The sequence below is a fragment of the Herpetosiphon llansteffanensis genome, from assembly GCF_003205875.1.
Lineage (GTDB): Bacteria > Chloroflexota > Chloroflexia > Chloroflexales > Herpetosiphonaceae > Herpetosiphon > Herpetosiphon llansteffanensis.
Map to the genome: position 1 here is coordinate 1 of NZ_PUBZ01000022.1, position 57671 is coordinate 57671.

The 57671-nt window shown below is 51.0% G+C and carries 40 protein-coding genes, 1 rRNA gene and 1 other RNA gene (1 of these 42 running past the window's edge); 35 read left to right on the top strand and 7 right to left on the bottom strand.

Annotated features, from left to right (window positions below):
• Window positions 1–232: ribosomal RNA gene (locus C5S61_RS01235) — 23S ribosomal RNA — on the top strand; the annotation flags it as partial.
• 553 nt (window positions 233–785) lie between these two features.
• On the opposite strand, the gene C5S61_RS01240 is transcribed toward C5S61_RS01235, so the two are convergent.
• Together C5S61_RS01240 and C5S61_RS01245 are read right to left on the bottom strand one after the other, a co-directional pair.
• Complete coding sequence (locus C5S61_RS01240) at window positions 786–1184, bottom strand: LysM peptidoglycan-binding domain-containing protein (protein ID WP_164689151.1); 399 nt, start codon at window positions 1182–1184, stop codon at window positions 786–788.
• Window positions 1185–1193: 9 nt separating this feature from the next.
• Window positions 1194–2201 (bottom strand): stage II sporulation protein M, encoded by a 1008-nt coding sequence (locus C5S61_RS01245; RefSeq protein WP_110513313.1) that lies wholly within the window; start codon window positions 2199–2201, stop codon window positions 1194–1196.
• A 39-nt stretch (window positions 2202–2240) separates the two neighbouring features.
• On the opposite strand from C5S61_RS01245, the gene C5S61_RS01250 reads away from it, so the two are divergent.
• Window positions 2241–3077, top strand: coding sequence for an RDD family protein (locus C5S61_RS01250; protein ID WP_164689152.1), 837 nt, complete (start codon window positions 2241–2243; stop codon window positions 3075–3077).
• On the opposite strand, the gene miaA is transcribed toward C5S61_RS01250, so the two are convergent.
• Entirely contained in the window at window positions 2983–3933 is a 951-nt protein-coding gene (gene miaA / locus C5S61_RS01255; protein ID WP_110513315.1) for a tRNA (adenosine(37)-N6)-dimethylallyltransferase MiaA, read from the bottom strand. The two genes, C5S61_RS01250 and miaA, sit on opposite strands and share 95 nt — an antisense overlap.
• 115 nt (window positions 3934–4048) lie before the next feature.
• Here miaA and C5S61_RS01260 point away from each other — a divergent pair, with 115 nt between their 5' ends.
• Window positions 4049–4258: a hypothetical protein gene (locus tag C5S61_RS01260; protein ID WP_054535415.1), complete on the top strand. Its 210-nt coding sequence runs from the start codon at window positions 4049–4051 to the stop codon at window positions 4256–4258.
• A gap of 2 nt (window positions 4259–4260) precedes the next feature.
• Window positions 4261–5451 carry a cysteine--tRNA ligase gene (cysS, locus tag C5S61_RS01265; RefSeq protein ID WP_110513316.1) on the top strand — a complete coding sequence of 397 codons (1191 nt, stop codon included), beginning with the start codon at window positions 4261–4263 and terminating at the stop codon, window positions 5449–5451.
• A 59-nt stretch (window positions 5452–5510) separates the two neighbouring features.
• Here cysS and C5S61_RS01270 read toward each other — a convergent pair whose 3' ends face one another.
• Window positions 5511–6086: a DUF1499 domain-containing protein gene (locus C5S61_RS01270; RefSeq protein ID WP_164689153.1), complete on the bottom strand. Its 576-nt coding sequence runs from the start codon at window positions 6084–6086 to the stop codon at window positions 5511–5513.
• Window positions 6087–6310: 224 nt separating this feature from the next.
• On the opposite strand from C5S61_RS01270, the gene C5S61_RS01275 reads away from it, so the two are divergent.
• The 5 genes from C5S61_RS01275 to C5S61_RS01295 all read left to right on the top strand — a co-directional run bounded on the left by C5S61_RS01275 (window position 6311) and on the right by C5S61_RS01295 (window position 14801).
• Window positions 6311–7339: a helix-turn-helix transcriptional regulator gene (locus C5S61_RS01275; RefSeq protein ID WP_164689154.1), complete on the top strand. Its 1029-nt coding sequence runs from the start codon at window positions 6311–6313 to the stop codon at window positions 7337–7339.
• Window positions 7340–7407: 68 nt separating this feature from the next.
• A non-coding RNA gene (gene ssrS / locus C5S61_RS01280) (6S RNA) lies at window positions 7408–7575 on the top strand.
• A gap of 6 nt (window positions 7576–7581) precedes the next feature.
• Window positions 7582–8553, top strand: coding sequence for a DNA polymerase III subunit delta (gene holA / locus C5S61_RS01285; RefSeq protein WP_110513319.1), 972 nt, complete (start codon window positions 7582–7584; stop codon window positions 8551–8553).
• Between the two features lie 117 nt (window positions 8554–8670).
• Window positions 8671–11085, top strand: coding sequence for a hybrid sensor histidine kinase/response regulator (locus C5S61_RS01290; protein ID WP_110513320.1), 2415 nt, complete (start codon window positions 8671–8673; stop codon window positions 11083–11085).
• A 497-nt stretch (window positions 11086–11582) separates the two neighbouring features.
• Window positions 11583–14801 carry an N-acetylmuramoyl-L-alanine amidase gene (locus tag C5S61_RS01295; protein ID WP_110513321.1) on the top strand — a complete coding sequence of 1073 codons (3219 nt, stop codon included), beginning with the start codon at window positions 11583–11585 and terminating at the stop codon, window positions 14799–14801.
• Window positions 14802–14843: 42 nt separating this feature from the next.
• On the opposite strand, the gene C5S61_RS01300 is transcribed toward C5S61_RS01295, so the two are convergent.
• The 3 genes from C5S61_RS01300 to carA all read right to left on the bottom strand — a co-directional run bounded on the left by C5S61_RS01300 (window position 14844) and on the right by carA (window position 18186).
• The gene (locus C5S61_RS01300; RefSeq protein ID WP_110513322.1) at window positions 14844–16394 is read right to left on the bottom strand and encodes an anti-sigma factor; all 1551 of its coding nucleotides are present in this window, start codon (window positions 16392–16394) and stop codon (window positions 14844–14846) included.
• The gene (locus tag C5S61_RS01305; RefSeq protein WP_054535423.1) at window positions 16391–16918 is read right to left on the bottom strand and encodes an RNA polymerase sigma factor; all 528 of its coding nucleotides are present in this window, start codon (window positions 16916–16918) and stop codon (window positions 16391–16393) included. The genes C5S61_RS01300 and C5S61_RS01305 overlap by 4 nt, the downstream gene beginning before the upstream one ends.
• A gap of 137 nt (window positions 16919–17055) precedes the next feature.
• Window positions 17056–18186 carry a glutamine-hydrolyzing carbamoyl-phosphate synthase small subunit gene (gene carA / locus C5S61_RS01310; RefSeq protein WP_110513323.1) on the bottom strand — a complete coding sequence of 377 codons (1131 nt, stop codon included), beginning with the start codon at window positions 18184–18186 and terminating at the stop codon, window positions 17056–17058.
• 190 nt (window positions 18187–18376) lie between these two features.
• Here carA and C5S61_RS01315 point away from each other — a divergent pair, with 190 nt between their 5' ends.
• The 26 genes from C5S61_RS01315 to aroH all read left to right on the top strand — a co-directional run.
• Complete coding sequence (locus tag C5S61_RS01315) at window positions 18377–19162, top strand: enoyl-CoA hydratase/isomerase family protein (RefSeq protein WP_110513324.1); 786 nt, start codon at window positions 18377–18379, stop codon at window positions 19160–19162.
• Window positions 19163–19165: 3 nt separating this feature from the next.
• Window positions 19166–22360 carry a response regulator gene (locus tag C5S61_RS01320; protein ID WP_110513325.1) on the top strand — a complete coding sequence of 1065 codons (3195 nt, stop codon included), beginning with the start codon at window positions 19166–19168 and terminating at the stop codon, window positions 22358–22360.
• Window positions 22357–22737, top strand: coding sequence for a response regulator (locus C5S61_RS01325; protein ID WP_110513326.1), 381 nt, complete (start codon window positions 22357–22359; stop codon window positions 22735–22737). Before C5S61_RS01320 ends, C5S61_RS01325 begins: the two co-directional genes overlap by 4 nt.
• A gap of 59 nt (window positions 22738–22796) precedes the next feature.
• The gene (locus tag C5S61_RS01330; RefSeq protein WP_110513327.1) at window positions 22797–24380 is read left to right on the top strand and encodes a long-chain-fatty-acid--CoA ligase; all 1584 of its coding nucleotides are present in this window, start codon (window positions 22797–22799) and stop codon (window positions 24378–24380) included.
• Window positions 24381–24729: 349 nt separating this feature from the next.
• Entirely contained in the window at window positions 24730–25158 is a 429-nt protein-coding gene (locus tag C5S61_RS01335) for a PEP/pyruvate-binding domain-containing protein (RefSeq protein ID WP_110513328.1), read from the top strand.
• A 140-nt stretch (window positions 25159–25298) separates the two neighbouring features.
• Entirely contained in the window at window positions 25299–25772 is a 474-nt protein-coding gene (locus C5S61_RS01340; protein WP_110513329.1) for a hypothetical protein, read from the top strand.
• Window positions 25773–25775: 3 nt separating this feature from the next.
• Entirely contained in the window at window positions 25776–27065 is a 1290-nt protein-coding gene (locus tag C5S61_RS01345; RefSeq protein WP_110513330.1) for a cytochrome P450, read from the top strand.
• Window positions 27066–27076: 11 nt separating this feature from the next.
• Window positions 27077–29935, top strand: coding sequence for an excinuclease ABC subunit UvrA (uvrA, locus tag C5S61_RS01350; protein WP_110513331.1), 2859 nt, complete (start codon window positions 27077–27079; stop codon window positions 29933–29935).
• Window positions 29936–30105: 170 nt separating this feature from the next.
• Window positions 30106–30756, top strand: coding sequence for a hypothetical protein (locus tag C5S61_RS01355; RefSeq protein WP_012191641.1), 651 nt, complete (start codon window positions 30106–30108; stop codon window positions 30754–30756).
• A gap of 163 nt (window positions 30757–30919) precedes the next feature.
• The gene (locus tag C5S61_RS01360) at window positions 30920–32218 is read left to right on the top strand and encodes a DapH/DapD/GlmU-related protein (protein WP_054535432.1); all 1299 of its coding nucleotides are present in this window, start codon (window positions 30920–30922) and stop codon (window positions 32216–32218) included.
• Between the two features lie 38 nt (window positions 32219–32256).
• Entirely contained in the window at window positions 32257–33192 is a 936-nt protein-coding gene (locus C5S61_RS01365; protein WP_110513332.1) for a response regulator, read from the top strand.
• A gap of 40 nt (window positions 33193–33232) precedes the next feature.
• Window positions 33233–43681 (top strand): GAF domain-containing protein, encoded by a 10449-nt coding sequence (locus tag C5S61_RS01370; protein WP_110513333.1) that lies wholly within the window; start codon window positions 33233–33235, stop codon window positions 43679–43681.
• A gap of 24 nt (window positions 43682–43705) precedes the next feature.
• Window positions 43706–44086, top strand: a complete 381-nt coding sequence (locus C5S61_RS01375) for a response regulator transcription factor (protein ID WP_110513334.1) — start codon at window positions 43706–43708, stop codon at window positions 44084–44086.
• A complete protein-coding gene (locus tag C5S61_RS01380; protein WP_110513335.1) occupies window positions 44083–44916 on the top strand; it encodes an alpha/beta fold hydrolase in 834 nt (277 codons plus the stop codon). Before C5S61_RS01375 ends, C5S61_RS01380 begins: the two co-directional genes overlap by 4 nt.
• 474 nt (window positions 44917–45390) lie before the next feature.
• On the top strand, window positions 45391–46650 hold the full coding sequence (locus C5S61_RS01385; protein ID WP_110513336.1) for an ArsB/NhaD family transporter: 1260 nt from the start codon (window positions 45391–45393) through the stop codon (window positions 46648–46650).
• Window positions 46647–47156, top strand: coding sequence for a hypothetical protein (locus tag C5S61_RS01390; RefSeq protein WP_110513337.1), 510 nt, complete (start codon window positions 46647–46649; stop codon window positions 47154–47156). Before C5S61_RS01385 ends, C5S61_RS01390 begins: the two co-directional genes overlap by 4 nt.
• A gap of 14 nt (window positions 47157–47170) precedes the next feature.
• A complete protein-coding gene (locus tag C5S61_RS01395) occupies window positions 47171–48004 on the top strand; it encodes an alpha/beta hydrolase (RefSeq protein WP_110513338.1) in 834 nt (277 codons plus the stop codon).
• On the top strand, window positions 48001–49266 hold the full coding sequence (locus C5S61_RS01400) for a glycosyltransferase (protein ID WP_110513339.1): 1266 nt from the start codon (window positions 48001–48003) through the stop codon (window positions 49264–49266). Before C5S61_RS01395 ends, C5S61_RS01400 begins: the two co-directional genes overlap by 4 nt.
• 44 nt (window positions 49267–49310) lie before the next feature.
• Window positions 49311–50048: a pentapeptide repeat-containing protein gene (locus C5S61_RS01405; RefSeq protein WP_110513340.1), complete on the top strand. Its 738-nt coding sequence runs from the start codon at window positions 49311–49313 to the stop codon at window positions 50046–50048.
• A 364-nt stretch (window positions 50049–50412) separates the two neighbouring features.
• The gene (locus C5S61_RS01410) at window positions 50413–51687 is read left to right on the top strand and encodes a WXG100 family type VII secretion target (RefSeq protein WP_110513341.1); all 1275 of its coding nucleotides are present in this window, start codon (window positions 50413–50415) and stop codon (window positions 51685–51687) included.
• 42 nt (window positions 51688–51729) lie between these two features.
• Complete coding sequence (locus C5S61_RS01415) at window positions 51730–52335, top strand: hypothetical protein (protein ID WP_110513342.1); 606 nt, start codon at window positions 51730–51732, stop codon at window positions 52333–52335.
• 11 nt (window positions 52336–52346) lie between these two features.
• The gene (locus C5S61_RS01420; RefSeq protein WP_110513343.1) at window positions 52347–53132 is read left to right on the top strand and encodes a hypothetical protein; all 786 of its coding nucleotides are present in this window, start codon (window positions 52347–52349) and stop codon (window positions 53130–53132) included.
• Between the two features lie 165 nt (window positions 53133–53297).
• Window positions 53298–53687 (top strand): DUF2721 domain-containing protein, encoded by a 390-nt coding sequence (locus C5S61_RS01425; RefSeq protein WP_110513344.1) that lies wholly within the window; start codon window positions 53298–53300, stop codon window positions 53685–53687.
• Window positions 53688–53704: 17 nt separating this feature from the next.
• Entirely contained in the window at window positions 53705–54865 is a 1161-nt protein-coding gene (locus C5S61_RS01430) for a sensor histidine kinase (RefSeq protein WP_110513345.1), read from the top strand.
• Window positions 54866–55416: 551 nt separating this feature from the next.
• Window positions 55417–57021 (top strand): type III PLP-dependent enzyme domain-containing protein, encoded by a 1605-nt coding sequence (locus tag C5S61_RS01435; protein WP_205701340.1) that lies wholly within the window; start codon window positions 55417–55419, stop codon window positions 57019–57021.
• 422 nt (window positions 57022–57443) lie between these two features.
• Window positions 57444–57671, top strand: partial view of a chorismate mutase gene (gene aroH, locus C5S61_RS01440; RefSeq protein WP_110513347.1) — the 5' portion only. It continues 177 nt past the right edge of the window; only the first 228 of its 405 coding nucleotides appear in the window; its start codon is at window positions 57444–57446; the stop codon falls past the right edge of the window.

Here is a 57671-nt window from a genome sequence, read left to right on the forward strand (position 1 = left end):
GCTGGACAGACCGCTGGTGGACGAGTTGTGGGACGACCCGCAAGGCTCGGTAGCTACGTCTGGGACGGAGAACCGCTGACAGCATCTAAGTGGGAAACCGGCCACAAGATCAGTCATCCATGCATAGAAATATGTGAGAGGCACCGTCGAGACGAGGCGGATAACTGGGGTGCTGTGGAGGCCGTGTGAACGGTAGAGCAGACACTCACAGAAAGCCAAGCGATCATCGGTTGCCGCGCGTCGGCAAGCATGAAATCTGTAATCTATAAACTGCAATTTTCAAAACTATAGTTATCAAGCTTATCTGTTGTTAGGTTTACCATTGGTACGTGTCGAGGTGGTTGTGACCCACGCTGCTCCATCCCGAACCAGGCCGTGAACGCGACACACACCGAGGCTACTGCAGCACCCGCTGTGGGAACGTAGGGGGATGCGTACCATCCAAATGAATGCGCTAGCTGTTTCAGACAGCTAGCGCATTTTTGTGTCTTTTTTTCTGTTGGATGGGTTAGTTGGTAAAGTCATCAATGCTTTGTATGACGCAGCCCTCGTTCGACCAGCTATTTAATTCATACCTTTACCACTTCGCAATTAGCCTAAAATGCGAAACCACCAGTTCATTGAACTGGTGGTTTGCTTTCGTCTTTTTGCTTCACGATAGGACTAGAGAAGTCCCCCCGTGATGCTACAATGACTACTATCACTCATTAGCATCACCTCCTTTATCCCTTGCGGTAGGTATCAATAAAGGTTATGCACTTAGTATAGCACGCAGAAAATTATTGTCAAGGTGTTGGAGTTAGGTCTTTAGACTGATTTAATGGCATGGTTATCGTCAGATTATTGGTGCCGCTAATCAGCGATGGAATAATCAACGGTTGCCCGATTGAAATAACATTAATATCTTCAAGCTTATTGGTTGCTGAAATTTCTTCAACGCTGGTGTTGAAGGCTAAAGCTATCGATTCAAGCGTATCGCCATCGCGCACAATATATAAGCCCAATGGTTGAGCAGTTGGCTGTAATTCATTTTTATAAGCTTCACGGGTTGCATCTAAATCGATAGTTGGAGCTGCGGTTAGATTAACAATTGGTTTTGGCGTTGGGCGGCTCGCAACAGGCGTGCCGCAGCCAACTAACGCTGCCAAAATCAAACCAACTGCTAATTGATCTCGTCGTTTCATCATGATCCTCTAGAGTGCTGGGATTTCAAGCTTCAAGGCGCTTGCTTCAGCAGATTCTTGTTGTTGGACGTTGCGTCCAGCTAATAAAAGATAGGCATACATGCTACCAGCACTGATAATACCAACTGCAATCTTAAACCACAATGGGAGATATTGGGGTGATATAAACCCTTCAATCAAGCCCGCTAGGATGAGAAACATCACGATTGCGCCAGAAACTCTGAAGGCCCGTTGCGCAGCAATTGCCAATGCAGCCCGCCGCGAAACCATGCCTGGCCGTAAGATTGCCCAAGCAAGTTGTAAGCCAGCACCGCCAGAGAGGAAAATGATGCTAAATTCGACTGGGCCATGAGCCGCAACAAAATCCCATAGGTTATCAGCAAAGCCCATATTTTGGGCTGCACCTGAAACAATTCCAAGGTGTAAGCCATTGTAGTAAAGCCCATATAAACTAAGAATGCCTAAGCTCAGGCCGCCTACAAAAACTTGAAACGAAACCAGAATATTATTGCTAAGAATCATGGTTGCACCCTGAGCATTGTTGTCGTTTAAACTGCGCCACCATTCGTCTTCTTTTTGAATTCGCTCAATGGTGGTTTGGTTTTCTGGCTGGAGGGCCACACCACGAGCAGGATCTTGATAGCTGATAATCCAGGCAACCAGCGCTGGCAGAAAAAACGCTAAAAATGCGATGCCAGTAAATGGCAGTAGCTCACGAAATGCTTGCGGAAGTTGATATAAAAAGTAGTTTTTTACCCCAGTTATCGGTGAACTGCGCTCACGATAAATACTACTATGGCCCCGCGCAACCAGATCATTTAAATAGATTGTCAGGGGATGGCCAGGAAAATCGCGCCGCGCTTGGGCCAAATCGGAAGTTGCTTGGCGATACAAGCGACCTAGCTCTTGCAATTCGGCGGCATTCATGGCAATAATATTACTCTGAGCACGGCTGGTTAGCTGGGTTAATCGTTCCCAAGCATGATGTTTGGCATTGATAAAATCTTCTGCTACCATAAAGCAACTCCTCTACTGATTATATTGTTGGAGATAGAGATGATTGATAATCGGATGAACGATCGCTATATTATTGATACTCCGGAAAGTATTGAATTTGGCTATGATGTGGCTGGCATCGGGGCGCGCTTTGTGGCGGCATTAATCGATACTGCCCTCTTCTCAATTATTCTCTTTATTGCCTTTCGCTTGTATATTGGCGATATGCGGATGATCCTATTCGTTAGTCCGATGGCTATCCGAATTTTCTTCGCATTCTCTATTTTTACGGTTTTGATTTATTATATCGCCTTTGAACGCTTTTGGAATGGTCAAACCCCAGGCAAGCGGCTTTTGGGCATTCGGGTGGTGCAAGAGGCGGGCAAACCACTCACCTTCAGCGGTAGCTTGATTCGCAATTTGCTGCGTTTAATTGATTTTGTGCCAGCGTATTACTCACTTGGCTTATTAACCATGTTGATCGATAAACGCGCGCGGCGTTTGGGCGATTTAGCTGCAAGCACGTTTGTGGTGCGCGATCGCCAACGGGTCACGCTTGAGATGTTGTTGCAATCGACACGCAACGATAAAGTTGCAAGTGCATTAAAAGATAGTGGCGCAACGCTGCCAAATATCACAGCCTTGCGCCCAGTAGATATGGATTTGGTTCAAAACTTTTTGCTGCGCCGTGGCACTTTAGCCCCTGATCGGCGCTTACGGATTGCAACCCAATTGGCGTATGCGCTTTTTGGGCGGCTTGGTTATAGCGTGCCTGGCGATCCTGAGCAGTTTTTGCAACAGGCTAACGATCAATATGTGTTGGTGCGGGCGCAGGCATTGCAGCAATCAACTCCTGCACCTGTTGCAGCAAATTCGTATGACGCGCATCGAGGCTAACCCGATTGGGCAAGCGCCGAAACCATGCGCCTTGTTTGCGCGCAAAGCGATGCGTATTGAATTTGAGTTGGGTGATGCAGGCGCTGGCACTTTGTTGGCCCTGCCACAATGGCCGAAATTCTGCATAGCCCAACCCCGACATCGCTGGCAGTTCCCAGCCATACCCTTGACGAATTAAACCCCAAACCTCGGCAATCAGCCCTTGCTGAACCATGATCTCAATTCGTTGATCGATTCGCGCATACAGTTCATCGCGGGGCCGCTCCAAATCAAGCGTCAGCATGCGATAGGCTGGCGGCTGGCGACGTTGCAGCTGGCTAATTTGCTGCCCAGTTACCGCGAAAACCTCTAGTGCCCGAATAACCCGCCGCACATTAGTAGCATCAATCGTCGCTGCAGCCTCTGGATCAATGGCTTGCAGTTGTTGATGCAGAGCTGCATGGCCTTCCAGCGCTGCCTGTTGCTCATAGCGTGCCCGCAATTCGTAATTGGGTGCAACCTCGGGAATGCGCCAACCCTCTAACAAGGCTGCCATATATTGACCTGTGCCACCAACCAAAATTGGCAATTTAGCCCGCTGAACGATGCTTGCAATCGCTGCATAGGCGGCTGCTTGGTAGGTCGCTAAGCTATAATCCTGATCTGGATTGACCACATCGATTAAATGATGTTTAACCAGCGCTTGTTCTGCAGGTGTTGGTTTGGCTGTACCCAAATCCATGCCACGATAGACTAAACGCGAATCGACTGAGACGATTTCGCCGTTCAAGGCTTGGGCTAAATCAAGTGAAAAGGCGGTTTTGCCAACCGCAGTTGCGCCAACAATGGCGATAATTAAAGGTTGTGATGCTTGCATGGGCGCTATGATACAAGTCTCAATCGATTGTTGCAATGTTAATTACGATCTGATGCTATTTTAGCCATTTTTGAGGTACAGTAGTACAGGACTCTTTTGTGTTAGAGGATCAATCATGACTGAACAACCACCCAAACGTGATGATGATCAAGGCTTCGAAGGCCAAGCTGGCTACGATAGTGGCTTCCAAGATGGCAAATATACCAATCCTGAGATTGCTGAATCGGGCGATGTGGAGGATCGGGCTGGCTCGTATGAAGATGGATTGCGGATTGAGCGCGATGATGCCATCGATCAAACCCTCGACGAGCAAGGGGAGGCCTAGGCGTGTTGCTTTATGATACCCTGCGCCAAACCCCGGTTGCCATGGAGCCAATCGATGGCTTTGTGCGCATGTATGTGTGTGGCGTGACTCCCTACGATACTACGCATATGGGCCATGCGCGTACATACGTCGTCTACGATACGATTCGGCGCTATTTAGAATGGCAAGGTTTGCCAGTTATTTATGTGCAAAATGTGACCGATATTGATGATGATATTTTGCGCAAAAGTGCTGAACTTGGCCTGACCTGGGATGAGCTGGGCCGCCAAGAAACTGAGCGTTTCCTACGTGATATGGATTCGTTGAATGTGGGCATGCCCAATCACTATGTCAAAGCGACCGATGCAATTGCCAAAATTATCGAAGTAACCAGCGGCTTGATTGAACGTGGCGTGGCCTACGAAAACCAAGGCAATGTCTATTTCAATGTGCATGCAGACCCAGATTTTGGTAGTTTGGCGCATAGCGATTATGCCACTATGTTGGAGATTGCCAACCAGCGCGGCAATTTCCCCGATGATCCGCATAAGCGCGACCCATTGGATTTTGTATTGTGGCAAGCGACCAAGCCTGGTGAGCCATGGTGGGATAGCCCATGGGGTCGAGGTCGGCCAGGCTGGCATATTGAATGCACCGCGATGGTGCTCGAATATCTTGGGCCACAAATTAATATTCATGGTGGCGGCAGCGACTTGCAGTTTCCGCATCATGCCTGTGAATTAGCCCAAGCAGAGAATTTTACTGGCCAAAGCCCACACGTTGAAGCGTGGTCGCATATTGGCATGGTTTTTTACGAAGGCGAGAAGATGAGCAAATCGCTGGGCAATTTAGTGTTGGCCAGCAAAACCCTCGAACACTACAGCGCCGATGCGATTCGGCTAGGCTTGCTCAAATATTATTATCGCGATCAATTTGAGTATAGCGATGAAGATGTAGCCTGGGGCGAGCGCACCGTTGAGCGCTTTAAACTGGCGGTCAATAGTGGCGTAGCTGGTGGCGCACTTCATGCTGAAGAGTTGCGCAATGAGGCAATCGCAGCACTTGATGCCGATTTTCAAACACCAGCATGTTTGCAAGCATTGATCACGTTGGCTGAAGCCAGCATCAATGGTGAAATTGACGACGCTGATCTCGCCGCCAGCACCCTGCGCGAGTTGGGCGCTGTGCTTGGTTTACGCAGCGAATTGTGGTAATACTTGCGCTCTGTTCAACAAGGGTAGTCTATGCAACTACCCTTGTTGGCTCGAAACGCTTACTGACTTGGTGTGCCTAAATCTTCCTCAAGTGCATGCACCAATTGGCGAATATGCCGCCGATTTGCCCCAAGATCTGCACCGCCAACCTTGGATGCCGATTGGATATCCACGCGAGTTTGCCCGCCTTCATCAATAAAGGCCACCGTTAACTCATCGGTGAAGATTCCAAACATCACATCAATATCGACCTTGAGCGACATTTGGCTGTCGGAACGATTGGTAATCGTCCAACCACGTTGAGCTTGAATCGCCCGCAGCCCTGCTTCATACAGTGTCTTTTGATCCTGGCTGAAGCGTGGAGTCATCAGTTCGGGAATAAGCGGGGTATCACTGGTTGCCGCGCGATTGGTGGTTAGCCCACGTTCAAATTTATCGCGAAAGTTTGGCACAAAGCGGAAGGCATAAAACACCAAACCAAGACAAACTACAAACAGTACGATCCGTTTGCCTGGAAACATTTTAGGTTGTGGCCGAAAAATCCAACGAACTGTTGAGAAGAGTGCAATCGAAGCTAAAAGAATCGAGCTTGCGACCACTACTTCCCATGGGAACACATCCTGATAGTAATTCATGCATCCTCCTAGGCAAAAAAGAACGAATGGTACAAACATTGCCTTGGTCTTTGGTCGATACGTGCTATGCTACCACATTCAGTGCAAGCTGTTGACGATCCTCAATCGTTACATCCACGAGTGCTTATCGTTGCGCTTGCCTAGGTTTTTTGTAGTCCCATATGTGCCCCACATTCCACCCTACATTGCGTTAAATGGGCCTCTTTTGGAATAGTGAGGAATCCGTGAATACAAAACGACAAGCACGCGGGATCAAGCGTTCATCAGTGATGAAAGTTCAGCGCCAGATGTTATTGCTGCGCTGTTTGGGGAGCGGCCCTAAAACGAGCGATGCCTTGATCGATGAAGTTAATAGCCAGATGCTTGAAGCCTATCCCAAGGCTGCTCGCGAAGCACTGCGCCACGATTTACGAGCCTTGCGCGAGGTTTTTGGCTGTGTAATCGAGTATACCGCTTCGGTGGGCTATCGTTTGGTCAGCGTTGGCGATTTGGCGTTGCTCAATTTATCAAATGATGAAATTGCTGCCTTGCGCTTTCTTGATGCTAGCTATCCCGCCAATAGCAGCTTGCCCGACCATCAACAGGTGCGGCGTTTGGTCGAGCGCATTATCGATTTCTTGCCAATCGAGCGGCGAGGATCGTTGAATGCTGGCGAGCCAATTTTACACCAAGCTGGCCCCATTGCTCCCTACGACCACGATGCCCAAATTATGCGCAATTTGCGCAAAGCAATTGCTCAACGTCGCGAAATTCGCTTTCGCTATAGCTCAAGCCAGCGCGAAGGCGAGGACAATCATCGCGTTGGCCCAGTTAATATTTTTACCCGCGATGGCCATGCCTATGTTTTGGGCTATTGCTTCGACGGCCCGCAACAGATGGTCGAACGGGTTGGCCGCTATGTTGATTATCGCATTGACTATATCAGCAAAAATAGCTTGACGATTTTGCCTCGCGTGTTGCCGCCAGCCTTGCCCAAACGCCCAACCTGGACGGTTAAATATGAGCTACGCGATGTTGTGGCTCGCAATAAAAAGGTCGCCCACTGGTTTGATAATACCCAGATTGAGTATCGACCTGATGGCTCGGCGCTGGTAACGGCCACGGTACATAATCTTTGGCAAACCCGCCAAATTCTCTTGCGCTACTTAGATAATTGCCGTGTTTTAGAGCCGCCAGAGCTGATTGATATGATGCGAGCAACTGCCCAAGGCTTGCGCGATTTGTACCCGCCGAGTAGCAACGAAATTGGTTAATCATATTCTAGTGTTGGGATAATGACGTGCTATTTTTGCAGATCTGAGTAGGCTATAGTACAATAAGGCGCACCCTTCGCTGTACGTGCGGTGGGAATTAGTTTTGAGCCAACACTTTATGAAGGGGAGCTGGGTTCCGCGACAAGTGCGGCTGGTGCTGCACGACTCAAGGGCTGGCACCCACCTGCGAAAGCAGGTTCAAAACTACCCCGCTCACGGCTGATTGAAGGGTGTTTTCTTTTATGTTATATCTCTTTTTTGGCCCCGACGATTATACCCGCCAAGCGACAATTAACGCGCTCAAGGCGGCCTTTCCACCTGATGCCGCTGCATTCAATGTAGTGGTGCTCCATGGCAAATCTGCCAAACTTAACGATGTGCGTACTGCCTGCGAAGCCTACCCTGTATTCCATGATCGCCGCTTGGTGATTGTGCATGATCTGCTGAAGCACGCTAAATCTGCTGAAGTTCGTGATGGCCTCAAAGCCTTGGTTCAGCGCTTGCCCAATACAACCGACTTGGTGCTGAACGAAAGCGATGCGCCTGATAGTCGTTTGAGTGTGGTCAAGGATATTCAGACCTTGGCCAAAAGCAAACAAGCAGAGTTGCGCGAATTTAAATTACGTGAAGGCAATGCGCTAATTGGCTGGATGCAGCAAGAAGCTCAATCCAACGGCGTGCAACTGCGCCCAGATGCAGCGCAACATTTGGTTGATTATGTGGGCAGCGACGGCTGGATGCTGCATAACGAAATTGCCAAACTCGCTGCCTATGTGGGCGAACCTGGCACAATTGGCGTGCGCGAAGTTGATTTGCTGGTGGCCGACGAGACCGAAACCAATTTATTTAATTTTATCGATGCGTTGTGTGCGCGGCGTGGTGCGGCAGCGGTGCAAGGCCTCAATGGCTTATTGGCCGATGATGCTGCGCCGTTGTATATTTTGACCATGATCGCCCGTCAGGCGCGTTTGATGTTGGCAGCCCAGAGCGCAGGCAAAGTTTCGCCCGATGAATTGGCCAAGCTCTTGGGCCAAAAGCCATTTGTAGCGCGCAAAGCGGCGGAACAAGCGCGCAACTTTAGCCCGACAGAGCTGCGGTTGCTCCACGAACGGGTGGTGCAGATTGACCACAGCATTAAAACAGGTAAAATCGACGCAGAAGGCGCACTAGCAAGCCTCGTTGGCGATTTTGGCTTTGCGCCAAGCAGAAAATAACGATTAAGGCCTTAGATTGCGGTTAACCCTATTGCGTAGAGCGATGCGACTCGTTAGAATAGCTATGAGTCCAACAATCTGCCCATGCAACACGCAACCACACGCGAAGGATGTCCCATGGAAGAAATCCTCATCATCGACGATAGCCGTCAGATAGCCGATTTTTTGGCTGAGACGGTGCTGCCATACTATGGCTATCGTTCGCGCGTCGTACCCACAGGCTGGGAAGGTCTGGCTTTTTTGAAACAACGCCAGCCCGACCTGATTTTGCTTGATCTCCAACTTCCTGATACGTCGGGGCTTGATGTGCTTCGCCAAATGGGCGAACTTGGCTACGATATTCCGGTGATTTTGATGACCGCCCATGGTACCGAGCAAACTGCTGTCGAGGCCTTTCGACTTGGTGCCAAAAATTATTTGATCAAGCCGTTTGAGGCTGCAGAAGCAGGCGCAGCGATTGAGCGAGCTTTGCGCGAAAGGCGTTTGCAGCGCGAAAAAGAGGTGCTTACCCGCACTTTGCAACAACGCTTACAGGAATTGACGATTCTCTCAAGCGTCGGCAAGTCGGTCACGTCGTTGCTCGACCTTGAAGAATTGCTCGAACGGATCGTCGATGCTGGGGTCTATCTGACTCATGCCGAAGAAGGCTATTTGCTGCTGCGCGATGGCGACGAGCTGTATTTGCGCGCGGCCAAAAATCTTGGCGAGGAGCGCGTACAGCGTTTTCGGGTCAAGATGGATGATAATGTGGCTGGCCAAGTTATTCGCACAGTCAAGCCAATTCGCCTCGATCGCTCGCAACACCAAGATTTAAAGATGCGCACTGGGCTTTTGGTGCAGGCTATGCTGCAAGTGCCACTCATTGTTGGTCGCCACGCAATTGGCGTGTTGGCGGTTGATAATCGGGTGCAGCAACGCACATTTAGCGAAAACGACCAATATTTGCTTTCAGCCATTGCTGATTATGCAGCGATTGCGATTGAAAATTCACGTTTGTTTAAATCGACGCGCGATTCTGAGCAGCGCTACCGCGAATTGTTCGATAACGCCAACGATATGATCTTCACGCTTGACCCGCAATTGCGAATTGCTTCGATCAACCGTCAAGGCGTGAAATTATTGGGCCTTGCTTTGCCCGAATTGATGCAGCGCACGCTGATTTCGCTGTGTGTGCCCGATGATCAAGCGGCGATTGAGCATCAATTGCAACGCCAATTGGCCAAAGCTGCTGGCGATGGCGGGGCGTTTCCATTAACCTTGCGCCGTGCCAATGGCGAAGATTTGCATATTGAGGTCAGCGCCCAACTGATGCAGCGCGGCGATCAGGTGATTGGCCTGCACTGTATTGCGCGTGATGTGACCGACCGCCGTCGTTTGGAACTGCAATTGTTGCAAGCAGAAAAGCTCTCAGCAATTGGCCAATTGGTGGCTGGGGTTGCTCACGAGTTGAACAATCCAATGACCAGCATCAAAGGCTTTGCTGAACTCTTGTTGCGACGCAAAGATTTGGATGACGATGCGCGTACCGACCTCAATTACATCAATAACCAAGCAGAACGAGCGGCGCGCATTGTCACCAACCTCTTGACCTTTGCGCGTGAGCATCAGCCGCAGCGGGTGGCTGTTGATGTGAATAAGGTGATCGACGACACGCTGAGCTTGCATAGCTACCACTTGCGGGTCGATAACATCAAAGTGCAACGTCAGTTCGAGCCAAATCTCCCCAATACGGTGGCCGATCCATACCAATTGCAGCAGGTTTTTCTGAATTTGATTGGCAATGCCCACCAAGCCATGGCCGAAAAAGGCAGCGGTGGCTTCCTAACGGTCAAAACCGAGCGCGTTGATGATGAAATTCGCATCAACATCGGTGATACTGGGCCTGGCATTCCTCAGCATCTGGTTGGCCGGATCTTCGATCCATTTTTTACCACCAAACCTGTTGGCAAGGGTACGGGGCTTGGGTTATCGATCTGCTACAACATTTTGCATGATCATGGTGGCAATATTTGGGTCGATAGTGTAGCCAACGAAGGCACGACCTTCCATTTGGCCTTGCCGGTGGTCGAGGGCGAGAATCCCGAATTGCTTAACGACGATGATCGTGAAACCACAGTCAAGCCCGACCAAGCCTATAAAATCTTGGTCGTTGACGATGAAGAAGGCGTAGCGCAGGTTATTCAACGCTTGGTGCGCGATTTGGGCCATCAGCCGATGGTTGTGGCCAGCGGCGAGGCCGCGTTGCAAGCAGTCGATCAAGCGCAGTTCGATTTGATTCTGAGCGATGTCAAAATGCCAGGTATGAATGGCTTTCAGCTCTATCGGGCCTTACAACAAAAATCGCCCGATTTGGCCAAGCATTTTATCTTCATCACTGGCGATACGATGAGTCCAGCAACCCTTACCGCAATGCGCCAAATTGGCACGCCGATGATCGCCAAGCCCTTCTCGGCCAAGAAACTGGAACGCACGATCAACGAGTTTATGGCGCGTGAAACAGCGGTTGAACGCGAGGCCGAAATTCAGCAATAGCTCGATTTGGGAGTTGGGGATCGGGCTGGAATGGCCTGATCCTCTTTGTTGATCCACGAAGCGCACGAAGGTTGAGGCTATTGGCTCTCGGCTATTAACTGCTGGGATTCTGCTGTGTTCTCTGTTCCGTATTCTTCATCCCTCATCCCTCATAATTCATCCTTATGTTTTAGCCACGAATTGCACGAATGACACGAATGATTATTTTTTTCGCCACAGATTGGCACAGATTATTTGGATTATGTCCTACTAACCCAAAGCCAATAGCCCATAGCCATCATTCCTCTGCGTTAAGTTTTTTTAGTACATTGTGATTGACTTTTGCCTTCTGATTTTTGCCTTCTGATTTTTGCCTTTCGGCATTCATCCCTCATAATTCATCCTTCATACTTTTCCCCCTTGTCATCCTATTGTCATTTAAAAGCCTGCTCTTGCTGTCAGGCTCATGCTACTGTGTGTAGCAACGGCTACGATTTAACCTAGTTCTGGGGGTTGCGATGAAACGAGTAGCATTTTGGTGGGTTGCGCAAGTGCGGAGCATTCGTCAGCCATTGCGGTGGCTGGCTTGGCCTGTGGCCATTATTGCGGCCTTGTTTGTGGTGGCGGCTTCGGCCCAAACTGGCGAACGCCGTTCGAGTTCATTCGAGCCAGTCGAAGTTGTGCTCGATACCAATGCCCTAGGCCGTGGCAATGGGCAGCGCACTCGCGTCACACCCGATGGTATTCAGCCAGAGGCTGCTGGCGGAATGTTGATTACGGTGCCACAAGAGGTCAATCAATTTAGCGATTTGCTGGCTTCATGGCGAGCCGATGAGCCGATCTCCTCAACCTTGCAGATTTCGATGCGGGTTTCGATCGATGGCAGCAATTGGTCGCGCTGGGCGCTGATTGAAGAATCGCATGATTTTTTGGATGAACGCGATGCAGCCGATTTGCATTGGGGTTCGCCGATGTTTGCTGGCTTGGCAACGTGGTGGCAAGCCAAAATTGAGTTTGGGCCTGCCCCAGATGGGAGTTTGCCAATCCTGCGTGAGCTGCGGGTTAGCACGGTTGATGTTGGTGCATTAACTCCAACTGAGCCAGAGGCCGCTGCCGAACGGGCAACCGATGTCGCCAAGCCGCCTGTAGTGAGCCGCACAGGTTGGGGCAGCCCCGATGGTCAAGGTAGTCGCGTGGCTCCCGCCTACTATCCAGTAACCCATCTGGTTGTGCACCATACCGCCGATGCCAATAGCTTGGGTGGCAGCGAAGGCTGGTGGGGCGATCGGATTCGCGCAATTTGGTCGTTTCATACCTTTACCCGTGGTTGGGGCGATATTGGCTACAACTACCTGATTGCGCCCGATGGCACGATTTTCGAGGGCCGCGCTGGCGGCGATAACGCAGTGGCCTTTCACGATACTGGCAATTATGGCTCGATGGGTGTTTCGATGGTTGGAACCTATGCCAGCGTGCCGCCAACCAGCACCGCCCAAAATAGCTTGGTCGAATTATTGGCTTGGAAAGCTGAACAACGCGGCATCGATCCGCTTGGTCGGGCCTATTATTATGGTTGCGATATTTCACGCTATTGTGGTAATCCTGGGTCGATTACACCGAATATTGGTGGCCACCGCGATGTGGCTAATAATCCGGTAGGCTATACTTCCTGCCCTGGCGATAATTTGTATGGTTTATTGCCAACAATCCGTTCGCGGGTGCAATCGCGCTTGAGCAGCACTCCCGACAACGGCGATATGACGATCGACGATCTTGAATCGAGCTTTACCCGCTCGGCGGCTCAATGGTACGAAGCTGCTTGTGGTGATGGCGGCCATATTTTCTACACCTACTCCACCAACGATCCGCTGGAAAGTAGCAATAGTGGTCGTTGGCGTAATGCGAATATTGTGGCTGGCAATTATCGGATTTTTGCCCATGTGCCGCAAAATTGTGGTGGGTTGAATGCTACCCAAAGCGCCCGCTACACCGTTTGGCAAAATGGCGTGCAAATTGACGAGCGGGTGTTGAGCCAAGATACCACCACCGAGTGGATTGAAATTACGACTAGCCCATTGGCGCTTTCTGGTGTGCCGGTCGAAGTGCACTTAACCGATTTGACCAGCGAGCCGTTGAGCGCCGAGCGCAAGGTGATTTTCGATACGGTGCGCTGGGTCAAGCAAGATACCCAAGTCGACGTTGCGCTCGAAGCAGTCAATTATGATCGCACAACCTTGGCTGGTGGCGAATTGCTCAAAGTAACCTTTCGGGTACGTAACACCGGCAATGTGACGTTGGAAACCCAAGCTCCCGACGCTGGCAGCCTCAGCGATAGCACAACTGGCTACACCTACGACGAAGGCGAGTGTTTTATCGGCAATGGCAACGATGGCTACCCGAGCTATCCCAAAGAATCAGGCCGTTTTCGGGTGGTGCTTGGCGGCGATGGCTTGACGATGGCCTGCGCTGGCGATACTGGCGGCTATCCATGGCGCTGGAGCATTGGCGGCGATCTTGCGCCCGGCGAGGCCCGCGATTTGGTTGGCTATATCCGCTTCCGCAATCACACCACCAGCCCACGCCAAGTAACCCTACGCGCTGGGCTTGTCCAAGAATATGTGCGTTACTTTAGCCAAAACCAAGCCAACCAAATCATCACCATCAATCCTGAAAACGACGCACCGCAATCGTTGATCTATAACGATTGGCAACCACAGGCCTTGGTCTATGAGTTGGGCGCGATTCCCGATGATTTTCTAGCCCGCACCGCCAACCCACTTTCGATTCCCGAAGGAGCGTTGTTGGGCAGTTTTGGCTGGAGCGGCACGCGCTTAGATTTAGGCGATGGTGGCTTATTTGGCCAAAATGATCGCTTTATCGTGCGCCAAACCCGTAGTTTTGTCGTTCCGGTTGCTGGCAACTATCGCTTTCGCCTAACCTCGGATGATGGCGCTTGGCTCTGGATTGATGAGGAGTTGGTTGCTGAGGCGCATGGCCTGCACCCTGAGCGCGAGGTGATTGGCGAGCGTTGGCTGAGCGCTGGCGAGCATCAGCTTGGCTTCAAATATTTTGAGCGTACATCGCAAGCGGTGTTGAGCTACGATTGGCAAACGCCAGGCAGTAACGATTTCAGCCCAATTCCGGTTAATATCGGGGCTGGAGCCATGCGCTATGGCAACTATTTTGCCCCGAATGCCCAAATGACCATCGCTGCTGATGATCATGGTGGTTCGGGCGTTGCCAGTATTCGCTGGCGCTGGAATGGCAGCGCTTGGGAAGAAGATGCAGGCAGTATGTTGACCTTTACGCCTGGCGGTGGCAACTTTACTTTGGAATATGCCGCCCGTGATGCTGCTGGCAATTTGGAAGCGACCCGCAGCCTCAGTTGGCAAGTTGATGCTAGCCCGCCTAGCTCAACAATTAGCAGTGCCACCGTTGAGCCAACGGGCGTGATTCGGCTGAATTTAAGCAGCAACGATGTTGGCAGCGGCGTGCGCCAAATTGAAATTAGCGTGCGCGACCAAGCTGATGGCCAATGGTCTGTTTGGACAGTGGTGCCAGCCAATAGTGCACCAGCATTTATTGGTCAGCCCGATCATCGCTACGATTTTCGCAGCCGCGCAATCGATAATGTTAACAATCGCGAGGCCGAGCACAATGGAGTTGATGCTAGCGCCACTGTGCCAAATGACGCTAGTTTCTACTCCATTCATACGCCGCTGGTGATTAAAAACTAAGCAAGGATGCAAGACCCGCTGCTTGAGGTGAGCAGCGGGTCTTCAAAAATCGTAGATCATGTGAATTTCCTCTAGCTGTTGCTGTTCATATTTGGTCAAGCCCACATCGCTCGCGCTCACTGTGTAGAGCGTGCTATGGCTTTGAAAGCTACTTGGGTTTGCAGCGATTGCATAGACCATTGAGCCATCCCAATTGGTGGTAAAACTAGCGATTGGGTGCAAGAGCGAATTCTGCCATATTTGCTTGCCACTCTGACGATCGAAGCCATAGAAGGTTGTGCTATACACATCGCTATCACGAATGATAATCGTTTGTTGATTGCCACTGATTTGAACATCGGTTATGGTGGAAAGGTTGGGTTTATCCGAACTATCGAGGCCAAATATGCCAAATTGCATTGATCGATGCAGATTTTGGTTGAGTTGTGGCGCAACTTCCAGCTTGGTTGTATTGATGGTTTTGTGTTGCTGAAGGTCATACGTCAACACCTGTTGATCTGCGGTAAAAATCGTGAGCAAATTGGGGTTGGCTGGGGAGATTTCATAATCGAGATAATCGCTCGAGGGAAATGCTTGATCATAACGATACAAGATGCGATTGCTCTCCAGATAACGACATGTACATTCAGCCATTGCTGGTTTGATTGCGCCGCTGTTGCCATCAATAATCAGGTGTTGGGTACTCATTGGGGGTACATCTGGGCTTTGGCCCGCCGATTCCCTCATTTCGATGATTAAAGCATCGACTGTATCGGTAATTGGACTGATGGTGGCCTCACTCTGCGAGCCTGCGACCGAATTGGGTATATCGGAGCTCGAATTTGGATAACTTTCGACGGGTACTCTCATGGCAAATAATTGCTGTTGTGAGCTATGTTGCTGTTTTGGAATGATGTTTAGGGCTTGATTAAGATTGGCTGTTTGATTTGCTTGGCTTGGAGCATGGGCAGTGAGATACAGCTCAGCCTGATCGGGGCTACTATACAAACCAACGATTGTGCTCGAATCTGGTTCATAAGGCAGCGATTGTTGCCAAATTGGTTGCTCGTCGCTGCTTTTACGGCTTAGCAAATAGTGTGATTGATTTCTGCTCAGCTCAAAACGATCGCCGTTATTGGCGATAATTAATGCCTCGACATTATTTGCTTGCCACATTTGCTGATCAGCGTGCATGGCGCGCACAAAATGATTTTGCTCGTGATCAACACCTTTGATTAACAGTAATTGCTGCTCGGGCGTAGCCGTTGCTTGATCGGCCATGGCTAAAGCAAGCGCATCCTGGTTGAGTGGTGGATAGATATTGGTGCGTTTGGCCAAATACATGCCGCCCAATAACACGACAACAATCAACAACGCGTTGAGGGTATGTCTGTAGGTGCTTAATTTGGATAAACGCTGGATGTTATGGCTTGGCGCAGCCAAACGCTCGCTCTGACCAAAGATCGAGCGTAAGTTGCGTTGCATGGTTTTGGTTTTTTCAAGTAATTCGCGCAGTTGTGGCTCTTGATCAAGGCGTTGTTCAAAGGCTTGACGATCGTTCGTGCCAAAACGCTGATCAAGATAATCAAGCACTGCCGCTAGATCAGGGTTCATACATCCTCCAAGTGGTTGCGTAGTTGGGTATGGGCAGTGTGTAAACGCGACCGCACTGTGCCAATTGGGCATTCTAAGATGGCTGCAATTTGTTCGTAACTTAGGTCGTGAAAGTAGCGCAACACAATCACGCTGCGCAATTTCAACGATAAGTTGCTAATGGCGTTCCAGATAACTTGCTCCTCCTCGCTGCGTAACAAATTATCAAGGGTCGTCGCTTGCGGTTGTTCTGTCTCAGGTCGTAATTGTTCGCCCAGCCAGCGGCTTAGCCGTTTGCGGGTGCTTAAACAACAATTTACCGTGATATGGTGCAGCCAGGTTGACCATGCTCCTCGTTCAGGGTCAAAGCGCACCAAAGCCCGATTAACCCGCATCCAGACCTCTTGGGCGACATCTTCAGCATGACCCCAATCTGCCAAGATTAAATAGGCAGTTCGGAGCACCATTGCGTGATAACGACTATGCAATGATTCGAGTGTTTCGCTGTGCAATTGCTGAAATTCTGTCATAACAGATGAATTCATCGGAGCTTTCCCTCATGCATGCTTGCTCAACTATACTGAGGGCTGGGCCAAAAGGTTCAGTTTCAAGCACGAATTAAAAATAAATCCGCGCTGATTAGCTACAATCAGCGCGGAGTTTCGTTAAGCTGATAGTTTTTTTAGTTGCGTTGTTGATCAACGAGCGCGATAAAGCGTCGGAAGTGCTCATCGCCATCGTGCGGGCCAGGCCCAGCTTCAGGGTGATATTGCACGCTGAAAACAGGCAGGCTCTGGTGTTGCAAGCCTTCGCAGGTCTGATCATTGCCGCTAACTTCGGTCACCTGAACATCGTTGGGCAAACTAGCAGGATCGAGGGCAAAGCCATGATTTTGGGCCGTGATGCGCACCTTGCCGGTGCTGGTATCGAAGACTGGGTGATTGCCTGCGTGATGGCCGAACGGCAGTTTGAAGGTTGTGCCACCAAGCGCTTGGCCAATCAATTGGTGGCCCAAGCAAATGCCAAAGACTGGCACTTGGCCAATTAAATTGCGAATCGTATCAACTGCATAATCCAAGGTGGCTGGGTCGCCTGGGCCATTGGAAATCAACACACCATCGGGCTTTAAGGCCAAGCTCGCTTCAGCAGAGGTGCGATTTGGCACAACTGTCACTTTACAGCCAAGGTCGACCAAGCGGCGCAGGGTGTTGCGTTTGACTCCAAAATCGTAAACAACGACATGGCGGCTTTGCACTTCTTCAGGCAGCGCCAGTTGCAAGGTAGTGAAATCAGTTGGCGTGCCTTCGTGCCACTCGTAGCTGGTTTGCGTACCAACATCGCTGGCCAAATCGCGGCCTTCCATCACTGGAATAGCTTGCGCTTTGGCGACCAAACTTGCTGGATCAAGGTCTTCGGTTGAGAGCACAGCGCGCATTGCGCCTGCTGCCCGAATATGCCGCGTCAAGGCTCGCGTATCAAGATCAGCAACTGCCATTACACCGCGCCGTGCTAGCAGCTCGCTGAGCGATTCGCTGGAACGCCAATTGGAAGGACGCTCGGTAAAGGAACGCACGATCAGCGCTTCGGCCCAAGGCGTAGCAGCCTCAAGATCAAGCTGATCAATGCCATAATTGCCAATATGCGAGGCCGTTAAGGTCACTAACTGACCGCGATACGACGGATCGGTTAAAATTTCAGCGTAGCCAGTCATGCTGGTATTGAACACAACTTCACCTGCACGTTCGCCGCGTGCGCCGACAGCCCGCCCCCAGAAGGTGCGTCCATCTTCCAATGCCAGTAATGCGCGTGTCATGGCAACTCCAAGCTAGAAGCAATCGGGTGGTTCAGCCAAAACTGAGTACCAACCGAGTATTATAACGGAATCGCCATTTTTTGTGGTGGCTGGTTGCGTTGACGCTCTGCGTAAGATGGCCTATGATTAGGCCAAACTACAGCCGTTCCTCGCTGGCACCACCGTTCTTTAGCACAAAGGAAGATCGTCAATGACTGACACGCTTCTGATTAGCAAAGCCGACAATGTAACGACCCTCACGATTAATCGCCCAGCAGTCCGCAATGCGGTCGACCAACCAACCATGGATGCGCTGCGGGCAGCGATCGAGGCTTGCGAACATGATGGCACTCGTTGTATTGTGATTGCTGGCGCTGGTGGCGCGTTTTCATCAGGGGCCGATATTATGGCGGCCTTGCAATCTGGTGGCACGCCAAATGATGTATATCGCGTTTTAACCGAATCGTATGGCCCAACCTTGTTGAGCATTCGTCAATCGTCGTGGCCAGTTATTGCCGCTGTCGATGGCGTTGCCGCTGGCATTGGCTCGGATTTGGCCTTGGCCTGCGATTTGCGCTTGGTATCAAGCAAAGGCCGCTTCTCAGAAATCTTTATCAAAGTTGGCTTAATTCCCGATGGTGGTGGGACCTATAGTTTGCCACGCTTGATTGGCCTTGGCCGCGCCATGGAACTGATGTTGACTGGGGCGATGGTTGAGGCCGAACGTGCTTTGGCTTGGGGTATGGCCAATGCGGTCTTTGATGAAGCAAATTTTGCCAACGATGTGCAAGCTTATGCTGCAACGATTGCAGCACAGGCTCCTTTGGCGTTAACTAGGGGCAAACAGGCCATGCTGGCAGCCCAAAACGATCAAAGCTTTGCCGATGCGCTACGCCGCGAAGCTGAATTCCAGCGCGAAATTTTTAATAGCGAGGATGGCTTTGAGGGCTTTCAGGCCTTTTTGCAAAAACGCCCACCTGTGTGGAAAGGACGATAACTCGTGATTGCAACCCCGTATAGCTCGGCCCAACAGCGCTCACGCTTTGTCTGGTTAATGAGTATCCAAGCGGTCTTAGTCGTTGTATTGCTGATTGCATCAACGCTCTTGACGTTTGGCATGAACCGGCTGAGCGCTCGCGATGCATCTTTGCTGAGCTATCGGGTGCGCTTAAACGAGGTGCATATTGCCTTGTTGGCGTTGCACAATAATTTGCGCGGCTATACCACTACTGGCTCGGAGATTTTCTATAACGAGATTCAAAAACAGCAAGCGATTGTGACTGAAGGCCTTGAATTTTTGGCCGTCAACCCGCCTGATGCGAGCTTGCCGCAGGTTGTGCAGCAAATTGACGAATGGCTCACGAATACCTATCGGCCTGTGCTTGATTCGGTGGCCAAACAAGATATGCTCTTGGCCGAATTGACCCTTGAGCAAGGTCGCCCGCAAATCGAAGCGGTGATTGATACCACGAATATCTTGCGCACGCAGTTGCGCGAACGCTCCGATGGCTATCGCGCCCAAATCGATACCTACAACTGGATCAAACTGGCCTCAATTGGTTTACTTTCGGCCTTGATTGTGGTTTCGATGATTGTTACGCTGCGTTTTTGGCGTACCCAACAGCATTTAATTCATGAAATCGAAGATAAAGGTAGTCAACTGCTGCAAAGTAATCATGAATTGAGTTTCAATACCAATCAGTTATCAATTATTAACAGTATTTTGGGCGTGCGCATCAATGAATCGCGGGTGTTGCGCGAAATTAGCGATTATTTGGTCACCAATCCAACTCCTGCTGAAGCCTATACGTTTGTGGCGCAAACGGTGGGTAATGTGTTGAATACATGGTGCAGCATTGCCCTGCGTTTTCCGCCGCCACGCGAAGAGTTTCTCGATGTGATGGCTTCATATCATTCATTGCCAAGTCGCCAAGCCTACATCGATCAAATGGTGCAAAGCGTTCAGTTTCGAATTGATAATGGCCTGTATTCGCCAATTTTTATGCAACGTGCCCAAGTGGTCGAGCTTTTCAATGTGCCAGCTGAGCAACGCCATCCAAATTATCTGACCAGCGAGGTACGCGAAACACTTGAGCCGTTTACGCTCTATTCGTATCTGGCAGTGCCAATTAAAATTCAAGATGAAGCAGTTGGCTTAATTTCGGCGGCCTCTGATTCGCCCGAACGCCTGCTCGACCACGACCAAACTTTGTTTGTGCGCCAAGTAGCCGATCGTTTGGCCGCATGGCTCGAAAATATTCAACTCTTTTATTTGCTCAAGCAGCAAGCCAACGAGCTACAAACCAGTTTCGATAGCATCGACGATATTGTGGTTGGCTACGATAGCCGTGGCCATCAAACGCGGATCAACGAGGCTGGCTCGCAATTCTTTGCTGGCCGCCACTTCGATTTTCTTTCGACGACCTTGGTTTGGCGTACTGCCAAGGGCAATGTGCTTGGCTTCGATGAACATCCGGTGCAACAAGCCTTGGCTGGCACAACTGTGCGCGATGTTGAGGTTGCCTTGCCTCGCGCCGATGGTGTGCCAATTATTCACGAGGTCAGCGTCTCGCCATTGCGTTCTAGCGATGGCAGCATTGAGGGGATTGTGCTGGTCGCCCGCGATTTGACCGCTCGCAAAGAGCTTGATCGGCTCAAAGAAGAATTAGTTGCGAATATGAGCCACGAGTTGCGCACGCCGCTGACCGCAATCTTGGGCTATAGCGAGCTGTTGCTCAAACGTCGCACCGAAGTGCTTACGCCATGGCATACCACCAAAATTGATGGCATTCGCACGGGCGGCCAGCGGTTGCTGAGTTTGGTCAATGATCTGCTGGATATTGCCAAGCTTGATGCTGGCCGAATCGAGTTGCAACGCCAAACCACTTTGATCAATAGCCTGCTGCAAGAGCAAGTGGCCTTGTTGCAACCGATGATTCGCGAGAAAAATCAAACTCTGATGTTGCAATTAAGCGACGATTTGCCCTTGCTGATGATCGATCCTGAGCGGATTGGCCAAGCAGTAGTTAACCTTTTGAGTAACGCAATTAAATTTACGCCTGAGCAAGGCACGATCACGTTGGTTTCAACAACGCTGAGCATCAACGAACAAGGCCAAGTTGAATGGTTGGCCCAAGCTTTAGATACCGAAGTGCCGCCGATGTTAGCTGGCCAATATGTGCTAGTTCAGGTTAACGATAACGGGGTTGGCGTGCCAGCAGAGGCCTTGCTGAAACTTTGGGATCGTTTTTATCAAGTCGAGGGTGGCTCGACTCGCCGTTTTGGCGGCACTGGCTTGGGCTTGTCAATTGTTCAGCAGTTGGTCGAGTTGCATGGTGGTCGCACTTGGGCTACCAGTGCCGGCGAAGACCAAGGTAGCAGCTTTACAATAATATTGCCAGTGAGCCGTGGGGCGCAGCTAGTACGGCTCAACCAAGGTATGCGCCGCTCAATTCTGGTGATCGAAAACGATCACCATTTGGCGCTGCAACTCGAAGAACAATTAAACTCTGCTGGCTTCGAGGTGATTGTTGCCGCCGATCGCCATAGTGCATTGGCCTGGGCCAAACAGCACTCGCCAGCGGCAATTACCCTTGATTTGGTGATGCCCAATAGCGAAAGCTGGGAAACGCTGGCGGCCTTGCGCGAAATTGACCATTTAGCCCAAGTTCCCGTCTTGATCGCAAGCGACGCTTCGTTATACAATGAGCTACCAGGGGTTGGTGTCTCCACTTATGTTGTCAAGCCAATTGATAGCCAAATTCTGATTCGGATTATTCGCCAGTTGCTTGGGGTGCAAACCCAATCGGGCTTTATTCTTGTTGTTGATGATGATTATGATATGGCCGAACTGCTGTGTGCAACGTTGCAGGAGCATGGCTATCTGACCCAAGCCTCGTATGATGGCGCTGCGGCTCTTGATCTGATTCAACAAGGCAATTATCCCCAACTGATTTTGCTTGATCTGATGATGCCTGTGGTTGATGGCTTTCAACTGCTCGAACGACTGCGTGCCAATCCTGAAACGCGCAATATTCCGGTGATTATTGTGACGGCACGCGATTTAACCAACGATGAAATTCGCCAATTGCGCCAAGCTGCGCAAGCCATTCAGACCAAACATACCCTCAGTATGCGTAAGCTGGTTGCTGAAGTCCAACGGTTTGCCCCGTTGAAGGAATCGGATACTCCATGAACAAACCAGTTTTTCTGCTGGTCGAAGACGATCCATACAACCGCGATATTTTGCGCGAAATTCTCGAGGATTATGCCGATTGCGAGATTGTGGAAACCACCAATGGGCGGGAAGCGCTTAATTGGCTTTTGAATCAATCCAAGCTGCCAAACCTCATTTTGCTGGATATGATGATGCCAGAGATGGATGGCTTTGAATTTCTACAACACTTAGGCAAGCATCCCCAGCACAACCAACTGCGGGTAGCTGGCGTGAGCGCACGGGCGCATAGCCACGACCGCGATCGAGCGCTTCAAGCGGGCTGCTGGCGCTATCTCACCAAACCCTTTGACATTCGCGAAATTGAATCAACAATTGCTGCGGCTCTGACAAACTAAGGTTTCGGCAGTGCGGTAGTAGATTTTTTCTATAGTGGGCTTTTTAGGAGGTTTCATTGATGATTCCCCAGACGGCTACGACGCTCAATTTGGCCACAATGCTCGATGATCACGCCCGCAAGCGCCCCAACCGCACTGCCCTCATTTTCAACGATATGCGTTTCAATTATGCCCAGTTGAATGCCATGACCAACCAAATTGCCAATGGCATGCTGGCGCTTGGCATCAAGCCAGGTGATCATGTGGCGCTGTCGTGCCCCAATTTGCCCTATTTTCCAATGGTTTATTATGCTGCGCTCAAAGTTGGCGCAGTGATCATCTGTTTGAATATTATGTTGAAGCCGCGCGAAATCGCCTATCACCTCAACGATTGCGATGCTAAGGCCTTCTTCTGTTTTGAGGGCACTGCCGAGTTGCCGTTGGGCCAAATGGGCAAAGCTGGCTTTGATGAAGCACCAAACTGCGAGCACATGATCGTGCTAACCGTCAATCCTGCTGCACCATCGCCCATCGAAGGGGTCAAAACTTTGGGTCAATTGATGTACAACCAAGCCCCAAGTTTTACCACCTACCCCACCAAAGCCGACGATACGGCGGTAATTTTCTATACCTCGGGCACAACAGGCCAGCCCAAAGGCGCTGAACTCAGCCACGCCAATATGTTTTTCAATGCTATGGTTGCCCGCGATTTGGCATGGCCAATTCTCGATAATAGCCTCGATGGCTCAAATGTGGTGCTGATTACCTTGCCACTGTTCCACTCAACAGGCCAAACCGCCCAGATGAATGCCAATATTTTTGCTGGCGCAACCCTGACCTTGCTGCCCCGTTTCGAGCCAGCCACAGTTCTGGCCGTGATGGAGCGCGATAAAGTCAATCTCTGGACGGGCGTGCCAACTATGTTTTGGGCACTCTTGCAATATATCGCCGCCAATAAGATCGATCCCACACCAATTGCTGCCAACTTGCGCCTGACCTCATCGGGCGGTGCGCCAATGCCCGTCGAAGTGATGCGCCAATTTGAAGAAGTGTTCGGGGTGCGGGTGCTCGAAGGCTATGGGCTTTCGGAATGCTCACCGATTGCGACCTTCAATCATATCGATTTGCCCTCCAAGCCAGGCACGGTTGGCCAAGCAGTGTGGGGCGTTGAAGTGCGCTGCGTCGATGATGCTGGTAATCCAGTTGCCGCAGGCGAAAAAGGCGAGATTCTGATTCGCGGCCATAACGTGATGAAGGGCTACTACAAACGCCCCGATGCAACCGCCGCCGCAATTCAAGATGGCTGGCTCTATACCGGCGATGTTGGCACGATTGACGAAGATGGCTATCTCTCAATCGTCGATCGCAAGAAAGATATGATTTTGCGTGGTGGCTACAATGTTTATCCCCGCGAGATTGAAGAAGTACTGATGACCCACCCAGCAGTTTCGTTGGTGGCCGTGCTGGGCGTGCCCGACGAAAAACTTGGCGAAGAAGTCAAGGCCTTTATCGTCAAAAAACCAGGAGCCGAGGCCACCGAAGAAGAAGTTGTGGCTTGGTGTCGCGATCAATTCGCCGCCTACAAATACCCACGCATCGTCGAATTCCACGAACAATTGCCCATCAGCGCCACTGGCAAGATTCTCAAACGCGAATTGCGCTAGGCTTTTGTAAGGGATGAAGGATGAAGGGTGAGGGATGAATGACGAAATTCAGAAGGCAAAAATTGTACTGGTTCATCACGTTAACCATGTTTTGATCCCCTCACCCCCTAGCCCCCTCTCCCGCCCGCGAGGCGAGGGGGAACCACACCGTCAGCGCTCCCCTCGCCCGCGTTCAGTGGGAGAGGGGCTGGGGGTGAGGGCATGCTCCTTGTTGCCAATCCAATGAGCCAATGCAGCTATGCTCTATGTTCTATGTTCTATGCTCTGTGTTTTGCCCTAACTTCTACGCCCAACGATTGTTATAATACTGATGAACTATCGTTGTTTTATCCGCTGATGGAGGCGTGTTGTGAAGTTTCTGATTGCTCTTGATCAAGCTGGTGCTGTCGATCCAGCGTTGGTTGGTTTGACTGCGCTTAATTTAGCTGGCACAACGCCAGGTTTTGTTTTGACTACAACGGTTTATCATACAGCGCCGCATGGCGAAATTACCCCAGATGTTGAGGCCGAAATTGCCCAAGCCTATGCCGCGTTGGGCGTAGAACAAGTTGATGTGCTTGCTTCGCCAGCGATCGTTGGCGCTGCGCCGAGCGAGGCTCCAATGGCCTTTGCCAGCTTTACCGCAGTTCAAGGAGTCGACAAAATTGTCTTGGCGGCTGAACGCTGCTGGCAATCGGCAACCAGCGAGGCTGCCCGTAAATTCTATAGCGAGCAGGCAATTAATCCCGACGATGTACAACTGGCCGTGGTGATTATTCCAAGTAGTAGCCAAGCCTAGTGCAAGAATTCGCCGTGGCTAGGCTCTTTGCAAAACACCCAACGATTGATAGGTTTGCGGCATTCATGCTGCTATAATGCTGCTATGCCCGCCGAAACGTTCAATTGAATCATCAAATCAGTTTTGTCGAGAGGTTGCTTATGTTTCGTCGTTTCTCTGGCTTGTTTGCTGTCGTTATGCTCGGAGTGCTCAGTTTGGTGTTGCTCCAGCCAGCAGCTGCAAGTAGCTTGGCTCAACCACCTCGTCCAACATTAACGCCTACACCGCTGCCGACAGAAACACCCTTACCCACGGCAACTCGTTTACCTGCAACGGCGGCTCCGGTGGTTACCACTGAACCAACCGCAATTGCGCCAACACTTGAGCCAACTGCAACGCTTGAAGCAACCGCGATTGCCCCAACCGCAACCGCCTTGCCAAGCGCAACCATGGTTCCGGCTACCGCTACCCCAATGTCACCAGTAACCTTGCCTGATACCGGTGTGGTCAAACCTGCTCCGGTTGCTTTGCCTGTCACCAGCAGCCCATCAACCTCAACTTCGTGGTTATGGCTGGGCGTGGCCTTGATTGGCTTGGGTTTGGTTTGGCGCTTTGGGTTGAAGTTTATGCGCTAAACCGTGAAACGACGCTTAGCTCCTCCTGCTGGCTGTCCGCCTGGTTCGTTTGGGCTTCCGCTAATTGGCGAGATTCGTGAGTGGGCCGCTGACCCATTGCAATTTGCCCAAGAACGCGCTCAACGCTATGGCCCGATTTGGTCGACCCATCTTTTGGGTCGGCCTTGTGTTGTTTTATTGGAGCCAGCGGGCAATCACTTTATACTCAGTCAAGCAACCCAGCATTTTTCGTGGCGCGCTGGTTGGGGCCGCGCCATGCTGCGTCTGATCGGCGGCGGCTTATCATTAACTGATGGCCAACAGCACGATCAGCAACGCCATATCCTCAAGCCTGCCTTTGCCCATGCGGCGCTGCAACAATTGCAACCACAGATTCAGCAGTTGATTCAAGCCCAAATTCAAACATGGCTCGCTGCCGATCAAGTTTGTTTATTGGAGCGTTTGCAAGCTTTAGCCTTTGATGTGGCCTTGTTGGTGGTTTGTGGTCGCACGCCAGACCCCATTGCCAAGGCCTTGCACCACGATTTTGCGGCTTTTACTGCTGGCTTGTTTACTCCAGTGCCCTACCCAATTCCGGCCACGCCCTATTATCGGGCCAAACAGGCTGGGCGACGCTTGCGCCAAAGCTTGGGCTATCTCATCGAGTTGCGGCGTTTGAGCTTGCAGCCTGATGCGTTGGATAGTTTAAGTTTGCTCTTGCACGCCGACCCAAATCAAACTGACGATCAATTAATCAGTGAATTATTGCTCTTGCTGTGGGCTGGCCACGATACAGTTGCTTCGTTGCTGACTTGGATTTGCCTTGAATTGGCCCAGCAGCCTGAAATTCTGCAACGTTTGCGCCAAGAAATAAGTACTAATAAACATAGTTTGCTTGATCATGTGTTGCGCGAGGCTGAGCGTTTACACCCGCCCGCACCTGGTGGTTTTCGCGGCGTGGTTGAAGCCTTTGAGTATGCTGGTTATCATGTGCCGCAAGGCTGGTTGGCAATGTACTCATCGGTCTATACTCACCAGATGCCGAGTTTGTGGCATAATCCAACCCAGTTCAATCCCGATCGTTTTGCAGCGCCCTTCAGTGAGGGCAAGCAAGCCTATAGTTTGGTTGGTTTTGGCGGCGGCCCACGGATTTGCATTGGTTTGGCGTTGGCCCAAATCGAAATGCGCTTGGTTATCCGCGAATTACTCGCCAATTACGATTGGCAACTTGTGCCCAATCAAGATTTGCGGCCAGTCTGGTTGCCAACCAACCAACCCCGTTCAGGCGGCTTGATTCGATTAAAGCGGATTTAGAGGAAGCGGTTATGGCTGAAATTGACCAGATTCAGATTGTTGGCGCACGCCAGCATAATCTTAAAAATATCGATTTAGCCATTCCCAAAGGCAAATTGGTGGTTTTTACTGGGCCATCGGGAGCTGGCAAATCGACCTTGGCGTTCGATACGATTTATGCTGAAGGCCAGCGCCGCTATGTTGAATCGCTTTCGAGCTATGCCCGCCAATTTTTGGGCCAATTGCCGAGGCCTGAAGTCGATAGCATTCGTGGTTTAGCGCCAGCGATTGCTGTTGCCCAGCAAACGATCAATCGTTCGCCGCGCTCAACGGTTGGCACAATCACCGAAATTTACGATCATTTACGCTTGCTGTATGCGCGAATTGGCAAGCCGCATTGCCCAATTTGTGGCCGCTCGATTGAGCAGCAAACCGCCAGCCAAATTGTCGATCAGATTTTGGGCTATCCCGATGGCACGCGCTTGATGATTTTAGCGCCATTGGTCAACGAGGAAATTGGCTCGCATGCGACGGTTTTGGAGCAAACGCGGCGGGCTGGCTTTGTGCGGGTGCGAGTCGATGGGGCAATTGTTGACCTTGATGATCAGATCGATTTAGATCATCATGCGGCGCATAGTATCGAGGTGGTGATTGATCGTTTGATTATTCGCCACAGTGAAGCCATCAGTTTGAACGACCATCCTGATCGGGTGCGGGTCAGCGATTCGGTTGAAACCGCGCTCAAAACAGGCTCTGGCGTATTGCTGGTTCAGCCGATCGATGGTCAACAGATGCGCTATAGCGAGCATGCTGCGTGCCCAGAGCATGGGCCATTGGCAAGCGGAGCGTTGGAGCCACGGATTTTTTCATTTAACAGCCCGCATGGTGCTTGCCCAGTTTGCGATGGTTTGGGTACAGTTGATGATTTTGATCGAAACCTGTTACAATCCTACGCAGCGCAAACTCTTGGCGAATTGCTTTTGAACCCACTGCGCACCAGCACTACGACCAACCAACAATATTGGGAAGAAACAATTCAGGCTGTAGCTGACGCTTTAGCCATCGATCTCGAACAGCCTGTTGACACAATGGCTAGCTGGGCGTTAGATTTATGGCTCGAAGGTACGCTGCCAAGCGCTGAGCAATTGCCTTTAACCAAGGCCTTGCGCCGTCAATTGGCGGCTTGGCCTGGCTTGCTTGGTTGGTTGCGCCAACATTGGCAACAGGCAAGCGAACAAGAGCGCGCAGGCTTGAGCCACTATCGCCAAGGCACGGTTTGCTCTGCATGTGAAGGTTCGCGCTTGCGACCAGAGTCGCGGGCAGTTACACTACAAGGGCGGGCGATTGATCAAATTACAGCATTATCGCTTGAGGCTTGTTTTGCCTGGCTGAGTGCCTTGCCCAACACATTGCGGCGCGAGCGCGATCGGCAAATTGCGGCTCCGATTGTGCGTGAAATGGTTTTGCGGTTACAGTTTTTGCGTGATGTTGGGTTAGAATATTTGAGTTTGGCGCGTACTGCTGATAGCTTATCTGGTGGTGAAGCGCAACGGATTCAGTTAGCCACCCATATTGGAGCTGGATTATCAGGGGTTTTGTATGTGTTGGATGAGCCGTCGATTGGTTTGCATCCACGCGATACAGCGCGTTTATTACAAACATTATTACAACTGCGCGACCTTGGTAATTCGGTTTTGGTGGTTGAGCATGACCCAGCGATAATTGCGGCGGCGGATTGGGTGGTTGAGGTTGGGCCGACGGCGGGCTTGCAGGGTGGGCATATTATTGCGAGTGGCACAGTTGAACAACTGATGGCCCAGCCCAATTCGCAAACTGGCCAATATTTGGTTGGCCAACGCCAGCTTGGTGTGCCTCAAACACGGCGAAAGCCAACCCATGCTACACTACTGCTACGTGGAGCCAAGCAGCATAATCTCAAAGATCTTGATATAACGATTCCGTTAGGCTGTTTGGTTGCGATTACTGGCGTTTCTGGTTCGGGAAAATCGAGCTTTATTCATGAGATTCTCTACCCACGGCTGGCCAACGAATTGCATGGCAGCCGGCTAGCAGTGGGTCGGCATCGCAGCCTTGAAGGCCACGAGCAACTTGATAAAGTGATTGCGGTTGATCAAACGCCGCTTGGGCGTTCAGCGCGTTCCAATCCTGCGACCTACACCGGTATTTTCGACGCATTGCGTCAATTGTTTGCTGGGACAGCTGAAGCCAAAGTGCGGGGCTATGGAGCGAGTCGATTTTCCTTTAATGTTAAGGGCGGACGCTGCGAGCAATGTCGCGGCGAAGGTGTGGTAACGATTGCCATGCAATTTTTACCAGATTTAGCGGTGACCTGCGACGCATGCGCTGGGTTGCGTTATAATCGGGAAACCCTTGATATTCGCTATCGTGGGTATACCATTGCTGATGTACTCGCCATGACAGTTGGCCAAGCCTTAAGCGTTTTCGAACGTATTCCGGCTTTGGCGCGGAAACTTGAGAGTTTAGTTGAGGTTGGGTTAAGCTATTTGACCCTAGGCCAGCCAGCGGCGACTCTTTCGGGGGGCGAAGCGCAGCGGGTAAAACTAGCGGCAGAGCTAGCACGTCGCGGGACAGGCCGAACCCTGTATATTCTTGATGAGCCAACAACAGGGCTGTATTGGACGGATGTTGAACGATTAATAGCGATAGTGCAACGCTTGGTTGACACAGGAAACAGCGTTGTGGTGATTGAACATCACCTTGACGTGATCAAGACCGCCGATTGGGTGATCGATTTAGGGCCTGAAGGTGGAGACACTGGTGGCCAGCTGGTTGTAGCTGGGCCGCCGGAAGTAGTCGCTATGAATCAAGCTTCATGGACTGGCCGTTTCCTGCAAACCGTGTTAGCTTGACGGTATGCCCAAAGCGTGAACAGCAACTGTGAATTTGGGGCATTATAAAGGCACATTGTGTTGACGAAGGTATAGCCTTAATGTACAATGTGCGTGCTGGCCGGGCCACGTTCCGAACCACGCCGTGTTGCCCCACTGCGAAGCTCACAGCATAGTGCAAGGAGTTACTCATGGCAGAAGAGCGCACCAATACGTCTGACGAGCTTGAGCGCCTGTTCTACCCCAATAAAATCGCACGATTGTATCTTCTCAGTTTGGAAGATGTTATGGGCCGCACGGGGGTCAATGCGCTGCTAAATATGGCAGGGATGAAACACCTCGTCAATAACTATCCGCCCAACGACTTAAAACGCGAATTTTCGTTCTTTGATCTCGCAACGATCAGCGAAGCCACCGAAACAATGTTCGGTCCACGGGGTGCGCGTGGGATGGAACTGCGGGCCGGACGGTATGCGTTTAGTCTTGGGTTGAAAGAATTTGGCCCACTATTGGGGATGGCCGACCTTGCGCTCAAACTGATGCCCATGACCATGAAAATGAAGATCGTGTTGAATGCGGTAGCACAAACATTTGACCGCTTCAGCGATCAGCCGAGTCGGGTAGAAGACCAAAAGGGTCGTTTCCTCTATTACATTGATAAATCACCAGTGTTCTGGGGACGCGGCAATAGCACCCCGATCTTCTATTTGGCGCAAGGGATTATCGAAGAAGCCTTGACATGGGTGACCGGCGGTCATAACTTCAAGGTCGAACAAGTTGCAAGTCCACGCAATGGCGACCCATATTGTGCGTTTGCCATTGACAAGGAGCCAATAGATTAGGACGATGTAAGTCTGCCAATCTGTGCGCTGGCGACGAGCAGGACGCTCACAGACATCCAACTGTAATCTGTTTGCTGCCCATATTCGTGAAAATCCGAGTATAGTACCAGCAGATACCAGTTGGTTTCGGTGGTCGAAACGTCTTGAGCTGCAGGGACTCGTTATGAAACGGATTGTTCTCCGCGATCCTACGCTTATCGCTCCCTTTGGAGAACCAGCGCGTGATTTGCGGATTCTCAATAAGCCGCTGTGGCTGCTACATCGTGATCTGCTTGCACGCCACTGCCAAAGTGTTGCGGAAGTAGACGATTGGTCTGAAATTTCACCAAGTAGTGATGAACTCTTGGTGCATAAAGATAATCTCTATTTCAACCGCGATTTCATTGAGACGTTTATCGCTGAGGCACGCGCCACTGGGCAACCTTGCCAAGTGGCTTTTGCTGCTGATGATGCGATGATTACGGCCCATGCTTTGCGATTACAAGAGGGTATTCGCAAGCATGGTAACCATTATATTGCCGACCTCTACTATTTCCCTCGCGGCGTTGTCCCGAATCCACAACCGCTGGTAATCGATACCAATGCCATGGAGATGGGCTACTACCATATTCCAAGCTATATGGCGCCCAACCAAGGGGATTTGGTATTCCAGGTGCCAATTCGTGCGTTTTGTTCAATCGAAAGCTGGGTCCATATTTTCATGACAAACTCTCCGCTCGGGGTGTTTGCATGGGGTCGGAAGCTGGAGCAAGAGGTTGCCAACAGTTGGCGTTTGAAGTTGAAGATTGGCTTTCGCTCGTTTATCGAACGCAAGCACTTTCTGTCATCATCACCGGTGGTCAAGATTGGCAAGAACTGTTCAATCGACCCATCGGCGATTATTCAAGGCCCAACTGAAATCGGTAACAACGTGAATATTGGCGCTGGAGTGGTGATTACGAATAGCTTGATCGGTAATAACGTCACGATCATGCAAGGCTCGCAAGTGATGCTGAGCGTGGTCAGTGACCGTTGTTATTTACCATTCCGGGCCGCCTTGTTCATGACTGTCTTGATGGAAAATTCGATGGTGGCGCAAAATACCTGTTTGCAGTTATGCGTCGTTGGCCGTAATACCTTTATCGGGGCTGGCAATACCTGTACCGATTTCGATTTGCTGGGCAAGCCAATCAAGACGCTCCATCGCGGGCGCTTGGAAGAAGTTGGCCTACCCGTCATCGGCTCGGCCATTGGCCATAATTGTAAAATTGGCTCAGGCTTTGTCATTTATCCAGCCCGCAACATTGAATCAGGCACGGTCTTGATTTATGGCGATGATCATTCTGTCATTCCTAAAAATGTTTCGAGTGGTATTTACACCCGCCCACCAGTTTTCTATCCCGACCGCGATCCCCGCGTTCAACGCATTCCTGTGGGCGATCGCGTTGCCGATGAGTACCCAGCAGAACAATTCCGTGATTAACGCTGCATCGCACGCGGCGTGCGATGATGGAGGATACTGTGAGCAAAGAACGCATCTTAGTCGTCGAAGACCAAGCCGATATCTCTGGCTTGCTCAAAATTTACTTCACCTCGCAAGGTTATGAAGTGATGACCGCGATGCGCGGGCAGGTAGCGCTCGATCTTGTGAAACGCACGCCGCCGCATTTGGCCTTGCTTGATGTGAATTTGCCCGATATGACCGGGTATGATATTGGAAAAGCACTGCGTGCCAATGCCCGTACAAAGCATATTCCAATCATTTTCTTAACTGCCCGTGGCGAACGCGGCGATAAAGCCGAAGGGCTTGGGGTCGTCCAAGCCAATGATTATATTGTTAAGCCCTTCGATATTGAAGAAGTGCATATGCGGGTGCGCAACAATTTGGCCTTGGCCCGCGAAAAAAGCCGCACCCATCCAGTCACTGGCTTGCCAACCGCCGAATTGATCAACGAAGAGCTGCGCCGCTTGCTCTCCGCCGAAGTCTGGACGCTCGCAACCGTCCATATCAATGGCTTCGATACGTTTACCCAAGTCTATGGCTCGGTCGTTGGCGAAGATGTGCTCAAATTTGGCGCATTGTTGATCAACGAAGTCGTTAGCGAGTTGGGTGGCCAAGAGGAATTTATCGGCCAGTTAGTGACTGGGCCGGATTTCTTGATTACCTCGATGCCTGAGCGGGCTAAAGCGATTATGGAGCGGATTGCCGAACGCTTTGACCAAGAAATTGGCTTGCACTACAGCTATCCCGACCGCAAACGTGGCTATATTTTGGCCAAAAACGCCGATGGCACTGAACGCCAAGAGCCACTGATGACGGTTTCAATTGGGGTACTCGAAAGTGACGATGGGCCATTCTACGACATCCGTGAACTCAGCGAAACGGCTGAAAGTGTGCGCCCATTGCCCAACCTGCAAGATGGTTCAGTTCGTAGCGCTGTGAAATTTGGCCGCTAAGCCAGGAGTTACTGCCTGTGCCTAAAGAACACAAACGCCCATGAAAATCTCTCCTCCTTCCACCGCAATTTGGCACGTGTTAACAGGCATTGCTCACCTCGCCCGTGAGCAATTGCCTGATTTGCCAACGTTCGCGCAGCGCTGTGCCGATTTGCTCAAACAAAGCGGCTTGTTTGCTCAAGGGGCGATCTTACGCCTTGGTCAGCAACGTTCGTTGTTGACTGCATGGGGCATGAATAAACGCGCAACCAATCGGTTGTTGCCTGCTCGGGTTTTAAATGGTGGAAGTGAGGTTCGTCTGCCAGAAGGGTGGCAGATGTTTGCGATTGGCACTGCCGAGGTGCCAGGTGTTTTAGTCGCACCAGTTACACTTGATCCAGAGCCATTGACGGTTCTCTTGGCCCAATTAACGACGTTGTGGCAGGGCGTGGCCTTGCAAGAGGAGTTTGCCCGCCGCGAGCGTACTGTCGCCGCAATGACCGAATCGTTGCAGGGCTTGGCGCAACAGCTAAATGCAGACGAATTTTTGCAAACCTTGGTCACTCAAGCCACCGAATTGCTCGGCGCTGCTGGCGGCGGGGTCTACATGACCGATTCCAACCAGCAATACTTGGAGCTGCGCCAAGTTGTGCAGTTTCCAGCCAATTGGAATGGCGCACGGATTCAGGTTGGCAAGGGTGTGGCTGGCATGGTAGCCCAAAGCGGCAAGCCAATGCTGGTCAACGATTATGGCCAAGCCAAAGAGCAATACGATAATCTGCCCGAAGGCATTAACTTTACTGCGGTGATGGCCGCGCCATTACGTGCCGACGAGGCGGTTATTGGGGTGTTGGTGCTGGTGCACATCGAGCCTGATCGCGGTTTCCAAAACGCCGATTTGGCCTTGCTTGAATCATTTGCGGCCCAAGCATCGCTGGCAATGCGCACCGCCAAGCTCTTCGATGCCCAACGTCAACGTCAACGCGAATTGTATTTGCTGTATGAAAATAGCTTGACGGTTGGCTCCTCGCTTGATCTGACGCATATTCTCAATCGCTTGACTGAAAATGTATTGCTGGCCCTTGGGGTCGAGCAATGTTTGTTATTGCTCTGGGATGATCGGCGCAAAATCTGTGAATTGGTGGCCCAAGCTACCGATGACGATGCAGCAAACTCGCTCGATTTGTCGATTGGGGCAACCTACGAGTTGCGGCCTGAGTCGATTTTGAAAATTGCTTTCGATACCCAACAACCAGTCTCAGTTGTTGATATCGACACTGATCCGCGGATTAATGCCCAACGTTCATGGCTCAAAGCGCGGGGAATTCGCAGCGCCTTGGGGCTGCCGATGCTGCTCAAGGAGCGGGTAATTGGCATTCTCTTGTGTACAACCACCAGCCGCGTGCGTAGCTTCAACCCCGGCGAAATTACCTTGGCCCAAACTTTGGCCGCCCAAGCAGCAACGGCGATTGGCAATACCCGCTTGTTAAATGATGAGCGTCGCCGCAACTCCGAACTCTCGGTGCTGCAATCGTTGAGCGCCAAATTGACCTCCGGCATAAGCCTGCAAGTTGCGCTCGAAAGCATCGGCGAAAGTGTTGCCCAGCTCTTCGATAATATCGATCTTGAAATTTGCGTCTATGATCCGCAAACCCAAGTGCTGAATAGCCAATTTGCCACGCCCCGCACGCGTCAGTATTACGCCAGCGAGGGTGGCTCGTATGGTATCGATCAGGGCCTGACTGGCTGGTTGGCTCGTCATCGCTCAACTTTGCGCATCGACGATTTGCAACGCCAGAAAATTGTTAAGCCAATTCGACCACACGAAACCTCAAGTGGCTTGGCCTTCCGCTCATTCTTGGGCGTTCCAATGCTGATCGGTGATCAGTTAATTGGGACGTTGGAGCTTGGTTCGGGCACAATCGGGCGTTTTGATGCTGAAGATGAGCGCTTGCTAAATATTATTTCATCCCAAGCAGCCCAAGCGTTGCGCAATGTTCAACGCTACGAGGCTACCGATGAAGTGCTGCGCGAACGGGTGCGTGAGCTTTTAGCATTGCAACGGATTAGCCGCGAGCTAACTTCGACCTTACAGCTTGAGCAATTGTTGCCAGCAATGTTGACCGAAATTAGCCAAGCAACTGGCTGTGGCTATGGGATTGTCGTGCTCTACAACGACGATGAATCGCTGCATGTGATTGCCCAAAATGGCTATAGCTCTGCTGAAGAAGCTGGATTTTTGGCCTTGCCATTGCTGAATAATGGCTTGCTGAGCGAACCAATGCAACGCGCCGAGGCCTTGATTTATGACGATGTGACCGCGCTTGACGATAGTGTCGAGTGGGGTGAGGTTCGTTCGTTGCTCATGGCTCCAATTTTGTATGAAAATCGGGTGGCTGGGGCAATTATCGCTGGCGATACCAAAGGCTATGCCTTCGATCACGCTGCCCTCGATTTTGTCCGCGCTGTTTCCGACCAAGCTGCATTGGCAATTGGCAATGCTCAACACTACGAAGAGCAAGTTAAGCAACGTGAATTGTTGCAACAACGTGCTAGCCTCTTGAATGAAGTGTTGGAGATTGGTAACGCGCTGCGGGCCGATATGGAGCTTGGCAATCTGCTTGAGCAAATTGCGTTTAGTGTTACCGAAGCAGCTGGCTATCGCATGGTGTTGTTCAATCTGATTGATCAAGTGCATCCAACAATCATGCGCACGGTGGCTGGCGCAGGGATTGCGCTCTCCGATTTGGAACAATTGCGCAATGAAGAGATTGCGATTGAAACCTTGCACCCATTGCTCGATTCCCAATATCGCATTGGCCGTGCCTACTACATTACCCGTGGCAACGATTCGAATGCTTGGCACGATGGCGACCAACTGCTGGTGCCGTTGTACTCAACCGAGCGCGAATTAATTGGGATTATGACGGTCGATGATCCGTTTACCCATGAAGCGCCAACCCGCCGCACCGTCGAAACGCTGGAAATTTTTGCCAACCAAGCGGCAATTGCCATCGAAAATGCGCGCTTATTTGATCAGCGTTCGCGCCAAATTGCAGAGCTGGCGATTATCAACCGCATTAGCCGCGCTGCCACTACCAGTCTCAAATTCAATGATCTGGCGCGTGAAGTCTATAACGTGCTGCGGGAAAATCTGCCAATTCGGGCGTACTATTTGGCAGTATTCGATACCCAACGCAATAGCGTGGTCGAATCGTTGGCGATTGATGACGAACACTTTATGCCCGATGTCGTCAATGGGCCAATTAACGAAAACTCGTTGATGGCCAGAATTATCAAGCAACGCGAAACGCTGTTTTTCAACGACATGACCGCCGAATTGCTCTCCAACGATGGCAATAGCCCGCCGCGTTCAGAAGCAGGCAATAGCACCGATGTGCCACGCTCGTGGATTGGTGTGCCGCTGCTTTTGGGTGATGGAACGGTGCGCGGGGTGCTTTCGCTACAACATAATGAAGCTGGGCGCTATGGCGAACGCGATGCAGCCTTGCTTGATACGATTGCCAATCAATTGGCAGTGGCGATTGAAAATTCGCGCTTGTATGGCGATAGTCAATCGCGCTTAGCTGAATTGGCGCTGATCAATAAAATCGGCAGCCTGACGAACTCAACCTTAGACTTTGTGGAAATTCTCAAGGGTGTGTACGAGTCGTTGCGCTCAATCTTAGATTTAAATGTCTTCTATAGTTTCGTCTATGATCCCATGGTGGGCGAGATTGTGTTGCGGGTGAATGTTGAAGAAGGTAAGTTCTTTATTGAAGAACAACGCGAAAAGCTCTTGCCTAATTCGCCTTCGGCTCACGTCGTTAATTCACTTGAGCCGTTGGTCTTCCGCGATATGCCTCAAGAAATTGAGGGCAAATATACAATCAAACGCTTTGGCAACCCCGATAAATGGGTTCGTTCGTGGGTTGGCGTGCCGCTGAAGATTCGTGATGATACTGCTGTGGGGATGCTCTCAGTTCAGCATTACGAGCCAAACGTTTATAGCGAGCGCGATGCTGAGTTGCTGCAAACGATCGCGAGCCAAGTGGCTTTGGCCGTGCAAAATGCGCGGCTGTTCGGCGACCGCGAACGCCAAATTCGCGAGTTGGATGCGATCAGTCAAATTGGTCAGTTGATGAGCGCCTCGCTTGATCTGAATGAAATGCTGGGCTTGACTGCTGAATACTTGCAAGAAGTTACCGCAGCTCCAGTTTTTTACACCATGATCTACGATGCTGAGCACGACCAAGTTATCGATGGCTACGCGGTGCAAGAAGGCGTGCCAGCAGAACGCACGCCGCGCGGCAAGCCACGAGTTGGCAGCCCTAGCGCGTGGGTCGTGCAACATCGTGCGCCTTTGATTTTGGCCGATGTAACCAATAAGGCTGAGTTGGAGCAAAAGGGCGTACAGCCCATGGCCAACCCAATCCAGGGCAAAAACAAATCGCCGCGCTCATGGGTTGGCGTGCCGATTATTGCCCGCGACGGCGCACCAATTGGTATGCTCTCGTTGCAGGATTATCAGCCGAACGCCTTTGATCAACGCACGGTGGCCTTTTTGACCAACGTGGTTTCGCACATCAGTTTGGGGATCCAAAAAGTTCAGCTTTTCAACGAACGCGATCGCCAAATCAAAGAGCTTGATGTGATTCGGCGAGTCGGTCAAGTGACCAGCTCGACCTTGAATGCCGATGAATTGATGCAGGGCGTGTATAACGTTCTGCGTGAGTTCTTGCCGATTGATATTTTCAATCTCAGCGTCTTCGATAGCGAGCTGACGGTGCGGATTCATAGCTTCGTCATTGATCGTGGCATGATTATCAATTATCCCAAAGCCACGCCAATTACGCCGCACTCGCTAACCGCGTGGATTCTGGAGCATCGCCAGCCGTTGCTGTTCAAGTCGGTTGACGAGGAAATGAAGGCCTACCCTGATATTCATCCACGGGTTGCTTCAGCAGATACGGTGCTTTCGCAATCGTTGATGGGCGTGCCATTGCTCACCAACAACGATGAACCGCTCGGGATTTTACTGCTGCAACACTACAAGCAAGCAATGTTCGACGAGCGCGATTTGCAATTGCTGATCAACGTGGCCTATCAGGTGACCTTGGGGATGCAAAACGTGCTGTTGTATAGCCAAACCCAAGATGGTTTGGATCAACTAGCAACCGAAGCTGAGCGTTTGGCGCTGATCAATCACGTTTCTGATTTGACGGCTTCAACCCTCGATACCCAAGTGCTCTACGATTTGGCCGTCGAAGAAATGGCCCAAGTGACCGATGCCTCGCAAGCGCGCTTGGTGATTTTCGATTACGAAGCGCAAGTTGGCTACACGCGGGCTGAATTCCCCAAAGGCGATCTGAGCATCGAGGTTCCGGTTGCCAATAATGGCACGATTCCTTGGATGCAACGCCATCGCCGCCCATTGGTGATCAACAATCCGCTTGAGCATGAAATGACCGAATCGTTCCGCGAAACGACGAAGCAACTAGGCATTCAATCGCTGATGTTGGTGCCGTTGATCGTCAAGGGCGAAGTGGTTGGCTCAATTGGGCTTGATCACATGGTCCAAGGCCGCAACTTCAGTCAACGCGATGCTGAAACCTGCCAAACGATCGCCAACCAAATTTCGCAAGGCTTGGAAAACGCCCGTCTGTTTGCTGAAACTGAGCGCCAAGCCCAAGTGCTGAGCCGTAAGGTTGGCGAATTGTCGGTGTTGCTCGAAGCAGGCCAAGCACTCAGCTCGATTCACGAGCCAACCCAAGTGTTGGATACCTTGGTGCGCTTGGTGGCTCGCCAACTCAAGATCGAAACCGTGATTCTGTTTACTGGCGATGAAGAGCTTCAGCCAGCTGCTTCGTTGGGCTTACCAACCGATTTTGTCCAAAGTCTGCGGGTTAAACGCGGCGAGGGCTTGGTTGGTACGGTCGCTGAATTGCGCAAGCCACTGACGACCAGCGCAACCGATGGTCAATCGCCAATTATCTCGCAACATGTCGAATTCAATCGCGACCATGGCCTCTCGGTCTTTATGGGTGTGCCGATTGTCTATCGGAATGAATTGTTGGGTGTGCTCAGCGTGATGTCCGGCGAAGGCGCTGACTTCAACGAGGACGATACTGCACTCTTGAGCGCTTTGGCCGACCAAGCGGCAATCGCGATTGAAAACACGCGCCTGTTTGTCGAGCGCGAACGCCAAATTACGGTGCTGCAAGCATTAAATGATGTGACCCAAGCGATCACCTCGACGCTTGATCCGCAAACCTTGCTGCGCCAATTGCACTTGCGCTTGAGCAGCGTGGTTGATACCCGCCACTCATTCATTGTGCTCTACGACAGCGATCATAACATTTTGACCTTCCCGGTGGTGATGAACGGTGGCCGCGAGGAACGACTCGAACCCCAAGCCTTGGCCGAAGGTGTGCTGAGTCGGGTTATTCGTGGGCGACGCACGATTGTGTTGAACTCGATCGAAGAAACCGCCAACGCCTCGCGCTTCTTGCTGGGCCACGATACGCCGATGGCTTCGTGGGTCGGGATTCCGATTATGCTTGGCGATATGGTTTTGGGTGTTATCACCATTCAAAGCCCACTGCCACGGGCATTCAGCACCGAAACCATTCAATTCTTGCAGGCAGTCGCCAGCCAAACCGCAATCGCCTTGGAAAATGCGCGCTTGTTTGCTGAGCGCGAACGCCAAGTAACCGAAGCGGCAATTTTGTCATCGATCAGCCAATCGATGACGGCAACGCTCTCGCCAGAAGAATTGGCTAGCTCAATTCTGAAGGGCTTGACCGAAATCTACAATACTGATAATGCCTATATCGTGTTCTACGATGCACCAACCAATATGATCTCGACGACGGTTGGGTTTAGCAATGGCCAGCAGTATTCGTTGATTTCGCATGTGCTGAGCAACAGCTTCCTTAAAACGATGTTGTTTGAGCAACGCCCATTGATGTTCAACAGCAAGAGCGATTTGCAAAACGAACGCTACTCGCCTCGGCTGGAAGGCATTCCCGATGCCATCGAGCCAGAATCGGTGATCGCAGCGTCGATTACGATGGGTAGCCAAACCTATGGCATGAACATCAATCAGCCATTGGGCGTGATTGTGATTCAAAGCCCGCAGGCCAACGCATTTAGCCGTGGCCAACTCCAATTCCTCGAATCATTGGCCAACCAATCGTCGGCAGCAGTGCAAAAAGCGATGCTGTTTACCGAACGCGAACGCCGGATTCGTGAGTTGGATACGCTCAACCGCATCAGTCAAGGGATTACATCGACGATTAGTTTGGATGAAATCTTAGAGCGCTTGTATGCTGGCTTGGGCGAAATTGTCGATGTTAGCACGGCCTTCATTGGCTTGTACGATCCGCAAACCCACTCGATGGAGTTCCGCGAGGCTCACGACCGTGGCGCAGCAGTTAACATTGGCACGCGCCGCTTATCGGTTGGCGTGCCAGCCTGGGTAATCGAGCATCGCCAGCCGCTGTTGCTGAATACATCGGAAGAAGCCAACGAATATCGCGACGCACAAACCCAATTGACTTCGGAAAAGAGCGCCATGCGCATTGGCGACCAAGGCGAACTAGAACAATCGTACTTGGTTGTGCCAATTGTGGTTGGTGTCGATGTGATTGGGATTATCAATATTCAGAGCTACGAGGAATATGCCTTCTCTGAATATGATATGAGCTTTGTGACCACGGTTTCGGCCCAAGCTGGCGCGGCGATTGCCAATGCCCGCTTGTTCTCTGAGCGCGAACAATCGATTCAACGCTTGAATACGTTGAATAACATCGGTCAAGCCTTGAGTTCGACGGTGCGCTTTGACGACTTGCTACGCGTGATTTACGAACAAACTGGCAAGTTGGTCAATACCGAAAACTTCTACTTGGCGTTGTACGACGAGCGCAACAAAGAAGTGACCTTCCCGCTCTACTACGAGCATGGCACATCGGGCAACGTCTTGCCACAGCGGGGCGTAAACGGCCTGACCGAATATGTGATTCGCAAGCGTCAACCGCTGTTGCTCCAAGGCCCACACATCGCCGAGCGCATGGCCGAAATGAAGGTCGACCAAGTTGGCGAAATGGCCCGCTCATGGTTGGGCATTCCGCTGATTGCGGCGGATAAAGTCGTGGGCGTTATGACGGTTCAGAGCTATGAGCAAGATAATGCCTATAGCGACGAATTGGTGCAATTGTTGCTGACGATTGCCTCGCAAGCAGCCCAAGCCTTGGAAAATGCCCGCCTCTTCTCGGAATCACGCCAAAGCGTGCGCGAACTCTCGACGCTTTCAGAAACCAGCGTTTCCTTGGCCAGTACCTTGGAAATCGACGAATTGATGGCAATCAGCTCGTCGAGCGCAATTGAAATGTCGCGGGCAGATTTTGGCGGGATTATCGTGGTTTCGGGCGATGGCTACACCATCACCAATTCGTTGGCGCTCAACCGCGACCATATGGAGTTGGAGTTGCCCAATGCTAACGAGCTTGATGTTGGCAGCATGGAAATTCTGCGTCCATTGCGCTCAGGCCATCCGTTGGCGTTGTTTGATGCTAGCACCGATGCAACTTTAGCGCCATTCGTCAATAGCATCGGCATGCGTGGCTCGATCTTCTTGCCAATGTTGCGCGAAGGCTTGCGTGGCGTGGTCTTTGTGGGGATGGACGAACCATTTACCTTCAACGAGCGCACCATTTCGAGCTTGATGATTTTGGCAACTCAAATTGGCCAAGCGATCAACAATGCCCAATTGTTCGATCAAATTCGCCGCTTCAACCTTGAGCTTGAAGAAATCGTCGATCAACGTACCTTGGAACTCAAGGGCGAAAAAGAACGGGTCGAAGCGCTCTACAACATTGCGACCGAGCTGGGCACGACCCTCGACCGCGATGAACTGTTGTTGCGCACGCTTGATCTGGCAGCTTCGGCCTTGATGGTCCGCCGTGGGGCAGTCTTCTTGCTCGACCGCGAATCCAAAGATTTGGTCTGTCACGCGGTGCTCAACGAAGAATTGGGCTTGAAATCGATTGAAACGCGGGTACGCTTCCAGCACCCAGGCTTAGCCAACTGGATCATCGAGCACAACGAAGGCGTGGTTATCTCTGATGTGTGGCTTGATGAGCGTTGGACAAACGCCCAAAGCGGGCGCGGCGACGATGTACGCTCGGTGATTGCCGTGCCATTGCTTTCGAGCGACGCACCTCAAGGGGTGCTGATGCTGTATAGCAACGAAATCGGCTTCTTTACCCAAGACCACTTGCGCTTCCTCTCGACGATTGGTGGCGAAGTTTCTTCGGCCTTGCACAATGCCGACCTTTACACCTTGGTTTATGATTCTGCTGACCGGCTCTCCGATGCGATGTGGCAACAACGCGAAGAAGCCAGCAAGACCGCCGCTATTCTGCAGAGTGTTTCGGAAGGGGTTATGGTGCTCGACCACCAAACCGAGAAGATCATTCTGTATAATCCAGCTGCCGAAGATGTGCTCCGGATTCCGCGCTCGGAAGTGATGCATAACAGCTTGCAAGTGATTGCCGCACCGCGCAACGAAGAAGAATTGCACGAAGAAGGTCGAGCCTTGCTGCTCTACACTGGTTTGCACGAAGGCATTCAAATTGTGCAACGCTCAGAGGGCGTGCATCGCAGCATGATCGAATTGCCTGGCCAATCGATTGCTGCTAACTTCGCGCCGGTGGTTGGCGAAGAAAGCTCGCGGTTTGGGGTTGTGGTGGTTTTGCGCGATATTACGCGTGAAGTTGAAGCCGACCGCGCCAAGCGCGACTTTATCGCGACCGTTTCGCACGAGCTGCGCACGCCGCTTACGCCAATTCGCGGCTTTGTCGATTTGCTCTTGCTCGGTGCAGTTGGCCAAATGTCCGACCCGCAGCGCGAAATGCTCACGACCGTCAAGACCAATGCCATGCGCATGGTCGGCTTGGTCGAAGACTTGCTCGAAATTGGGCGCTTGGAAGCAGGCAAGATTGTCTTGAACACTACGCCAAGCAATATCAACCAATTAGTGCGCGATATTGTGGCAACCTGGGACCTTGAGCTCAAGAAGAAGAACATGACGTTACAGCTTGAACTTGACGACACATTGCCATTAATCGAGTATGATAGTAAGCGGATTGGACAGGTCTTAACGAACATGGTTTCGAATGCGATCAAGTATACCTACGCTGATGGCGCTGTGATTATCCGCACCTTCATCAACGAGGACAGCATGATCCAGCTTGATGTCAAAGATACCGGGGTCGGTTTGACACCAGAGCAACAAAAGAGCCTGTTCAAACGATTCTATCGAGCCGATAGTCCCCTACGTGATGAGGTTGGCGGCACAGGCTTAGGGCTTTCAATCGCTAAGTCGTTTATCGAATTGCATAATGGCGATATGTGGGTGCAAAGCGTTTATGGCGAAGGCAGCACATTTAGCTTCTCGCTGCCAGAAATGCAGCCCCGCCCCGACTTAGGCGAACGTGATGAGGTCTAGCATCGGCAGAACACAGGAGCTTCGATGGGCATGATCAAAATTCTCGTTGCAGACGATGAGCCAGATGTGCTGTTTATGACCAGCTTCAGCCTGCGGAGCCTTGGCGGGTTTGAGGTGATCGAAGCACATAATGGAGCTGAAGCGGTTGAGCTAGCCCTTCAGGTTGAGCCAGAGTTGCTGGTTCTTGATATTAAAATGCCAAAGATGACTGGCTATGAAGCATGTCGCGAGTTGCGCAAGTACCCGCAATTTGCTTCCACGCCAATTATTTTGCTGTCGGCCAAAGGGCAAAAAACCGAAATTGATGAAGGCTGGGAATCAGGCGCGACCGAGTATATGCTTAAGCCCTATGCCCCAGCAACCCTCATTGGTCGGGTACGCGAATTGTTGAGTACGCAGGCATGAGTGCAATTTTTATCGAAAATCGGGTTGTGCATTATGAAGTTTTTGGCCGTGGTCAGCCAATTATCTTCTTGCATAGCTGGCTTGGCTCGTGGCGCTATTGGATGCCATCCATGGAGATGGTCTCGGATCGCTTTCGAACCTACGCGCTCGATTTTTGGGGGTTTGGCGATTCGGATCGCACGATTGGTACCTACAACATCGATGCCTATGTTGAGCAATTGTTGGCCTTTATGCGCGAATTGGGGATGGTTCGCACCAACCTCGTTGGCCATGGCCTTGGCGGCATGGTCGCAATTCGGGCAGCTGCGCAAGCTCCAAACAGTTTCATCAAGGTTATCACCTCCAATATGCCGGTCTATGGTGAGCCATTGAGCAGCTTGGTCAAGCCGAGCACGCTCTCGCGTTTGATGGGCAAGGCCAACCCAACCGAAACCTGGAACAAACTGCTCAAAAATATCAAAATCGATGATGATACCTATCGCGAAGTGCTGGAAGATACCAACGCCACCGCTGGCGAGGTCATTCAGCGGGTCTTTGATTCGGTGCTGGCTGCTGATTTGCGTTCAAGCCTTGAAACGCTCAAAACGCCAACCTTGGGCATTTATAGCGGCAACGACCAAATTGTGGCCCGTGATCATGCCCAATTATTTGAAAATGCGGCGATTGAGCACCAAGTCTTGACCTTGGAAAACAGCACCCACTTTCCATTTTTGGAAATAAATTCGCAGTTCAATCGCTTGATTCTCGATTTCTTCACCAGTCGCGGCGCAAACACTGTCCAAATCAAGGAAGAGTGGCGGCGACGGATGAGCCAATTCGAGTATTTGTAGGCGCTTAAAAACGATCATTCGTAGCAACCGTCACCACCCTGTGGTTGGCGGTTTTTCTCTGTTTAAAGGCTGGGAAAAGAACATAGAGCATAGAACATAGAACATATGGCGTTGGGGATCGGTTGTTAGGGATTGGGGATTAGGCTATGGGCTATTGGCTTTGGGCTATCGGAACAATAATCAAACAAATCTGTGGCTAAAAAATGATTATTCGTGGAATTCGTGCAATTCGTGGCTAAGAGGATCAGGCTATTGGCTTTTGGCTATGGGTTGGCGAGAACCTAATCCTAGAAACCTAGGCCAATCTGTGGCTAAAAACCTGCTTCTTACGCTTCGTGCTCTTCGTGGATCAAGCTTTAACGCAGAGGCGCAGAGACCATATGGCTATAGGCTCTGGGCTAGCGGAACAGTGACTGGAATTTCCAACAATCCCCGCTAGCCAAAAGCCAATAGCCAATCTAATGTAGGAAGATCATGCAACTGCTGCTTGGTGGAACAATTTTTGGGGCCACGCTCTTGGGCGTGATGGTTCGTCCGCGTCGGATTTCGGAAGCATGGGTCGCTTTACTTGGCGCACTGGCCATGCTTTTGGTCGGCATTTTGCCGCTTAACGAGCTTGTGCCAACTTTGGCTCGTGAATGGAACGTCTATGGTTTTTTTGTGGGCTTGATGTTAATTGCCTTTTTTGCCGAGCAAGCAGGGGTATTTCAAGCATTGGCTTTGTATGCTGCGCGTTGGGCCAATGGCTCAGCCCAGCGTTTATATGTGGCAGTCTTTTTGGTTGGCACATTAATCACGGCGGTGCTTTCCAACGATGCGACGGCCTTGATTCTTACGCCAGTTGTTTGGACGTTGACCAGCCGTTTGCGCTTGCGGGCCTTGCCATTTATGTTTGCCTGTACCTTTATCGCCGATACGGCCTCGGCCTTATTGCCAGTTTCCAACCCAATCAATATTCTAGTGCTGACCCGCTTTAATCGCGAGTTGATGGAATATTGGGCCTACTTGTTGGTGCCATCGCTCGTGTGCATTGGCTGGAATATTGGTTTATTTGCCTGGTTGTTTCGGCGCGATTTGCAGGGTAGCTATGATTTGGCGCTGCTTGATGATTTCACCATCGCCAACCCCAAACTGTATCGCGCAACCCTGCTTGGCTTAGCGTTAATTGCGATTGCCTATGTTGGTGGTTCGCTTTGGCAAGTACCATTGGCATTTGTGGCCTTGGCGGGCGCGGCGCTTTTGGCAGCGCTAAGCTGGTGGTTTGGCAGCTTCAAGCCCAAGCAAGCCTTGCACGAACTTTCGCCAGCCTTGTTTGGTTTTATTAGCGGTATGTTTTTGGTGGTGCGAGCAATCGAGCATTTGGGCTGGACTGAGCGCTTTGGTGCAAGTTTGTTGCAGGGCAGCAGCGCCAGCTTGGGCAACATTGCACGGGTGATTTTCGGCAGTGCGCTTGGCTCGAATATGATCAACAACGTGCCCATGACCTTGGTGATGACCTCGACGCTTGAGCATTTGCCCAGCCAGCCTGCGCCAGCCTTGATCTATGGCACAATTTTCGGAGCCGACCTTGGCCCAAACTTAACGATTGTTGGCTCGTTGGCAACCATGCTCTGGCTTGTCATTCTGCGGCGCAAAGGCATGGAAATTAGCGCTAAAGAATATTTAAAATTGGGCTTGCTCTTTGTGCTACCATCATTATTAATTGGAACGTTTTGGATGTGGCTCATGGCATGAATTATTACTTCTTTGACCAATTAAGCAGCTGGTTGGCGCAGCATGGCTATGAATACAGCTGCCCAATGCAACACAACCCCCAAGCAGCCGATGTGCATGTGCGTTGGGTTGAGGCCCTGCCATTGATTGGCAAAGTGACCAGCGATCTCGCATTTTGGGATTTTGATCGGCTGGCGATTCCGCTGGAACAGCAAGCCTATGTTTTAGAGCAGGCGAATCTTGCGCAATTAACGGTCGTCGAGGCCAAATTTCCGCCTAAGCGCTTGCTGCGGTTGCATATTCCCAATGCAATGACGATTGCGGTCAGTGCCCGTGCATTTAGCGCCGAATGCATGACGTTGGTGCAATTGCCATTTTCAACTTGGAGCAATGGCTATTATCGCTCGATGGTTTTGCTCAATCCACGCAGCTATAGCAGCGTGCAGCAAGTGGTTTGGCCTGGTTCAAGGCTGCCATCAAAGCCAGCAATTAAGTTTATCAAAACAATGCTCAATAGTTTAACGTAGTTCATGAGGTATCTATGCAAACGGTTGAATTATCCGATGCAACGGGTTTTTTAGAACGCTATGCTGATGTATCGATTGCTGGCCTTTTGCCACGCCACGTTGATGTTTGGCTGCCTGCCAACTACCATAGCTCCGCTGAAACGTTTCCCGTGATTTATATGCACGACGGCCAGAACTTGTTTGACCCTGCGCTGGCCTACATCGGGATTGATATGGGCGTTGATGAGGCGATTGAAAATCTGATTGCCAGCCAAACGATTAATGGCGCGATTGTGGTTGGCATTTGGAATAGCGAGCAGCGGATTCGCGATTATCTGCCAGCTAAGCCGTTTTATGCCAGCAGCAAAGCGATGCAAGCTCAATTTGTGGCTGCGGTTGGCGGCGAGCCACTTTCCGACCAGTATTTGGCGTGGATTGTGAACGAACTTAAGCCGCAAATTGATGCGACCTATCGCACTGACCCTGAGCCTGAACACACCAGCATTATGGGGGCAAGCATGGGCGGCTTGATCTCGCTCTATGCCTTGGTGCAATATCCTGAGGTTTTTGGCAATGCTGGCTGCCTTTCAACCCACTGGCCAATTGGAGCTAGCCCACTAGTTGCGTGGTTTGGCAAGCGCTTGCCCGAGCCAGGCGAGCATCGCATCTATTTTGATTTTGGCACCGAAGATCTTGATGCAGAATACGAGCCATTTCAACGCGAGATGGATGCCTTTATGCACGCGGCGGGCTATCGCCAAGGCGACGATTGGCTGACCAAAAAATTTATTGGGGCTGGCCACTCCGAGCAAGCGTGGCGCGAACGAATCGATTTACCATTGGCCTTTGTATTAGGAGCTAGCGTGTGAGAATATTAATCATCGCGTTGGGCACGCGCGGCGATGTGCAGCCCATGGTTGCCTTGGGCTTGGCGTTGCAACAGCGCGGGCATCCGGTGACGCTCTTGGTCAGCAGTAATTTTCAGGCGTGGGTCGAATCGTTTGGCTTGCAGGTGGCAATCGCTCGGGTCGATATTCAGCAACTTATGCTGAGCGATCAAGGCAACGATTGGGTTCAGCATGGCGCGAATCCATTCAAGCAAATGCAAGCCATGCGCCGCTTGTTGGCGCAACATGCGCTGACGATGATTGAAGATGCATGGCAGGCGGCCCAGCATTGCGATGTGTTAATTAGCAGTTTTACCTCGGATACCTTTGCGGTCACAATTGCCGAAGTTTTGGGCTTGGTACATATTAGTGCGCCGTTGCAACCAGCCATGTTGGCGACCCGTTCTGGGCCTGCTAGCGCTGCCGCTCTCTTGGAAAACCATGATAGCTGGCTTAATTATTGGTTTGGACGCTTGGTGATTGAGTTGTTTCCATGGCAAATTGTCGGCAAATTTCTGAATCAATTTCGTCAGCAACAACTCAAATTGCCAGCCCAAACCAGCGCCGAATATTTGCAACGTTTGCGTAAAACCACAATTATTCAGGGTTTTAGCCCAGCGATTATTCCGCATCCCAACGATTGGCCCGCCAATATTCAAACGGTGGGCTTTTGGCGCTTGCCGCCCGATGAAACATGGCCCATGCCAGCTGAGCTTGAGCAATTTTTGGCAGCTGGGCCAACGCCAATCTACATTGGATTTGGCAGCATGACGGGAGCCAACCCCGATGCATTTAGCGCACTGTTACTCAAGGCAGTGGCGCATAGCGGGCAGCGGGCAATTATCCAAGCTGGCTGGGCGGGCTTGGGCCAAATCGAGCTACCAAAAACTGTTTTTCGAATTGGCGCTGCACCGCATGAAATACTTTTTCGCCATGTTAAAGCTGCGGTGCATCATGGCGGGGCGGGCACAACCTGCGCCAGCCTTGCAGCTGGTTTGCCAACGGTAATTGTGCCGCATTTGGGCGACCAACTGCGTTGGGGCCAGCGGATTGAGCAACTGGGCCTAGGGCCAAAAGCTATTCCGCGCAACAAACTAACGGCAGAGAACTTGGCATGGGCGATTGCGCAAGCAGCAAATACACCGAGTATGCAGCAAAAAGCCCAGACCATGGCCAAAACCCTGCAAGCAGAGCAAGGGATTAATCGGGCGGTCGAGATTATCGAGCAGCGTATGCAAGCCTAAAATAACGAGTTGTTGGTCTTTGGCGATGCAATGAGGGATGATTAATGCGCTATTTCTCGCAACAAAAACTTGATCAACTGCTTGACGCTCATGCCGAATGGTTGCAAGAACAGCTTGGCGAAGCCATGACCTTACGCAATTGCGATCTCCGGGGCATGGATTTGCGTGGGCGTTCGTTGATGCGCATGCAGTTTGAAAATGTGATTTTGGCAGGCTGTGATTTGCGCGGTTGTAATTTTTTTGGTGCAAGGCTGCAACAGGTCGATTTGCAAGCAGCTAATTTGGCTAAAGCATGTTTTGAGTCGAGCTTTTGCAAGCAAATTGATGCACGCCAAAGCAATTGGCAGCAGGCTAATCTGATTAGTGCAATTATTAAAATGAGCGATTTTAGCCAAGCCAACCTTGCTTATGCCGACCTCAACAAAACAGATGTCGAAACCAGTGTCTTCGATCAAGCAATTTTTAGGTATATCAATGGCATTCGGCTGAATATTGGTCGCAGTTCGCTCCGTCATGTACAGTTTGACCATGCCATCCTTGATTTTGCAACGTTCTATAACAGCGATTTGCGCGGCGCAAACTTGAACGCAGCACGTTTACGCAAGCTCAAAAGTTTTGAAAATCTGGCGGTTGCTGGCTTGCAAGCCAAAGATGTGGTGGTTGAAGCTGGGCGATTTGCTGGCTGGTTTGATGCCAGCCCTGAAGCCGATGGCAGCCAACGTCACGATGCAGATTGGTTGTTGGAATTTTTGGCAAATAGTGGCGAAGTCTATGCCCAATAATGGTTAAGCGTACTCGATCATTAATACTGCTTTAGAAAGTAGTTGTGCAGACCGTCCGTTTAAGCACGATTCAAGCCCCGTGATGATTTGATCATGGGGCTTTTGGTTGCTGCATGGTCTTGTTCTTGCAACAGTTTTAGCAGCCTCATTGGGCTACGATCAAGCAAATTTGACTAATCTACCAATAAAACTTAACAATAACTAACTAGCTAGGTGCTAGATTCGGACTTTTTATTAATAAAGATCTTGACGTAAGTCTGTTTTTATACGATGATACTGCTACATTTCGGTTTTTTACCCCACATTTGGTCATCGAGAGTAAGAATATTCCAGGGGTTGAAGCGCACTTTTAAGGAGTATTGGCATGGGAGCTGAAATCGTTCAAGCTCAGTATGACCAACTCACTCAAGTTGCAAGTCGGTTTGGCAAGCAATCGGAGGTAGTTGATCAGATCAACAGCCAGATTCGTCAGAGCTATGATAGCTTAGCAAATGGCGGATGGATGGGTGATGCGGCCAAGGCATTTTTTAACGAGATGCAGTCGGAAATCTTTCCCGTTATGCAACGTCTAACCAGTGTATTGCGGGAAGCCCAAACTGTGACCCAACAAATTAGCAGCGTGTTTCAGCAAGCTGAACAAGAAGCTTCTAAGGTCATGACGTTTGACAAAGGTGGCGCGAGTGCAGGCAATGGCTCGTCGTCGTTCAGCGCTGCGGCGCAAGGCTTTGCAGCAGGCTCGGCGGCTGGCAACCAATTGCCACCACCACGGATGTACATTGTCAATGGGATTAATGCGACCGAGGCTGATGGTACGCCAGGTGGTGGCCCGCAAGAACTGGCCCGTTTGTTAGCCGCCAACGGCTACGATCCAAGCCAAGTTAAGGCGATGCCCGCTATCTACAACACCAACTATGTGACCGATCTGAAAGGAACCGACCTCAAAGGGACCAATCATGGTGGGTTATTGTCGCCAGTTGATTGGCTGACTGGTTTGGGTGCTGGGGCTGTCAACAAAGTTACCGGTGCAGGTGCAGGCCTAATCAACGGTGGCTCGCAACTGTTCAATACGGTTGTTGGGGTTAGCGAAGTTGTGCAAGAGTATACGATGCAAGACCAAGGCAAGTATACCCAAGAAAGCTACAACTTTATCAAACAAGACCTTGCGCGCAACCCATTGTTGCCTGGTCAGTCGGTAATGCTGCTTGGACATAGCGGCGGCGGTGCGGTTGTCAGCAATCTTGCGCCGATGCTCGAAAACAACATGGGCGTTGATGTTTCCGGGGTGGTTACAATGGGGTCGCCAGTGGCGAACGCTGATCGGGCAATGCAACATGCCAAGTTCCTCAGCATTAGCGACAAAGGCGATTACATTGGCCAACCATGGATTCGCTCCGACGAAGGCCGCAATTTCATCACGCCCGGCTTGATGACTGGCATTCTCGCGCCCAAGTCGTTGCCATTAGTTGTGCCTAGCGTGCTCGGTGCCGATCGTGGCTTCCGTGATCCTGGGATTAACTACTTTACGACCAATGCTAATGCGGGCAACCCAATTAGCAATCACAACTCCTATTGGACAAGCAACGATGTGGTTAGCATCATTAAAAATAGCTATCCCGAAGTTGCACCATATCTGAAATAACCCATGAATCTTGTGTACAGAGTATGGTGGAGGATGCTTGCAATGGGTTTGTTGGCATCACTCTTTGGATGTGGATCAAGTGCTGTTCCCGAGGCCGTGCGTAGCGGCCTCGACGAACAGTCGATTCAGACAATTGGCACGTTGGATATCAGCCCGTGGTTGGGTGACAACCCACGGTATCGTCGTTTAAGCTTAATTCAGGCTCAAACCCAAGCAGGCCAGCCCACAACCGTGGCCTATCTTGAGCCACATGCAGGCGCAGCAGTGTTTTCGCTACCCTTGAGTCGCCAATTTCCCGACGCGCCTTTGCAAACGGCTTTATTCGAAATTGATGGTTATCGGCTGATCGTGGGCTTAGTCGATGCAGAGATTAATGGCGAACTCACCACGATCGAATTTGAACGGGAAGAACCAAATCAAGCCAACTGGTTAGAGGCATTAAAAGTTAGTAATCTCAATCAGCGTTCATTTGTAATTCCCATCGCCCCGAATGAACAAGCGCAATGGTCAACGATCCAACGGATTGCGGTAAACACTCGTGAATCGCGCCAGCGTGGAGTCGATGATCGCAATGCTTCGGGCCACGCATGGGAACAGCAATATTCCAATCCTATTGCAATTGACAGTACCTTTGCGGTTGTACCGTAGGAGATTAGGGCATGACAACCCCCCAACCCTTGGTCGCAGTGACACTTTCACGGAGTGAACTGCTGTTAATTAGTGCACTCTTAAAAGCTCCGGCTTTAATGGGTGTCGAAGCGACCACCGCCGATGAGAATCAACGCGCTTTGGAGTTGTTGCAGGCTGAACATTCGCTCCGTGCTCGCAACGCTGCGGCGGTCGATGAAAATGGTCAACTATTAATTGTTCGAGATCTACTTGGAGTTGTGGCAAGTTGCGCGTATCCACAACGCTCACTGGTGGTTTATCATACTCGTGCAGATGGGGTGGTGCTTCAAGGTTTTGGCCATGTACGCGATGAATTTTTGGTCGTGCATACGGTGATCAACCCTGAAGTTCACAACCTCGCGCAGATGCCCAATCTTGACCGCTTAATCGAAACGGTGTTTCAGTTGAGCGATTATGCAGCCAATACTGCAGCAGTTAACCTCCACGTCGATATTAGCCGCGAAAAACTGGTTATGGCCCGCCAATTGGCCGAACAAGGCCAAACCGCCCAATCAGCAGATACCTTGGTGCGCAGCGGTGTAACCCCAACCGAAGCCGAGTTGCTGGTGCGCATGTTTAGCTTGCCCTCAACAACCACGGTTTTTGTCACCATTCAATATAGCGGCAGCCATGCCATGGCTCGTGAATATACCTTGTTCAAAAATGAACTTGGCTCGTTCTTGATGACCCAAACCGACCTTGAGGTTGAACGCTATCAACTGAAGGGCATCGATTATATGGGGCTTGGCGGCCTCTTATATGAGTCACTTTCATAAGTTCGCTCGCCTGTTCCAAACCGCTCATTCGCCCGAATGGGCGGTTTTGGCGTTAATTGTGATTAATCGCACGCCGTAAACTGTGCTGCTTTTTCCAATTGCTTGCGCTAAAAGTGCTAAACTGACTGGTTATGAGGTTCGATTTAGCATCAAAGCAGGCTCATTATGGAATTGACGTTCACTACTCCGGCACTGTTGTTTCCAGCAATTTCGTTGCTGTTTTTGGCCTATACCAATCGCTTTCTCTCCATTGCATCGTTAATGCGCGAACTCAAAGGCCGCTATAAAGTTGATCGCGACCCACGCATTCGTGGCCAACTGGAAAATTTGCGCTATCGAATTGGGATTATTCGCAGCATGCAAATTTGCGGAGTGGCAGCATTTTTCTTTTGCGTGCTCTGTATGTTTGTATTGTTTGCAGGCCAAGCCTTTTTGGGCAAATTAACCTTTGGCGGCAGTTTATTGCTATTGCTGACCTCGCTGGGCTTGTCGTTGCGCGAAATTCAGGTTTCAATCGATGCGCTCAGCCTTGAAATTGCCGATCTCGATGAATAAGGCTAGAATTGGCATGTATGAAACGCCAAACGATTAATCAATCGATCAATCAGCTGTATCGAATCGCCACAATCTTGTTGATTGTTGTGATATTTTTGCTTACCTTTCCATTGCTCTATCGCTGGATTGGTGGCACAGCTGGGTCGTTTGTGTTGATTCCGATTGGTTTGGTTGCCTGGTCGTTTGGCTGGCGCAGAGGCTTGGCGGCGACAGTCATTGGCCTCTCGATTACGTTGTGGATGCTGCGCTGGGCTGGTATGGAATGGGTGCAGTTGCGTTCGTTATGGCCGCCAGCGCTGATGAGCGGCCTGATGATTGGCATGATTGGCTGGTTGCGTTCGTTGCTCGATAAAATTCAGGCCCAAACTCGCGAGCTTGAGCGCGAGCGCGAATTATTGGCCAGCGAAATTAGCCAACGTAAGCAAATTGAGCAATCGCTGCTGGCGGCCAAAGAAGATGCAGAGTTGGCGAACCACTCGAAAAGCCAATTTTTAACCATGATGAGCCACGAGTTGCGCACGCCGCTGAACGCAATTATTGGCTATAGCGAATTGCTGCAAGAGGATGCTGCCGCTGAGCAATTAACCACTTACGAGCAGGATCTGAAGGTTATTCACAACGCTGGCGTGCATTTGTTGGGGCTGATCAACGGCATGCTCGATCTGGCAAAAATTGAGGCCGGACGTATGGAATTGTTTGGCCAAGATTTTCAGGTGCATGAGCTAATCGATGATTTGGTGCTGTATTGCCAGCCGCAAATCGCCAAAAATAACAATCGTTTGGTGCTGGATATTGCTGAGAATGTGGGTTTAATGCATAGCGATGTACAAAAGCTGCGCCAAATCTTGCTTAACTTACTGAGCAATGCTGCCAAATTTACCCAGCAAGGCACCATTACCTTGCGGGTGCGGCGTGATGGCAACTGGCTGCATTTTGAGGTTGCCGATAGCGGGATTGGCATGAGCAGCGAGCAGGTTGCCAAGTTATTTCAACCATTTGTGCAGGCCGAGCAATCGACGGCGGCGCGTTTTGGTGGCACTGGTTTGGGCTTGGCAATTAGTCGTTCGTTAGCTAAACTTTTAGGTGGCGATGTTATGGTTGAAAGTGTTCAAGGTCAGGGGTCGTGTTTCCAATTAATTGTGCCAGCATTCCAGTTAGCACCGATAAGCGCGATGTAGCTCGATTCAGGTATCACACATTTGGTTGGGCACAATTATACAAATTTCTTATTTGACAAGCACCAAAAGTACGCTAAAATATGCAACGGTGATCTAAATTCACCAATGGAGTTCCGTGCCTTCTCGGCGCTCATCGGCAGCAGGTCGCTGCATCAATTGGAACGATGAGTGGTGGTTGTTTTCTGGGGCGCATCACATTGTTTTGAGCGCTGGTTTTTGACTTCCGAGCGGGCTTTCAACGAGGCTATATGAACGGTAGACAGAATTTTTGCACGCTGCGACAGATTGCGCGGCGCTGTGCTGAACCTCCCTCAATTTAGGTTGGTGAGCGTTGAAATCATGCTAGCAGACTAGCAATGGTTCTCTGTCTATCTCCTCACCTGCCACAAATTGGGCAGGTTTTTTATGCCCAGTGCTTAGGCCAAATGTCGCCCTGACAGTTGGTTTTTTTATGCCCAAAAATCGGCAAAGCACATTGGGAGTCTCCGTCAATAAACACACGAACGAACACCGCTAATTTGGCTTGTACTTTGTTCTCTCAGTCCCCTGTTGTGGCTGAGCACTATCGTCGTGGCTATCACGGCTTGGAGGGACATGTCCAGTTGATCGAGCAAACCTATGCTGGCTACCTGAATGATTCATTTGGCTTTTCGGGTGCTGGGGCTTTGACCGATTTTCTAACGCGCCGCAACGAGCGCTTGCTCTTAGGCGATACGGTCGATCTGGGTGCATTAGTTGAGCAATTTGGTGCGCCCCTTGAGGTTTCGTTCTGCCCGCAAATTACCACGCAGGTGCAGAATATGCTTGATTATGCGATGGCTGCACAGGTAGCAGCAGGCTATACAGGCTCGTTCTTGTATGCCTATGCTACCAAGGCCAATTTTTCGGAAGAAGTGGTGCGCACAGCCTTGAATGCTGGTGCTCACTACGAAACCTCGGCTGCTGCCGATGTGGTGATTGCCCACCATCTCTGGCGGCAAGGCGTGCTTTCCGAAGATCGCTATATCTTCTGTAATGGCTCGAAAGAGCCGATGTATCTCGATGGGATCTTGGCCTTGCGCCACGCTGGCTACGAACGGGTCGTGACAGTGCTCGATGATCTCGATGAACTTGATTATATTTTGACTCACAGCCGTGAACCAATGTTGTTTGGTGTTCGTGAGCGCCACGCCCCTGAAGTCGTGGATCGCAATCATGCTGGAGCAGAGCGCTTCGGCTTAACGCCCGCAGAAATGCAGTTTGTTGCTCAACGCTTGGCTGGCACTGCCCACCAATTGGTGGTGTATCACGCCATGGTTGGCTCGCAAATTGAGGATGCTGCTGCATGGGAAGCTCGTTTGGCTCGTTCAGCCAACGCCTATGCTGCTTTGGCCAGCGCCACCCCAAGCTTGATGATGTTCAATTTTGGCGGCGGCATGCCAACCTCGGGCTACGATTTGAATTTTAAATTTGATTATGTTGGCTTTCTGACCAACTTGATGGCTAATACCCAAGCAATTTGTGCTGAGCATGGCGTGGCAGCACCCATGATCATCGCCGAATGTGGCCGCTACACCGTTGCCAACCACAATCTGTATTTGATCGAAGTTGGCCGCGTGAAGGAAGCTGGCGCAATTGAGCCTTGGTATTTGTTGAATGGCTCGTTGATGGTTTCAGCCCCCGATACCTTGATTGTTGATCAAGAATTTGTGGTTGTGCCTTTGGATGGCTGGGATACAGCGGTGCAAGCAGTGCGTTTGGGTGGCCGCCGCACCTGCGATTCCGATGATCTGTATCCACGTTCGCATCGTCCAGCCTTGATGTTGCCTGAATTCCAAGCAGGCATGGTGTTGGCGGTCTGTGGTGTTGGCGCATATCAAGCCATGATTGGCGGCAAAGGTGGCGCACACCACTGTTTGAACCCCGAAATGCGCCGCATTATCATCGAGCAAGATGGCGATCAATTGGTGATGCGCGAGATTGCTCCGCAAAATTTGATGGCGCAAATGAGTGCTTTGGGCTATAGCATCGCCACCATCGAGCAACCGGCCCGCAAGCCGCTGCCAGTGCGCACAGCTGTGGTCAGCGAGCAATTGCCAGTACGGCCAATACGTGCCGCCCGTCGTCGTCAAGCACCATCAACCTTGCGCACCAGCCGTTTTGCTGCAAGTGCGTAATTGTTGAGGGCTGGGGATTGGGGCCGGGGGATCGGTAGGTTAACCTTAAATCTCGAGCAATAGGAAAGGCACGAAAATTGTTCTTCGTGCCTTTCGTGGTTAAATTTCATCCCTCATCCTTCGTCCCTGCCCCCTTGCAAGATTGTTAAGTTTGTTGCTCAAAATTGATACTTGACGAAATGGCGAGCCATGTGGTATGCTCGCGCCAATCGTAATTGACACAAGGTTTTGTCAGCCATGCAATCTTTCAACAGCTATAACTCATATGCATTCTTTAGCAGCTATTTTTATTACTTTAGCTGCCATATTGAGTTGTCGCTGCCTACGAAGGATTAGACACACCTTTACTGATTTTTGGAAGAACCCTTCGGCGCGGAGCGACAAGCTCCGCGCTTTTTGTTGTGCTTCAATTGGAGGATGCTATGCTCGTTTGTCGTGGAGTTCGCGGTGCGACGGTGGCAGTGGAAAATACGTCAGAGGCTGTGCTCGCCGCAACCAGTGAGTTGTTGTTGGCCATGGTTCAAGCCAACGAGATCGATCTTGACGATGTTGCATGTGTCTTTTTTACCACATCCTCCAATCTCAACGCACAATTCCCTGCCTTGGCCGCTCGTCAACTTGGTTGGAACGACTTGGCGATGCTCTGCGCC

What these genes read in the sequence shown, in the direction of transcription:
- C5S61_RS01240 (WP_164689151.1), bottom strand. Translation starts at nt 1,184, where the DNA reads ATGAAACGACGAGATCAATTAGCAGTTGGTTTGATTTTGGCAGCGTTA.
- C5S61_RS01385 (WP_110513336.1), top strand. Translation starts at nt 45,391, where the DNA reads ATGCAACTGCTGCTTGGTGGAACAATTTTTGGGGCCACGCTCTTGGGC.
- C5S61_RS01375 (WP_110513334.1), top strand. Translation starts at nt 43,706, where the DNA reads ATGGGCATGATCAAAATTCTCGTTGCAGACGATGAGCCAGATGTGCTG.
- C5S61_RS01295 (WP_110513321.1), top strand. Translation starts at nt 11,583, where the DNA reads ATGAAACGAGTAGCATTTTGGTGGGTTGCGCAAGTGCGGAGCATTCGT.
- C5S61_RS01340 (WP_110513329.1), top strand. Translation starts at nt 25,299, where the DNA reads ATGTTTCGTCGTTTCTCTGGCTTGTTTGCTGTCGTTATGCTCGGAGTG.
- C5S61_RS01380 (WP_110513335.1), top strand. Translation starts at nt 44,083, where the DNA reads ATGAGTGCAATTTTTATCGAAAATCGGGTTGTGCATTATGAAGTTTTT.
- uvrA (WP_110513331.1), top strand. Translation starts at nt 27,077, where the DNA reads ATGGCTGAAATTGACCAGATTCAGATTGTTGGCGCACGCCAGCATAAT.
- C5S61_RS01330 (WP_110513327.1), top strand. Translation starts at nt 22,797, where the DNA reads ATGATTCCCCAGACGGCTACGACGCTCAATTTGGCCACAATGCTCGAT.
- C5S61_RS01290 (WP_110513320.1), top strand. Translation starts at nt 8,671, where the DNA reads ATGGAAGAAATCCTCATCATCGACGATAGCCGTCAGATAGCCGATTTT.
- C5S61_RS01325 (WP_110513326.1), top strand. Translation starts at nt 22,357, where the DNA reads ATGAACAAACCAGTTTTTCTGCTGGTCGAAGACGATCCATACAACCGC.
- C5S61_RS01420 (WP_110513343.1), top strand. Translation starts at nt 52,347, where the DNA reads ATGACAACCCCCCAACCCTTGGTCGCAGTGACACTTTCACGGAGTGAA.
- C5S61_RS01245 (WP_110513313.1), bottom strand. Translation starts at nt 2,201, where the DNA reads ATGGTAGCAGAAGATTTTATCAATGCCAAACATCATGCTTGGGAACGA.
- C5S61_RS01300 (WP_110513322.1), bottom strand. Translation starts at nt 16,394, where the DNA reads ATGAACCCTGATCTAGCGGCAGTGCTTGATTATCTTGATCAGCGTTTT.
- C5S61_RS01415 (WP_110513342.1), top strand. Translation starts at nt 51,730, where the DNA reads ATGGGTTTGTTGGCATCACTCTTTGGATGTGGATCAAGTGCTGTTCCC.
- miaA (WP_110513315.1), bottom strand. Translation starts at nt 3,933, where the DNA reads ATGCAAGCATCACAACCTTTAATTATCGCCATTGTTGGCGCAACTGCG.
- carA (WP_110513323.1), bottom strand. Translation starts at nt 18,186, where the DNA reads ATGACACGCGCATTACTGGCATTGGAAGATGGACGCACCTTCTGGGGG.
- C5S61_RS01390 (WP_110513337.1), top strand. Translation starts at nt 46,647, where the DNA reads ATGAATTATTACTTCTTTGACCAATTAAGCAGCTGGTTGGCGCAGCAT.
- C5S61_RS01395 (WP_110513338.1), top strand. Translation starts at nt 47,171, where the DNA reads ATGCAAACGGTTGAATTATCCGATGCAACGGGTTTTTTAGAACGCTAT.
- C5S61_RS01425 (WP_110513344.1), top strand. Translation starts at nt 53,298, where the DNA reads ATGGAATTGACGTTCACTACTCCGGCACTGTTGTTTCCAGCAATTTCG.
- C5S61_RS01270 (WP_164689153.1), bottom strand. Translation starts at nt 6,086, where the DNA reads ATGAATTACTATCAGGATGTGTTCCCATGGGAAGTAGTGGTCGCAAGC.
- C5S61_RS01370 (WP_110513333.1), top strand. Translation starts at nt 33,233, where the DNA reads ATGAAAATCTCTCCTCCTTCCACCGCAATTTGGCACGTGTTAACAGGC.
- C5S61_RS01305 (WP_054535423.1), bottom strand. Translation starts at nt 16,918, where the DNA reads ATGAATTCATCTGTTATGACAGAATTTCAGCAATTGCACAGCGAAACA.
- C5S61_RS01360 (WP_054535432.1), top strand. Translation starts at nt 30,920, where the DNA reads ATGAAACGGATTGTTCTCCGCGATCCTACGCTTATCGCTCCCTTTGGA.
- C5S61_RS01405 (WP_110513340.1), top strand. Translation starts at nt 49,311, where the DNA reads ATGCGCTATTTCTCGCAACAAAAACTTGATCAACTGCTTGACGCTCAT.
- C5S61_RS01410 (WP_110513341.1), top strand. Translation starts at nt 50,413, where the DNA reads ATGGGAGCTGAAATCGTTCAAGCTCAGTATGACCAACTCACTCAAGTT.
- C5S61_RS01250 (WP_164689152.1), top strand. Translation starts at nt 2,241, where the DNA reads ATGATTGATAATCGGATGAACGATCGCTATATTATTGATACTCCGGAA.
- C5S61_RS01315 (WP_110513324.1), top strand. Translation starts at nt 18,377, where the DNA reads ATGACTGACACGCTTCTGATTAGCAAAGCCGACAATGTAACGACCCTC.
- C5S61_RS01430 (WP_110513345.1), top strand. Translation starts at nt 53,705, where the DNA reads ATGAAACGCCAAACGATTAATCAATCGATCAATCAGCTGTATCGAATC.
- C5S61_RS01355 (WP_012191641.1), top strand. Translation starts at nt 30,106, where the DNA reads ATGGCAGAAGAGCGCACCAATACGTCTGACGAGCTTGAGCGCCTGTTC.
- C5S61_RS01260 (WP_054535415.1), top strand. Translation starts at nt 4,049, where the DNA reads ATGACTGAACAACCACCCAAACGTGATGATGATCAAGGCTTCGAAGGC.
- holA (WP_110513319.1), top strand. Translation starts at nt 7,582, where the DNA reads ATGTTATATCTCTTTTTTGGCCCCGACGATTATACCCGCCAAGCGACA.